55 protein-coding genes and 4 tRNA genes (1 of these 59 only partly in view) are annotated in these 55,242 nt (G+C 72.4%); 29 read left to right on the forward strand and 30 right to left on the reverse strand.

What is annotated here, in order from left to right:
• The 3 genes from ABZY13_RS28620 to ABZY13_RS28630 form a co-directional block, all read left to right on the forward strand.
• On the forward strand, positions 1 to 414 hold a 414-nt coding region (locus ABZY13_RS28620; RefSeq protein WP_356635767.1), incomplete at its 5' end, for a (Fe-S)-binding protein.
• 316 nt (positions 415 to 730) lie between these two features.
• Positions 731 to 2,236, forward strand: coding sequence for an FG-GAP-like repeat-containing protein (locus ABZY13_RS28625; protein ID WP_356635769.1), 1,506 nt, complete (start codon positions 731 to 733; stop codon positions 2,234 to 2,236).
• 36 nt (positions 2,237 to 2,272) lie between these two features.
• A complete protein-coding gene (locus tag ABZY13_RS28630; RefSeq protein ID WP_356635771.1) occupies positions 2,273 to 3,256 on the forward strand; it encodes a Yip1 family protein in 984 nt (327 codons plus the stop codon).
• A 98-nt stretch (positions 3,257 to 3,354) separates the two neighbouring features.
• On the opposite strand, the gene ABZY13_RS28635 is transcribed toward ABZY13_RS28630, so the two are convergent.
• Together ABZY13_RS28635 and dcd are read right to left on the reverse strand one after the other, a co-directional pair.
• Complete coding sequence (locus tag ABZY13_RS28635) at positions 3,355 to 3,852, reverse strand: phosphoribosyltransferase (protein ID WP_356635773.1); 498 nt, start codon at positions 3,850 to 3,852, stop codon at positions 3,355 to 3,357.
• A 20-nt stretch (positions 3,853 to 3,872) separates the two neighbouring features.
• Positions 3,873 to 4,448, reverse strand: coding sequence for a dCTP deaminase (dcd, locus tag ABZY13_RS28640; RefSeq protein ID WP_356635775.1), 576 nt, complete (start codon positions 4,446 to 4,448; stop codon positions 3,873 to 3,875).
• Positions 4,449 to 4,974: 526 nt separating this feature from the next.
• Here dcd and ABZY13_RS28645 point away from each other — a divergent pair.
• Positions 4,975 to 5,048, forward strand: a tRNA-Gly gene (locus tag ABZY13_RS28645).
• A 265-nt stretch (positions 5,049 to 5,313) separates the two neighbouring features.
• The gene (locus ABZY13_RS28650; protein WP_356635777.1) at positions 5,314 to 6,561 is read left to right on the forward strand and encodes a DUF4365 domain-containing protein; all 1,248 of its coding nucleotides are present in this window, start codon (positions 5,314 to 5,316) and stop codon (positions 6,559 to 6,561) included.
• A gap of 119 nt (positions 6,562 to 6,680) precedes the next feature.
• Here the strand turns inward: ABZY13_RS28650 and ABZY13_RS28655 are convergent, their stop codons facing one another.
• Positions 6,681 to 7,019, reverse strand: coding sequence for an XRE family transcriptional regulator (locus ABZY13_RS28655; protein ID WP_356635779.1), 339 nt, complete (start codon positions 7,017 to 7,019; stop codon positions 6,681 to 6,683).
• Positions 7,016 to 7,402, reverse strand: a complete 387-nt coding sequence (locus tag ABZY13_RS28660; RefSeq protein ID WP_356635781.1) for a type II toxin-antitoxin system RelE/ParE family toxin — start codon at positions 7,400 to 7,402, stop codon at positions 7,016 to 7,018. Before ABZY13_RS28660 ends, ABZY13_RS28655 begins: the two co-directional genes overlap by 4 nt.
• A gap of 1,116 nt (positions 7,403 to 8,518) precedes the next feature.
• Here ABZY13_RS28660 and ABZY13_RS28665 point away from each other — a divergent pair.
• Positions 8,519 to 8,971, forward strand: coding sequence for a DUF5994 family protein (locus tag ABZY13_RS28665; protein ID WP_356635783.1), 453 nt, complete (start codon positions 8,519 to 8,521; stop codon positions 8,969 to 8,971).
• A gap of 104 nt (positions 8,972 to 9,075) precedes the next feature.
• A complete protein-coding gene (locus tag ABZY13_RS28670) occupies positions 9,076 to 10,128 on the forward strand; it encodes an acyl-CoA desaturase (protein WP_356635785.1) in 1,053 nt (350 codons plus the stop codon).
• Here the strand turns inward: ABZY13_RS28670 and ABZY13_RS28675 are convergent.
• The 11 genes from ABZY13_RS28675 to ABZY13_RS28725 all read right to left on the reverse strand — a co-directional run bounded on the left by ABZY13_RS28675 (position 10,070) and on the right by ABZY13_RS28725 (position 20,168).
• Positions 10,070 to 10,567 carry an STAS domain-containing protein gene (locus tag ABZY13_RS28675; RefSeq protein WP_356635787.1) on the reverse strand — a complete coding sequence of 166 codons (498 nt, stop codon included), beginning with the start codon at positions 10,565 to 10,567 and terminating at the stop codon, positions 10,070 to 10,072. The genes ABZY13_RS28670 and ABZY13_RS28675 overlap by 59 nt on opposite strands.
• 48 nt (positions 10,568 to 10,615) lie before the next feature.
• Positions 10,616 to 10,879 (reverse strand): hypothetical protein, encoded by a 264-nt coding sequence (locus ABZY13_RS28680; protein ID WP_356635789.1) that lies wholly within the window; start codon positions 10,877 to 10,879, stop codon positions 10,616 to 10,618.
• Between the two features lie 5 nt (positions 10,880 to 10,884).
• Positions 10,885 to 11,475 carry a DUF5994 family protein gene (locus ABZY13_RS28685; RefSeq protein ID WP_356635791.1) on the reverse strand — a complete coding sequence of 197 codons (591 nt, stop codon included), beginning with the start codon at positions 11,473 to 11,475 and terminating at the stop codon, positions 10,885 to 10,887.
• Positions 11,476 to 11,689: 214 nt separating this feature from the next.
• Entirely contained in the window at positions 11,690 to 12,184 is a 495-nt protein-coding gene (locus ABZY13_RS28690) for a DUF5994 family protein (RefSeq protein ID WP_356635793.1), read from the reverse strand.
• 88 nt (positions 12,185 to 12,272) lie between these two features.
• Positions 12,273 to 13,049 (reverse strand): TIGR03943 family protein, encoded by a 777-nt coding sequence (locus tag ABZY13_RS28695; RefSeq protein WP_356635795.1) that lies wholly within the window; start codon positions 13,047 to 13,049, stop codon positions 12,273 to 12,275.
• A complete protein-coding gene (locus tag ABZY13_RS28700) occupies positions 13,046 to 14,155 on the reverse strand; it encodes a permease (RefSeq protein WP_356635797.1) in 1,110 nt (369 codons plus the stop codon). The genes ABZY13_RS28695 and ABZY13_RS28700 overlap by 4 nt, the downstream gene beginning before the upstream one ends.
• Before the next feature lie 74 nt (positions 14,156 to 14,229).
• The gene (locus ABZY13_RS28705; RefSeq protein ID WP_356635799.1) at positions 14,230 to 14,715 is read right to left on the reverse strand and encodes an MSMEG_6728 family protein; all 486 of its coding nucleotides are present in this window, start codon (positions 14,713 to 14,715) and stop codon (positions 14,230 to 14,232) included.
• 250 nt (positions 14,716 to 14,965) lie between these two features.
• Positions 14,966 to 16,831, reverse strand: coding sequence for a copper resistance protein CopC (locus tag ABZY13_RS28710; protein ID WP_356635801.1), 1,866 nt, complete (start codon positions 16,829 to 16,831; stop codon positions 14,966 to 14,968).
• A 96-nt stretch (positions 16,832 to 16,927) separates the two neighbouring features.
• Positions 16,928 to 17,422: a cupin domain-containing protein gene (locus tag ABZY13_RS28715; RefSeq protein WP_356635803.1), complete on the reverse strand. Its 495-nt coding sequence runs from the start codon at positions 17,420 to 17,422 to the stop codon at positions 16,928 to 16,930.
• 54 nt (positions 17,423 to 17,476) lie between these two features.
• Positions 17,477 to 18,094 (reverse strand): GNAT family N-acetyltransferase, encoded by a 618-nt coding sequence (locus tag ABZY13_RS28720; RefSeq protein ID WP_356635805.1) that lies wholly within the window; start codon positions 18,092 to 18,094, stop codon positions 17,477 to 17,479.
• Positions 18,087 to 20,168, reverse strand: coding sequence for a penicillin acylase family protein (locus ABZY13_RS28725; protein ID WP_356635807.1), 2,082 nt, complete (start codon positions 20,166 to 20,168; stop codon positions 18,087 to 18,089). The genes ABZY13_RS28720 and ABZY13_RS28725 overlap by 8 nt, the downstream gene beginning before the upstream one ends.
• A 439-nt stretch (positions 20,169 to 20,607) precedes the next feature.
• On the opposite strand from ABZY13_RS28725, the gene ABZY13_RS28730 reads away from it, so the two are divergent.
• The 3 genes from ABZY13_RS28730 to ABZY13_RS28740 all read left to right on the forward strand — a co-directional run bounded on the left by ABZY13_RS28730 (position 20,608) and on the right by ABZY13_RS28740 (position 23,074).
• Positions 20,608 to 21,240, forward strand: a complete 633-nt coding sequence (locus tag ABZY13_RS28730; protein WP_356635809.1) for an HhH-GPD-type base excision DNA repair protein — start codon at positions 20,608 to 20,610, stop codon at positions 21,238 to 21,240.
• A 686-nt stretch (positions 21,241 to 21,926) separates the two neighbouring features.
• A complete protein-coding gene (locus ABZY13_RS28735) occupies positions 21,927 to 22,214 on the forward strand; it encodes a hypothetical protein (RefSeq protein WP_356635811.1) in 288 nt (95 codons plus the stop codon).
• Positions 22,214 to 23,074, forward strand: a complete 861-nt coding sequence (locus ABZY13_RS28740; RefSeq protein ID WP_356635813.1) for a Crp/Fnr family transcriptional regulator — start codon at positions 22,214 to 22,216, stop codon at positions 23,072 to 23,074. The genes ABZY13_RS28735 and ABZY13_RS28740 overlap by 1 nt, the downstream gene beginning before the upstream one ends.
• A gap of 297 nt (positions 23,075 to 23,371) precedes the next feature.
• Here the strand turns inward: ABZY13_RS28740 and ABZY13_RS28745 are convergent, their stop codons facing one another.
• Positions 23,372 to 25,030, reverse strand: coding sequence for a helicase HerA-like domain-containing protein (locus ABZY13_RS28745; protein ID WP_356635815.1), 1,659 nt, complete (start codon positions 25,028 to 25,030; stop codon positions 23,372 to 23,374).
• A 308-nt stretch (positions 25,031 to 25,338) separates the two neighbouring features.
• Between ABZY13_RS28745 and ABZY13_RS28750 the strand changes: the two genes are divergently transcribed.
• Together ABZY13_RS28750 and ABZY13_RS28755 are read left to right on the forward strand one after the other, a co-directional pair.
• Positions 25,339 to 25,635, forward strand: coding sequence for a type II toxin-antitoxin system VapB family antitoxin (locus ABZY13_RS28750; RefSeq protein WP_004929488.1), 297 nt, complete (start codon positions 25,339 to 25,341; stop codon positions 25,633 to 25,635).
• A 124-nt stretch (positions 25,636 to 25,759) separates the two neighbouring features.
• Positions 25,760 to 26,404: a LytR C-terminal domain-containing protein gene (locus ABZY13_RS28755; protein ID WP_356635880.1), complete on the forward strand. Its 645-nt coding sequence runs from the start codon at positions 25,760 to 25,762 to the stop codon at positions 26,402 to 26,404.
• A gap of 144 nt (positions 26,405 to 26,548) precedes the next feature.
• Here the strand turns inward: ABZY13_RS28755 and upp are convergent, their stop codons facing one another.
• Positions 26,549 to 27,184, reverse strand: a complete 636-nt coding sequence (gene upp / locus ABZY13_RS28760) for a uracil phosphoribosyltransferase (RefSeq protein WP_356635818.1) — start codon at positions 27,182 to 27,184, stop codon at positions 26,549 to 26,551.
• Positions 27,185 to 27,279: 95 nt separating this feature from the next.
• Between upp and ABZY13_RS28765 the strand changes: the two genes are divergently transcribed.
• The 8 genes from ABZY13_RS28765 (at position 27,280) to ABZY13_RS28800 (ending at position 32,009) form a co-directional block, all read left to right on the forward strand.
• Positions 27,280 to 27,501, forward strand: coding sequence for a hypothetical protein (locus tag ABZY13_RS28765; protein WP_356635820.1), 222 nt, complete (start codon positions 27,280 to 27,282; stop codon positions 27,499 to 27,501).
• Between the two features lie 393 nt (positions 27,502 to 27,894).
• On the forward strand, positions 27,895 to 28,431 hold the full coding sequence (locus ABZY13_RS28770; RefSeq protein ID WP_356635882.1) for a hypothetical protein: 537 nt from the start codon (positions 27,895 to 27,897) through the stop codon (positions 28,429 to 28,431).
• Between the two features lie 38 nt (positions 28,432 to 28,469).
• Positions 28,470 to 28,901, forward strand: a complete 432-nt coding sequence (tadA, locus tag ABZY13_RS28775; protein ID WP_356635884.1) for a tRNA adenosine(34) deaminase TadA — start codon at positions 28,470 to 28,472, stop codon at positions 28,899 to 28,901.
• A gap of 56 nt (positions 28,902 to 28,957) precedes the next feature.
• Positions 28,958 to 29,042, forward strand: a tRNA-Ser gene (locus ABZY13_RS28780).
• A gap of 97 nt (positions 29,043 to 29,139) precedes the next feature.
• Complete coding sequence (locus tag ABZY13_RS28785) at positions 29,140 to 29,316, forward strand: hypothetical protein (protein ID WP_356635822.1); 177 nt, start codon at positions 29,140 to 29,142, stop codon at positions 29,314 to 29,316.
• Entirely contained in the window at positions 29,316 to 29,618 is a 303-nt protein-coding gene (locus ABZY13_RS28790) for a Dabb family protein (RefSeq protein ID WP_356635824.1), read from the forward strand. Before ABZY13_RS28785 ends, ABZY13_RS28790 begins: the two co-directional genes overlap by 1 nt.
• Before the next feature lie 195 nt (positions 29,619 to 29,813).
• Positions 29,814 to 30,791: a SigB/SigF/SigG family RNA polymerase sigma factor gene (locus ABZY13_RS28795; protein WP_356635826.1), complete on the forward strand. Its 978-nt coding sequence runs from the start codon at positions 29,814 to 29,816 to the stop codon at positions 30,789 to 30,791.
• A gap of 306 nt (positions 30,792 to 31,097) precedes the next feature.
• A complete protein-coding gene (locus tag ABZY13_RS28800) occupies positions 31,098 to 32,009 on the forward strand; it encodes an RNA polymerase sigma factor SigF (protein WP_356635828.1) in 912 nt (303 codons plus the stop codon).
• Positions 32,010 to 32,174: 165 nt separating this feature from the next.
• On the opposite strand, the gene ABZY13_RS28805 is transcribed toward ABZY13_RS28800, so the two are convergent.
• Positions 32,175 to 32,369, reverse strand: coding sequence for a hypothetical protein (locus tag ABZY13_RS28805; protein ID WP_356635830.1), 195 nt, complete (start codon positions 32,367 to 32,369; stop codon positions 32,175 to 32,177).
• A gap of 205 nt (positions 32,370 to 32,574) precedes the next feature.
• Here ABZY13_RS28805 and ABZY13_RS28810 point away from each other — a divergent pair, with 205 nt between their 5' ends.
• The 3 genes from ABZY13_RS28810 (at position 32,575) to ABZY13_RS28820 (ending at position 36,612) form a co-directional block, all read left to right on the forward strand.
• Positions 32,575 to 33,072 carry a MarR family transcriptional regulator gene (locus ABZY13_RS28810; RefSeq protein WP_356635832.1) on the forward strand — a complete coding sequence of 166 codons (498 nt, stop codon included), beginning with the start codon at positions 32,575 to 32,577 and terminating at the stop codon, positions 33,070 to 33,072.
• Positions 33,073 to 33,245: 173 nt separating this feature from the next.
• Complete coding sequence (locus tag ABZY13_RS28815) at positions 33,246 to 35,723, forward strand: MFS transporter (RefSeq protein ID WP_356635834.1); 2,478 nt, start codon at positions 33,246 to 33,248, stop codon at positions 35,721 to 35,723.
• A 40-nt stretch (positions 35,724 to 35,763) separates the two neighbouring features.
• The gene (locus ABZY13_RS28820; protein WP_356635836.1) at positions 35,764 to 36,612 is read left to right on the forward strand and encodes a YceI family protein; all 849 of its coding nucleotides are present in this window, start codon (positions 35,764 to 35,766) and stop codon (positions 36,610 to 36,612) included.
• 149 nt (positions 36,613 to 36,761) lie between these two features.
• On the opposite strand, the gene ABZY13_RS28825 is transcribed toward ABZY13_RS28820, so the two are convergent.
• Together ABZY13_RS28825 and ABZY13_RS28830 are read right to left on the reverse strand one after the other, a co-directional pair.
• The gene (locus ABZY13_RS28825) at positions 36,762 to 37,475 is read right to left on the reverse strand and encodes a GAF and ANTAR domain-containing protein (protein WP_356635838.1); all 714 of its coding nucleotides are present in this window, start codon (positions 37,473 to 37,475) and stop codon (positions 36,762 to 36,764) included.
• 112 nt (positions 37,476 to 37,587) lie between these two features.
• The gene (locus ABZY13_RS28830) at positions 37,588 to 38,262 is read right to left on the reverse strand and encodes a GAF and ANTAR domain-containing protein (protein WP_356635840.1); all 675 of its coding nucleotides are present in this window, start codon (positions 38,260 to 38,262) and stop codon (positions 37,588 to 37,590) included.
• Between the two features lie 284 nt (positions 38,263 to 38,546).
• Between ABZY13_RS28830 and ABZY13_RS28835 the strand changes: the two genes are divergently transcribed.
• A complete protein-coding gene (locus tag ABZY13_RS28835) occupies positions 38,547 to 38,903 on the forward strand; it encodes an STAS domain-containing protein (protein ID WP_356635842.1) in 357 nt (118 codons plus the stop codon).
• A 30-nt stretch (positions 38,904 to 38,933) separates the two neighbouring features.
• Positions 38,934 to 39,404 (forward strand): PPOX class F420-dependent oxidoreductase, encoded by a 471-nt coding sequence (locus ABZY13_RS28840; RefSeq protein WP_356635844.1) that lies wholly within the window; start codon positions 38,934 to 38,936, stop codon positions 39,402 to 39,404.
• Between the two features lie 138 nt (positions 39,405 to 39,542).
• Here the strand turns inward: ABZY13_RS28840 and ABZY13_RS28845 are convergent, their stop codons facing one another.
• The 6 genes from ABZY13_RS28845 to ABZY13_RS28870 form a co-directional block, all read right to left on the reverse strand.
• The gene (locus ABZY13_RS28845; protein ID WP_356635846.1) at positions 39,543 to 40,301 is read right to left on the reverse strand and encodes a TetR/AcrR family transcriptional regulator; all 759 of its coding nucleotides are present in this window, start codon (positions 40,299 to 40,301) and stop codon (positions 39,543 to 39,545) included.
• 40 nt (positions 40,302 to 40,341) lie between these two features.
• Positions 40,342 to 41,889: an MFS transporter gene (locus ABZY13_RS28850; RefSeq protein WP_356635848.1), complete on the reverse strand. Its 1,548-nt coding sequence runs from the start codon at positions 41,887 to 41,889 to the stop codon at positions 40,342 to 40,344.
• A 300-nt stretch (positions 41,890 to 42,189) separates the two neighbouring features.
• Positions 42,190 to 42,930 (reverse strand): response regulator transcription factor, encoded by a 741-nt coding sequence (locus tag ABZY13_RS28855; RefSeq protein ID WP_356635850.1) that lies wholly within the window; start codon positions 42,928 to 42,930, stop codon positions 42,190 to 42,192.
• A gap of 115 nt (positions 42,931 to 43,045) precedes the next feature.
• Positions 43,046 to 44,074 (reverse strand): DUF2797 domain-containing protein, encoded by a 1,029-nt coding sequence (locus ABZY13_RS28860; RefSeq protein WP_356635852.1) that lies wholly within the window; start codon positions 44,072 to 44,074, stop codon positions 43,046 to 43,048.
• Between the two features lie 83 nt (positions 44,075 to 44,157).
• Positions 44,158 to 48,576: a PAS domain-containing protein gene (locus ABZY13_RS28865; RefSeq protein WP_356635854.1), complete on the reverse strand. Its 4,419-nt coding sequence runs from the start codon at positions 48,574 to 48,576 to the stop codon at positions 44,158 to 44,160.
• Positions 48,577 to 48,788: 212 nt separating this feature from the next.
• A complete protein-coding gene (locus ABZY13_RS28870) occupies positions 48,789 to 49,235 on the reverse strand; it encodes an SSI family serine proteinase inhibitor (protein WP_356635856.1) in 447 nt (148 codons plus the stop codon).
• 183 nt (positions 49,236 to 49,418) lie between these two features.
• Here ABZY13_RS28870 and ABZY13_RS28875 point away from each other — a divergent pair.
• The 3 genes from ABZY13_RS28875 to ABZY13_RS28885 all read left to right on the forward strand — a co-directional run bounded on the left by ABZY13_RS28875 (position 49,419) and on the right by ABZY13_RS28885 (position 50,570).
• A tRNA-Ser gene (locus ABZY13_RS28875) sits at positions 49,419 to 49,509 on the forward strand.
• Between the two features lie 173 nt (positions 49,510 to 49,682).
• Positions 49,683 to 49,755 (forward strand) — tRNA-Arg (locus ABZY13_RS28880).
• 266 nt (positions 49,756 to 50,021) lie between these two features.
• Positions 50,022 to 50,570, forward strand: coding sequence for a GNAT family N-acetyltransferase (locus ABZY13_RS28885; RefSeq protein WP_356635858.1), 549 nt, complete (start codon positions 50,022 to 50,024; stop codon positions 50,568 to 50,570).
• A gap of 57 nt (positions 50,571 to 50,627) precedes the next feature.
• Here ABZY13_RS28885 and ABZY13_RS28890 read toward each other — a convergent pair whose 3' ends face one another.
• The 4 genes from ABZY13_RS28890 to ABZY13_RS28905 all read right to left on the reverse strand — a co-directional run bounded on the left by ABZY13_RS28890 (position 50,628) and on the right by ABZY13_RS28905 (position 54,785).
• The gene (locus tag ABZY13_RS28890) at positions 50,628 to 51,164 is read right to left on the reverse strand and encodes a DUF4760 domain-containing protein (RefSeq protein ID WP_356635860.1); all 537 of its coding nucleotides are present in this window, start codon (positions 51,162 to 51,164) and stop codon (positions 50,628 to 50,630) included.
• 185 nt (positions 51,165 to 51,349) lie between these two features.
• On the reverse strand, positions 51,350 to 53,026 hold the full coding sequence (locus tag ABZY13_RS28895) for a long-chain fatty acid--CoA ligase (protein ID WP_356635862.1): 1,677 nt from the start codon (positions 53,024 to 53,026) through the stop codon (positions 51,350 to 51,352).
• A gap of 366 nt (positions 53,027 to 53,392) precedes the next feature.
• Positions 53,393 to 54,019 (reverse strand): SigE family RNA polymerase sigma factor, encoded by a 627-nt coding sequence (locus tag ABZY13_RS28900; protein ID WP_356635864.1) that lies wholly within the window; start codon positions 54,017 to 54,019, stop codon positions 53,393 to 53,395.
• 508 nt (positions 54,020 to 54,527) lie between these two features.
• Positions 54,528 to 54,785, reverse strand: a complete 258-nt coding sequence (locus tag ABZY13_RS28905; protein ID WP_356635866.1) for a hypothetical protein — start codon at positions 54,783 to 54,785, stop codon at positions 54,528 to 54,530.
• A gap of 247 nt (positions 54,786 to 55,032) precedes the next feature.
• Between ABZY13_RS28905 and ABZY13_RS28910 the strand changes: the two genes are divergently transcribed.
• Positions 55,033 to 55,242 carry the start of a bifunctional DNA primase/polymerase gene (locus ABZY13_RS28910; RefSeq protein WP_356635868.1) on the forward strand. The gene runs 669 nt beyond the window's last position, so the window shows 210 of its 879 coding nt (coding positions 1-210); it begins with the start codon at positions 55,033 to 55,035; the stop codon falls past the right edge of the window.

The raw sequence follows: 55,242 nt of genomic DNA on the forward strand, positions 1-55,242 counted from the left end.
GGCCGCCACAACAGGATCTACACGCCGCCGCGGGAGATCATCGGCCGGGTGCCGGGCCTGCGCAACGAGGAGATGCACCGGCACAAGGAGCGGGGTTTTTGCTGCGGCGCGGGCGGTGCGCGGATGTGGATGGAGGAACGGATCGGCAAGCGCATCAACAACGAGCGCGTCGAGGAGGCCCTGGCCCTCGATCCGGACATCGTCTCGACCGCCTGCCCGTTCTGCCTGGTCATGCTCACCGACTCGGTCAACGGCAAGAAGAACGAGGGCACGGCGAAGGAGACGGTCCAGGTCGTCGACGTCGCCCAGCTCCTCCTCGACTCCGTCAAAACCCCGGTGACCGACGAGGAACCGCCCGCGGGCGAGGCCGGCTCTCGGTCCGAGGACGCGCCCGAGCCGCAGCCGGTGAAGTAGCACGCCGGCCGGCACGAGAAGCACGGCGAAGGGCCGCCCCCCATGGGGCGGCCCTTCGCCGTGCACCAACCGGTCGCCGCCCCGCACGCCCCGGTCGCCGCCCCGCACGCCCCGGTCGCCGCCTCCCCTCCGCTCCCCGCACTTGCCGTACAACCCTCACCGCCCGGCGCGGGTCTCTTGATCGCCACCACATCGTGAACGCGGGGAGAACTCACGGACACCTCCCGCCGAACCCGGCGCTCGCGGTCGTCGGTCGCACCCATCGACCGCGGATGCCCGCTGGCCGGGCGTCCCCGTACGCCGCAGGAGAACCCGTATGACGCACACCCTGCGCATCGCCCTCGCGACGGCCACCGCGGCCGCGCTGACGGGTGGTCTGCTGACCCTCACCGCCGGCACGGCGACGGCCGCCGACTCCACCCGCATACCGCAGGCGGACTTCAACGACGACGGCATCGGCGACGTCGCCTTCTCCGCCTTCGGCGCCTCCGTCAACGCCAAGAGCCAGGCGGGCCAGATCATCGCCCTCTACGGCACCCCGGAAGGCGTCTCGGACGGTGACCTCACCGGAGACCTGTCGGGCGACACCCCCAGCGACACCATCAGCCAGAACAGCAACGGCGTGCCCGGCGCCGCCGAGGCCGGGGACGAGTTCGGATTCGACTCCGCCTACGCCGACTTCAACGGCGACGGCTTCGACGACCTCGCCGTCAGCGCCCCCGGCGAGACCGTCGGCACCGACACCAACGGCGGCCAGGTCGTGCTCCTGTGGGGCTCGGCCGACGGGCTGACGGCGGGGCCCGTGATCACCGACCCGGCCCGCTCCTCGCACGACTTCTGGGGCAAGACCCTCGCGGCCGGCGACTTCGACGGCGACGGCAGGGACGACCTCGCCGTCGGCAGCGACACGCCGACCGTCCACGTCTTCCGCGGCGGCTTCGGCCCGGCCGGCGCCCTGGGCGGGCGCTACACCGTCAAGCCCCCGATCCTCGGCGGCGACGCCGGCGGTCCGCTCAACCTGACCGCGGGCAACGTCGACGGCGGCCCGGCGACCGACCTCGTCGTGGACGGCTTCGAGACGCAGACCGGGTACGGCTGGAACCGCAACTACTTCATCCCCGGCACCGCGAGCGGCCTGGACTCCTCCGCCGCCGAGGCCCTCAAGCCCGGCGTGATCACGGCGATCGGCGACATCGACGCCGACGGTCACGGCGACATCGTCAGCGGCGCCTACTGGAACCCCACCACGCAGGACGGCACCTCGATCCCGTACTCCGGCAAGGGCGGCAAGGTCTGGGTGACGTACGGGTCCGCCGACGGCCCCCGCACCGGCGACGCCACCGGCATCACCCAGAGCACCGCGGGCGTCCCCGGCACCGCCGAGGGCAACGACTTCTTCGGCTACGAGCTGGACCTCGGCGACGTCAACGGCGACCGCTTCCTCGACCTGGCGATCGGCGTCGCGGGCGAGAACCTCGGCGACGACACCGACACCGGCTCGGTCACCGTCCTCTACGGCTCGGCGAGCGGACTGGACACCGTGACCCGGGCGCAGTCCTTCCACCAGGACACCGCGGGCGTGCCCGGCACCGGCGAGGACAACGACCGGTTCGGCCTCGACGTCAAGCTGGACGACGTCACCGGCGACGGCAGGGCCGACCTGCTGGTCGGCTCCGCCGAGAACAACGGCAACGGCCTGGTCACCTTCCTGCCCTCCACCGGCACGAGGATCACCGCCACGGGCGCCGGTGCCGTGGCCCCGCAGTGGACGAACGTCTCGACGAGCGGATACCCGTACTTCGGCGCGAACTTCGCCGACTGACCCCCTTAAGGGAACGGCTGGACGCCCCCGTAAGGGATGTCACAGCTCGGCCGCAAAGCCGGGCCCGGAAGCCCGGGCCCGGCACGTCCCTCCGCGGGACCAGGTACGTTCGAAGGCGTGGCTGGATTCAGGATCGGACGCGGCGGCCGGGACGACCGCGCCCCGCACACGCGACCGCAAAACCCCCCGTACGGTCAGCAGGCGCCGCAGGGCCCGGCGTACGGCTACCCGCCGCCGCCCCAGCCGGGACCGGGATACGGCGGCTACGGCCCCGGCGGCGGCCAGTACGGCGGCCCACCCGCGGGCCACGGCGGCCGTCCCGGCGACGAGCCGGAGTACTTCGGCGACCACCACGCCGCCCCCGACCCGTACGCGGCCAACCACCCCGGCCACACCCAGGCGTTCGCCGTCGGCGAGGACCCGTACCACCAGAGCGAGACGTACCGTGCCGGCTCGGCCGCGCCGTCCGGCCCGATCGGCCCCCGCCTGCACTGGAAGGCCCTGCTGAAGGGCATCGTGACGTCGCCCCGGCGGACCTTCCTGCAGATGCGCGACTACACGATGTGGGGCCCCGCCCTCGTCGTGACCTTCCTCTACGGCCTGCTCGCGGTCTTCGGCTTCGACGGCGCCCGCGAGGACGCGATCAACGCGACCCTGTCGAACGCGGTGCCGATCGTGCTGACGACCGCGGTGGCGATGGTGCTGAGCGCGTTCGTCCTGGGCGTGGTCACCCACACCCTCGCCCGCCAGCTGGGCGGCGACGGCGCCTGGCAGCCGACGGTCGGCCTGTCCATGCTGATCATGTCCCTCACGGACGCCCCCCGCCTGGTCGTGGCGATGTTCCTGGGCGGCGACGCGTCCTTCGTCCAGATCCTCGGCTGGGCCACCTGGGTGGCGGCCGGCGCGCTGCTGACGCTGATGGTGTCCAAGTCCCACGACCTGCCGTGGCCGCGGGCGCTGGGCGCGTCGGCGATCCAGCTGGTCGCGCTGCTGTCGATCGTGAAGCTGGGCACCTTCTAGGCACGCTGCGCGGAGGGGGCCCGCCCCCTCCGCCACGCTCCCGATCCCTCTCGGGCGCTGCCTCTCGGGCGCTGCCTCTCAGGCGCTCTCAGGCGCTCTCAGGCGTCGAGAACCTGTCCGTCCCGGCGCACGACGGGGGGCTCGACGGACCAGGGGAAGTTGATCCAGTCGTCGGTCCGCTTCCACACGTAGTCGCACTTCACCAGCGACTGCGACTTCTCGTAGATGACGGCGCTGCGCACTTCGGCGACGGCGTCGAGACAGAAGTCGCGCACCAGCTTGAGCGTCTTGCCGGTGTCGGCGACGTCGTCGGTGATCAGGACCTTCTTGTCGGAGAAGTCGACGACATCGGGCACGGGAGCGAGCATGACCGGCATGTCGAGGGTGGTGCCGACACCGGTGTAGAACTCGACGTTGACCAGGTGGATGTTCTTGCAGTCGAGGGCGTAGGCGAGCCCGCCGGCGACGAAGACGCCGCCGCGGGCGATGCTGAGCACGACGTCGGGCCGGTACCCGTCGTCGGCGACGGCCTGGGCCAGCTCACGGACGGCCCGCCCGAACTGCTCGTAGGTGAGGTTCTCGCGTACGTCACTCACGTCGATCGTGTCCGTCCCGCTCAGACCTGGGTTCGGTGGAAGTTGAGGAAGGACCGGGAGGCCGTGGGCCCGCGCTGCCCCTGGTACCGGGACCCGTACCGCTCACTCCCGTAGGGCGCCTCGGCGGGCGAGGTGAGCCGGAACATGCACAGCTGGCCGATCTTCATACCGGGCCACAGCTTGATGGGGAGGGTGGCGAGATTGGACAGCTCCAGGGTGACGTGCCCCGAGAAGCCGGGGTCGATGAACCCGGCGGTGGAGTGGGTCACGAGCCCGAGCCGCCCGAGCGAGCTCTTGCCCTCGAGCCGGGAGGCGAGATCGTCGGGAAGCGTGATGACCTCGTACGTCGAGGCGAGCACGAACTCCCCGGGGTGCAGAATGAACGGCTCGTCCCCCTCGGGCTCCACCAGACGCGTGAGATCCGCCTGCTCGACGGAGGGGTCGATGTGGGGATAGCGGTGGTTCTCGAACACCCGGAAGAAGCGGTCGAGTCGTACGTCGATGCTGGACGGCTGCACCATGGATTCGTCGTAGGGATCGATCCGCACCCGCCCGGCGTCGATCTCGGCCCGGATGTCCTTGTCAGAGAGAAGCACGCCCCGAGGATACGCAAGGCGCGCGGAGCCGCCACAACCGGACGACTCCGCGCGCTTCGGTCTGCCTGCCGCTGCCTGCCTCGGCCCGTCCGCTACCGCTTCTGCAGGCTGACCGGCACCACGCTGCGCAGCCGCGCACAGCGAGGACACCGGACGAGCCGCCCGGGCCCGAGGCGCTCGGCCTGCTGCATCGGGAACGAAGCGGTGCTGAACACGTGCCCATCGGCACAACGGACGACGGTGCGCTCCATCAAGTCCTAGAGTCCCTTCCCCAAGAGCCGCGTCTGGCTGGGATGCCGTGACGACGAAAGCCACATTACGGGACGATCAGGACGACCCTCCAGGCGGCACTCCGGTCCCCACCGGACCCTCCGCCCACTCCCCCACCGTACGCCCCAACTCCGCTTCCCCGCCTGCCCCGTCCACCCCCGCGAAAACACACGGGCCCCACGGCGCGAGGCACCGGGGGCCTGGAATGAGGTACAGTATCCGAGCATTCGACACCGACCCGGAGTCGGCGTCTTACGCGGGTGTAGTTTAATGGTAGAACATCAGCTTCCCAAGCTGAGAGCGCGAGTTCGATTCTCGTCACCCGCTCCATGAAGAAGGCCCAGGTCAGAGACCCGGGCCTTTCTGCTGTCCTCGGCGATCACTCGCCGCGCGCCAGCTTCGCGCCGAGCGCTTCACGGCGTTCATCCGGGCCGCATGTTCCTGAGCCTTCCATGCGGTGACCTCAAGGCCGACGGTGCTCTCTCTTTCGCTGTCACGGTCCGGAGGCCGGATGTCAGAGGCATGCGGCAGAGTGCCGGAGAACGACACCAGCCCCGGAGCCAGGGGCGGGCGAGAAACCTTCCGGAGAGATGGCATGCCGAAGATCCCGAAAGGACGGCGCGTGGCGCAGGCCGCCGTGAACGCGCTGCGCGCTCTGCTCGAGGAGCACGATCACATCGTCCAAGAGATATCCGGGCAGAACGACTTCGGCGAGGACTTCTATGTCACCTTCACCGCCGACGGAGATCTCACAAGTGACACCATCAAGGTGCAGGTGAAGGGTGGCGAGAGTTGGCGCCGGGGCAACGGCTACGCGGTGCCTGTCGACCAGCACGGCGGCACCTGGGCGGACGGGAACATCCCCGTCTTCTGTGTGGTGTACGACCCGGACACCAAGGGCCTCTACTGGGCGAATGCCACCCAGCAGCTGCGTAGATCTGGTCCTTTCAATCCGCCACGCCACATCGGTGTCAGCCCCAACGCCATTCTGAATGACGCCACCATGGTGTCGTTCGTCACCCGGGCCCGCCGCTACGTCGGACGCTACCGAGGCCGACAGGCGGTTCTCACACACCTGAGTGAGATGTCCGGCGTCGACTTCGATCCGGCGGACCACGTCCTGCACTTCGTCAACGGCTACGACGAAGACCTCATCTTCTGGAGGCGCCCCGGGGACGCGTTGGCAACGCTGCTTCTCAGTGCCCACGACTGGGAGCCGTATCTGGTCAGCCTGCAGTCTCTGATGAGATCAGAGATCCCGCCGCCAGGTGATGAAGGCGGCAGTCCCGTGGATGATTGGGGCGACATGGATCTGCCGACCGCTGAAGACCTGGAGTTGAGTCGAACCGAAGTGATGTGGGTGGCCTCGTGCTTCTTCTCCACTCGGCAAGCCGACCGAGGGCCGGAGGACTCGGCCAGCATCAGCGAATGCGAGGGGTGCCCCAACTGCACGGGCGAGGAGACCAAGGAGCACGCCAACATCGCGGCGGACGTCCTCCACGAATACGTTCTCGCCCGTATTCTCGACCGGATCGAGCTTGAGCCCGACTTGCTGCAACGCTCAATCCTGGCCATGCGCGAGGACCGCGAGCTCACAGCGGAGATCGTCGACGAGCTCGGCCCTCTCGAAAGCGACCCGCGGGTTGTCCGTCAGGTGAACAAGCTGAGCCGGGCTACCGTGGCGACGGTGTATGACATCGAGCCGGCGGCATTCCGGCTGGCCGTCCACTATTTCATCCGCCACATCTACGTCGGCGGCCCCTCGCTTCCACTCGACGAGCAGGTCCGAATCGTCTGGCGCGTCCCCGAGCCCACGGAACCCAAGGAGGCTTGGGACCAGTAAGGCTTCTGACCGGGATCCGGCAGGCTCCATCCCTGAAGGGCCAAGGACGGATGAGCCGATCTGGAGCGTTGTCAGCCAGGTACTCGCCAGCTATGTGAGCGGCGCAGATGACAGTCGCCTCAAGCGACGGTGTACTCCGCATCCCCGAAATCAGCGACCACGCGCAGCCGGCCACCGAGTGCTTCCACATAAGCCCGGAGTGTCGCCACCTCGGCCCGGTCCAGCTCGCCATGCTCGATCGCGGAGACGCGAGGCGCCGAGACCCCCATGGACGCGGCTACCTGGCGCTGGGTCAACGCCTGCTCGCGCCGGACCTCGGCAAGCTTGTGAGCGCGCACCTCCGCGGTCAGCCTGTCCATGGCTGCCTGCTTCTCCTGAGCCGAACGCACCGGCAGCCCAGCGGCCTCGCGCCGCTCGCGCGCCTTGCGCTTGGTCTCCTCCCAGCTGACCGTGCTCATTCGTACTCCCTGGTTTCAAGATCGGCCACATGCGCCCGGTAGCGCTCCTCGGCGATCGGGACGTTGACGTCGTACCAACGCTGCCAGTTTCCGGCCTTGTCGCCGGCCACCAGCAGCACTGCCCGGCGCACCGGATCGAAAGCGAAGAGGATCCGGATCTCGCTGCTCCCGGACGATCCCGGTCTCAGCTCCTTCAAGTGATGATTGTCGGCACCCTTGATCCGGTCGACCAGTGGACGACCGAGCGTCGGGCCCGTGGCCGCCAGCATGTCGATGGCGTCTTCCACCTGTTCGGCACTGCCCCAGTCCTCCCCGGCCAGCGCCTCGAACCACGCCGCGACCTCCGCGACGAGGACCACTTCCCATTGAGCCACGAGCACCATGTTAATGCAAGCATTAACATGGGCTGCATTGACAGAGACCGGTGGCTAGAGGCCGACACAGTGATCCAGGGTGCACCCGACCAGCCATTCCATGAAGATGGAAGGCGTAACAGGCGATATCTGGCCGTTGCCCTGGGTGGCGCAGGTCGGCACAAGAACGGGGTGCCTCCGCCTCACCCCTCGCATCCTCGTGAACGGTAATTCGGGCAGGGCCGTCAGCGACTTCCCGGGGTAGCGCCTGTGCGGCTGCAACGACCATCCCAGGGGCACTCTCCACGACAGGGCACCGAGCTCGCCGCGCACCGCCACACGCAGCTTGCGGCTCGGTGCTTCTGACGCGTGCCCACAGCGTGCCCGTGAGAGCGGACAGCTACGGTGAACAACAGTGTGATCCAGCACGCCGACGGCCCGGTATCAGCCGCGTATGACCAGGTCAGAGGCCACATGGCCTGACAAGCGCCGTCGCTTCCCAAGCTGAGAGCGCGAGTTCGATTCTCGTCACCCGCTCCATAGAGAAACCCCAGGTCAGCGACCTGGGGTTTGTGCATGGTCCAGACCATCCACGGGGTGCGTGGCCTCCCCATGCCCAAAGTCGCCACGTGAGTCACCTGGAACCAGGTCTCCGAGGCCCCGGCTCCGACGTCCGGACCTCTGACTGGCCGTCACGCCGCCCTTACGCGCCGGGGAGTAGACTGAGGGGACCGAGGGCATTCGGCGCGCCGGTGGCGGACCGGCTCCACCCCCGGTGTCCACTGGCGGCCCGTCACCCGGAACGGTCCCCGCGTCCCGCCGTATACGCCCGCACCCCGAACTCTCGGTGGCCGCCGGCGCTGCTCTCCTTCGACGAGAGCCGGCACGTCCGCACGACTTCCACCGCGCCGTCCCCGACCGACAGCACACCGCCGGTTCCAACCGAGGCAGGTCGACCGTCGGCCGCCGTCGATGCGCGTTCTCGAGCTCCGCGGTCCGGGGTGCGATGCGCCGGTCCGCAGCGGACCGTCTCGCCGCCCGCCGTACGGCCGGACCACCCCCACCGAACCATCACCCACCGCGGCGGCCCCCCACCCTGCCGAAGCGCCCCGGCAAACCCACCTCGTCAGAGAGAACCCTCACGTGATGAACGCAAGCCAGGCCGCGCAGTCTGCCCCGCCCCTCCCCCTCCCTCTCCTTCGTCTGCGTCTCGCGCCCCGCGGCGTGCTGCCGCGCCGGATCGACGGAGTGTGGTGGCCTCACTCCCGCGACCTCCTGGCACAGCTCCCGCAACTGCTCGCCGCGCTGCCGACCGCGTGGGGCGACATCGTCGGCGTCACCGTGAACGCCACCGCCTGGTCGGTGGCACCGGGGCGCATGCTCGTCGCCAACCAGGTCGTACGCCTGCACAAGGCCGCCGCGCCGCACGCCCCGGACACCGTCGTCCTGCTCTCGCCCGGCCACGGCCGCTGGGACCTGCTCGTCGTCCCACCGGAGGCGACGGAGGAAGCCGCCGTGTCCCTCATGGCCACCGCGCTGGACGACCGCGCACCCCACGGCGGCGGGGGAGTCCGAGGACCGTTCCCGACGACCGTGTGACATCCCCGGGCAGGGGACCCCGTTCGTGTACGCCTTCATCCCGCGCCCGCCTCACCCGGGGCCGCTCCGAGCCGCCCGCCCGCTTCGCAGAGAGTTTCGCCGTCATGACCACTGTCAGCACCACCGCCCCTCGCTCCGGCACACCCGGCACCCCCGGCAGCGACTTCGCCCGGCTTTCGAGGAAGATCGCGGATGCCGGACTGCTGAGGCGCCGCCCCGGCTACTACACGTTACGGATCACCGCGGTGACCGCGCTCTACGCCGTCGGATGGGTCGCGTTCGTCCTCGTCGGCCCCTCGTGGTGGACGTTGACGGTCGCCGCCTTCATGGCCGTCATGTACGGGCAAGTGGCCCTGGTCGCTCATGACGTGGCCCACCGGCAGGTGTTCCGCAGGCGCCGTGCCAGCGAGGTGTGCGGGCGGATCGGGGGTGCGTCGATCGGCATGGGGTACGGCTGGTGGCAGGACAAGCACACCCGTCACCATGCCAACCCCAACACCGAGGACCTCGACCCGGACATCGCCCCCGACCTGCTCGTCTGGTCCCAGGACCAGGCCCGCGCCGCCACCGGACTGCCCCGTCTGCTCGGCCGCCGGCAGGCTTTCCTGTTCTTCCCCCTGCTCACGCTGGAGGGCTTCAACCTGCACGTGGCGAGCGGCAGGGCGATCGCCGACCGCCGGCTCAAGCACCGGAGGCTTGACGGCACCCTGCTGTTCGCGCACTGCGCGCTCTACCTGACCGCCCTGTTCTGGGTCCTGCCGCCCGGCATGGCGTTCGCCTTCCTCGGCGTCCACCAGGGCCTGTTCGGCCTCTACCTCGGCTCGGTGTTCGCCCCCAACCACAAGGGCATGCCGATCCTGTCGGCCGACGACCGCCCGGACTTCCTCCGCCGCCAGGTGCTCACCTCGCGCAATGTCAGCGGCGGCCGGTTCACCGACCTCGTGCTCGGCGGCCTGAACCACCAGATCGAGCACCACCTGTTCCCGAGCATGCCCAGCCCCAACCTCCGCAAGGCCCGCGCCATCGTCCGGCGGTACTGCCGCGACCTGGGCGTCGAGTACACGCAGACGGGCCTGATCGCCTCCTACCGGCTGGCACTCACCAGCCTCCATCGCGCCGGAGAACCGCTCCGGGGGACCCGCGGCCAGGCCGCCTAGGCGTACTGCCCTGCGAGGTTGTGGACGGGTGCACGGGCACGGTCCGGATCGGGGTGGCGCTTCGGTCAGCCGGCGTGAGTGATGGGCCTTCCTGCCAGGGCTCACCGGCTGGGACCGGGGAGCGCGGCAGGAGGTCGGAGCCCGTGATCTCCACGACGCGGACCAAGGACTGCGGCGGGCAGAGCAGGCGCAGGAGCGCTCCGGTCCGGCCGGTCCGGCTGAGGGTCTCCGAGGCCGCGAGGAAGACGTTCAGCCCGCTGACGTCACAGAAGCCGACCGCCGTGAGGTCGACGTCGACGGTGCGGGTCAGGTCGTGCAGGCACTGGGCCAGCGCGGTACGGATGAATGGCGCCGTGGTCAGGTCGATGTCGCCCACGACGGTGATCGCAGCGTGGGATCCGCAGTTCTGGTGCTGGACACTGAACCGTGGCGGGGGCATGACTCCTCATTCAGTGGGGCTCACGTCATTCAGCGGGGATCACACAGATCAGCTGTGGGTACGGCGTCGAGGGCGCAGCCGTCCGCGTCCGCCGTCACGGTGGTCCCGGCGCTCGCCGGCGCCGTTCGTCGTGGCGGCCGTACGGCGTGTCGGCTTCCTGCCCGTGGGTTTGCGGCCCGGTGCGACCACGCCGTCGCGGCCGTAGTGGAAGGCGGCGATCCTGTCGCCGTGCTGCGCGTTGAGCCGGTGGATGAGGAACACGCCTGCCGCGATCACCGCCAGCAGCGCGAGCACCGTCACGAGGACGTCCATGGTCCTCACACCCTTTCCGGTTGGTCCGCCGACGCTGCGGGGGCCACCCGGCCCCGCGGCGAAGTCACGCCGGCGCCGGCTTCGTGTCCCCCTTCGAACTCCCAGACCGCCTCCCCGGCGCGGTCTGCCTCGGCACTCGCCGCCAGGTGCGCGGCATCCGCCATCAGACGGCTCGCGGTCACGGTGCGGCGCGGGTCGCTCGCGACGGCCATCAGCCAGGCAGCAACGGCCGGAGGCGTCCGCGGGGGAACCACCAGCAGGTTCCAGCGGCCCATGTGGCAGGAGAGCAGGAGGAGTTCGTGCGCGTCCTGCTCGAAGCGGAACCAGCCCACCTTCACCATGTGCCCGGCGACGGGCACCTTGCGCGGTACGACCGGCCACTGGGCCGGATTCACCGTGACCCGGGTGATCCGTCCCCACAGCGGATCGAGGACGGACACCAGGGCGGGCAGTTCGGCGGTGAGGTCGCGCGAGCGCGGCCACCAGGCGCCGTCCAGCAGAAGGGGTGCGGAGGCGGTGGGAGCGAGGGACAGACGCACGGGGGACGTGGGGTGCCGGCCTTCGGACGTCATCGGGCGGAAGATGGTCGCAGTCATGACGCGAACCCTGCCCCGGGCGGGCCGGAGCCGGCCCGGCGTATTCGATCACCGAGAGACGGTACGGGCGCGAATGCCCGTGCTCGGCATGTCGTCGGTTCCTTCAGCGTACTCCTCGCGGCGTCCGAGCCCGTGGGCCGTGCGCCCGGCGTGGGCGATCGACCCGCCGTGGGACCCGCTCGCCCACGCCGTCGTCTCCCGCGGCACCGGACGATCACGTCGGGTGCCCCGGGTCGGCACGTGCCGTGCCGGTGTCGATGAGGATCTGCTGCGCCTGCGTACGGCCGTCGGCGCGCACGGCCGCCGCCATGGCGGCGTGCGCGGCGTCGGGCGTCGCGTGCGGCGGGACGACGACGAGGGAGAAGAGATCCCGGCTGCTTCGGGTGATGAGGACGGTGTCGTCGCCGACCGGGAAGGAGTCGATGTGGACGACGCGGCCGTCGATGGTCATCCGCGTCGGCAGTTCCTCCCAGGCGTCGCTGTCCAGGCCGACGCGGGTGATGGGCCCGAGATACTCGGTCAGCGCGGTGACGAGGCCGGGCAGCTCGCGGGCGACATCGCGGGAACGGGGCCACCACGCCCCGTCGAGCGCGCCCTGCCGGTCATGGGTCGTCTCTAGCCGTACGACGGCCGTTCCGGGTCGCGGGACCGCCTGGTGGACGGCGTCGGGCAGGGGCCTGGTCACCTGCGGGGAGTCGGAGTCGGACATCGCGCTCGCCTGCCTGTCTGCCGGGGACGGCACCGCCCAAAGGCCCCCTCGCTTCACGGTACTCCCCGCCTGAGCGGGCGGGCGTGCCTCAGCGGGAGGCCGGGAGGGGGAGGGCGTCCGTGTAGGCGTTCGGAGGGCGGGTGGTCTCGGTGACGGTGTCGGCGTCCAGGGCCGGGGCGGCGGAGGGGGTGCCCAGGGTTCCGGTGGGGTGCCAGGTGCCCACGACCGTCACCCAGGTGTCGGCGGGCGGGGCCGGTGTGCCGTGGACACGGATCTTGACCGTCTGGGCGTCCGCCGCGCAGCAGCTGATCAGGAGGCGGGTCAGGTACCAGGTCCCGCCCTTTTCGCCGGGGGTCACGAAGCCCGTCATCCGGACCGTGCGGCCCTTCAGGGACTGCTCACGGTCCTGCTGGACGCGGCCGATGAAGTCGCGAAGCGTCAGCGGGACGGGGGACGTCGCGGGCAGCGGGTCGAAGCCGTCCTGCCGCACGACCGGCTTGGTGTCCTGGCGGGCGGCGGTGTAGGCGCCCAGGGACGGCGGGGCGTAGACGAGCAGGCTCAGGGCCGGGAGGAACAGCAGCCACGCCACGCGGGGGACCTTGGAGTGGTCGTGGCCGTGGTCATCGGTGTGGTCTCGGCCGGGGCCGTCATCGCCGTGGCCGTGGGTGTCGTCCTGCTTCTCCGTGCCGGCTCGTGCCGACCATGCCTCCGCCAGTCCCAGCACCAGCAGCACCACGCCCGACGCGATCAGCAGCGGGCGCATCCAGTCCCTGACGTACCGCAGATAGAGGTCGGTGAGGACGGTCGCGTGGAGCAGGCCGAGGCCGCTGAGGATGAGCAGGGTCGCCTGCAGGGGGCGCTTCACAGCAGTACTCCTCCGATGAGCGCGCTGCACAGGATCGCGACGACCGCCGTGGCCGCGGAGAAGCGGAAGGCGAAGGTCCGCCCGAAGGTGCCGGCCTGGAGGGCGATCAGTTTGAGGTCGACCATCGGGCCGACCACCATGAACGTCAGCCGGGCGGTGGGTGAGAAGCCGGTGAGGGACGCCGCGAGGAAAGCGTCCGCCTCCGAGCAGACCGACAGGACGATGGCGAGCGCGGCCAGGAAGAGCACCGACAGCCAGGGAGAGTCGGCGAAGGCGTCGACGACCGAGCCGGGCACGGCCACGTTGAAGGTGGCCGCCGCCATGGCGCCTACGATGACGAAGCCGCCCGCGTGCAGGAAGTCGTGCTGGAAGCCGAGGCGGAACTCCGTCCAGCGGCTGTGGCCCGGGCGGTGCCCGGTGTGCCGTACGGACGGCCGCAGCCACTTCTCCCGGCCCAGCCAGAGCCACAGCCAGCCCATCACGGCGGCGGTGGCGAGGGAGGCGAGCAGCCGGGCCAGCACCATCTCGGGGCTGCCGGGGAAGGCGATCGCCGTGGTGGTGAGGACGACCGGGTTGATGGCGGGGGCCGAGAGGAGGAAGGCGAAGGCCGCGGCGGGGGTGACGCCCCTGCCGATCAGGCTCTTGGCGACCGGGACGGACGCGCACTCGCAGCCGGGCAGGACGACCCCGGCTGCGCCGGCGACCGGGACCGCGAGGGCGGGGTTGCGGGGCAGGAGGCGGGTGAACACGCTCGCCGGCACGAACGCGTTGATCGCTCCGGACAGGGCCGTGCCGAGCAGCAGGAACGGCAGCGCCTGCACGGTGATCGAGAGGCATACGGTCCGCCAGGCCTGTACGGCCGGCTCGTCGCCCCAGCGACCGACGGCGAAGAGCAGCGCTCCGGGAAGCACCGCCGCCGCGAGGAGCAGCAGGGGCCAGGTCCGGGGCCAGCCGCCGTCGCGTACCGGCGCGTCACGCACGGGTCCGTCGCCCGCGGGTGCGTCACGCACGGGCGGGCCCTCGTCGGGCGTACGCGCTGCGGTGGCCCCGCCGGGGGCCGCGACGGCACCGTACGGCTCCTCGGCTCGCACATCTGTCTGTCGCATGCCGCTCCGAATGTCCGATGTTCGCATCGAACGATAGCGGGCGGCGCGGGGGCATCGGCTGCCGCCGGTACTCGTCATGCCTCCGTCGAGGGCTCGCCCGACCGGTCCGACTTCGGCCAGACGTACGGCAGGTCGTCCGGCACGCCGGGGAAGCGGGGGGCGTACGTCTTTGCATCCTTGCGCACCAACGCCGAGCGGTGACTGAGGTGGAAGGCGTCGTCGCCGAGCCACGGCGGCAGTTCCCCGGCCGCGGCCAGCAGCGGCTGACGGCGGACCGACGTGCCGGGGCGGAAGGCGAGCAGATCGGCCACGAGCGTCGCCGCGCAGCTGTCCTGGTGGCCCTGCTCACGCCACACCCCGCACATTTCCAGGCCGTAGCGGACCAGCGCCTCCTCGTAGCCGGCCCACATCCGTACGGCCGGGTGGTGCCGCCATCCGTAGCCCGGCACGATCAGGCCGCGCAGCACCTGCAGCGCCTCGACCCGCTGTTTCCCGAGCCGGCGACGGTCCAGGGCCAGGGCCGAGGCCCGGAAGTCGGGGTGGGGGAGGAAAGTCTGCATGCCGGCGTCCCCAGTCAGGGCGTGCCCATTCAGGTCGCTGCGGTCAGCACGGGTGCTGTGGTCAGGATGGGGTGCTGCGGCCGTACGGGGTGCTTCGGTCAGGATGGGGTGTCCAGTCAGTACGGGGTGTCGCGGTCGGTCCGGGGTGTCGCGGTCAGTACGGGGTGCTGCGACCGACGAGTACCACGCCAGGGAGCGAACACCGCACGCAACGCCCGCCGAGTCCGCCCGGTCCACGACGCACCTCGCCTCACGCCCCCACCCGCACCCGCCGCTCCACCGTCACCTGGTCGATCTCCGACGTCCGGATCGTGATCCGCATCGTCCAGACGCCCGGCAGGGGCAGCCGGAGGCGGTCCGTGGCCCAGTAGCCGCCGCGGTTCTCCAGGGCGGCGTCGAGGGGGCCGACGTCCTGGGCGGGGAGGGCGAGGGTCAGGCGCAGTTCGGGGACGGTGACGATGCCTCCGTCGGGGCCGAAGACGACGGCCTGGAGCTGATTGCGGCCGACGCGGCCCGGGGCGAGGTCGAGCTGGACCTTGCCGTGGCCGTTGGGGGTGCCCACGTCGAAGGGAACGAGGGTGCTGGAGGACGTGGGCGCGTCCGGCGTCGCGGCGGAGGCGCTCTCGGAGGCGGCGCGGCCCGGAAGGGTGATCGTGAGGAGGGTCGTGACGACCAGGACGGCCACGCCGGTCAGGACCTCCGCCAGCACCGATCGCCGCAGGGCACGCCGGTGACCGTCGTCCCCGGCGTCCCCCTCCGCCGGACCCGCCACCGCCCCTTCCACCGGCCCCTCCGCCGGACCCGCCACCGCCCCTTCCGCCGACCTCGCCGCCCACCCCCGCACCCGGCGACGGGACAGCGCCGCCGCCGACAGCAGCGCCGTCACCGCGCCCAGCTTCACCAGCAGCACCCTCCCGTACGTCGTCCCCGTCAGCGCGTCCCAGGAGCCGAGGCTCCGCCAGGACTGGTAGACGCCGGTCAGCGCGAGGACGGCCACACAGGCGGGGGCGAGGCGGGAGAAGCGGGCGACGTGGGCGGCGGTGAGGTCGCCGGGGGCGCGGTACGCCACCGTGAGCAGGGCCGTGAGCCCGCCCAGCCACACGCCCATGGCGAGCAGGTGCAGCACCGACGACGTCATCGCCGCCGGCACCTGTATCCCGGCGGAGGCGTGCTCGGCCGCCGCCCAGGTGAGGGCCAGCGCGACGGCGAGGGCGACGGCCGGGACGCCGGGGACCGGTCGTGCTCCGCGCGCGGTCGTGTTCGCCGTCTCGCCGGTCTCCTCGACCAGCCGGGCGGGGTGCGGGCGGGCCGAGGCGCCGAGCAGGCGCCGTAGGAGCGCCCAGGCCGCCGCGAGGAGCGCCAGCCTGGTCGTCAGCGCGGCTCCCGGACGGGTGGTGAGCGTGGCCGTGAGGACCGCCGGGTCGAGGGCGTCGGCCAGGCCGGTGCCGCGTGCGTAGGGGCCGCGCAGGAGCAGCAGCGCGGCCGTGGACGGCAGCAGGGTCGGCCAGGCCGCCGTGAGCAGCCCGCGCAGCGCGGCCGGCGCGGGGCCGCGCACCACGGCGGCGAGGAACACCGTGACGCCGACGAGCAGGGCGAGGCCGCCGTACGCGGCGTAGCGGGCGGTGTTGTAGAGGGAGGCGACGGCCGGGTCCTCGGTCGGGGCGGCGACGGTCGCGGCGGTCGCCGAGGGCGCGCCGACGGAGAAGACGAACGCCCCGGAGACGGGGTGGCCGTCCGCCGACACCACCCGCCAGGCCACCGTGTAGGTGCCGTCGGCGAGGCGTGCGGGGAGGCCCACGCGGACGGTGTCGGAGCGGTCGCCCGCGTGTGCGGCGCGGCCCGTGTCCACGGGACGGTCGGCGGGGTCGATGACCCGGACCGAGTCGTCCAGGAGGGCGACGGTCTCGGTGAAGGAGAGGGTGAGCCGGCGCGGGGCGGAGTCGAGGACCGTGCCGTCGCCGGGGTCGGTGGCGCGCAGCGCGGCGTGCGCGGAGGCGGGCGCGGGGGCGAGAAGCAGCAGGATCAGCGCGGCGGCGCTCCCGAACAGCCACCGCCGGCCGCCCTGCCCGCGCCCGTGTCCCTGTCCCTGCCCCTGTCTCTGCCCGCGCTCACGCATCCCCGTACCTCCGCACCTCCGGAGGGGATCCTCCGCACCTCCGGAGGGGATACGGACGCCGGCCCGCCGGTGTTCAGCCCGCCCTCGGCCGGCCCTTCAGGGGCGGCCCAGTTCGGCGATGAGCGCCGCCCGGTCCGGGTACCGCGCCGCCAACTCCCGCGCGTCCCCGTGCTCGTACCCCTCGTAGGCGAACCCGGGGGCCATCGTGCAGCCGAACAGCGTCCACGTCCCGTCCCCGGCCACCCGCCCGCCCATCCAGGTCCCGGCCGGCACGGTCAGCTGGACGTGCTCCCCGCCCAGCACGTCCGGGCCGAGGACCTCCGTGCGGGAGGTGCCGTCGGGGGCGAGGAGCAGCAGTTCCAGCGGGTCGCCGAGGTGGAAGTGCCAGATCTCGTCGGTGGGCAGCCGGTGCAGCGCGGAGTGGTCGCCGCGCCGCAGCAGGGCGACGATGGCGGTGCCCTCCGGCCGTCCGTCGGGGCGCGGCGGGCCGGCCCAGGTCCGCCGGAACAGCCCGCCCTCGCGCGGGATCGGTTCCATCCCGTAGTGCGCGATCAGGGCCTGTGCGGTGACACGGTCGTCGTCTGGGGTCACGTACGGAAGGCTACTGCCCGGCCGCTGCCGGTCATGGCTCCTGACGGTCCGCGGCTACCGCCGCTCCAGGAAGGCGAGTTGGGCCCGCTTCTCCGGCAGGTACACGTCCGGGAGGTCCACCTCCGGCAGCACCACGACCGGTCCGGCCACGAAGCCCTGGCGCACGTAGCGGGCGATCGCCTTCTCGTTGCCCACGTCGGGGTCGATGACGATGCGCGTCCGGTCCAGGGTGCGGAACATGTATCCGGTGACGGCGGCCACCAGCGCCGACGTCCAGCCGGACCGTGCCCCGTCCGCGGGCGGGGGCGCGACGAGCAGGTGGATGCCGATGTCGCCGGGGCGCACCTCGTAGCACTCGCCGACGCGGTCCGCCTCCGGCTCGTAGGTCTGCAGCAGGGCGGCCGGGACGCCGTCCTTGACCAGCAGGAAGGCGTGGTGGGTGGTGAGCGTGTCCAGGTGGGCGTACGTCTCGGCGACCTGGTCCCGCGTCAGGCCGTTCATGCCCCAGAAAGCGGCCCGTTCCTCGCTGACCCAGCCGTGGATCAGCTCGGCGTCGCCCTTCGCGTCGAGCGGCAGGACGCGTACGGCGCCGAAGCCGTCGATCTCCTCGACGTGCACGGCGTCGCGGGCGGCGTAGGGGCCGGCTTCCGCACCGGCGTTGGGGTCAGACATGGTCGGTCTCCTTCGTCAGACGGGCCCAGTCGGTGACGACCGGCACGAGTTCTCCCCGGAGCCACCGGGCGAGCTGGTCGCGGTGGTGCGGTGATCCGGGCACGCCGGACGCGCCGAGCGGCACCACCCACAGGCTGTCCTCGCGCCGGGCCAGGTCCCACACGTAGCGGGCGGCCGGGCAGCGCGCGGCGAGGTCGGTCAGTCCCGGGACGGACGAGGTGCACAGCACGCAGTCGTGGTCCCCGGACAGCGCCGGTTCGTCGTACGTCCCGCCGCCCAGCGCCCGCCAGGGGGCGAGGCGGTGGGTGTCGCCCCAGGCGCGCCGGGGCAGCCCGGCGGTCTCCTCCAGGGCCTCGCGGACGATCGCGTCCCGGTCGACGCCGAACAGGTCGTCGGCGCGCAGCAGATGCTCCAGCGCGTAGCCGACGCGCACGGTCAGCGACAGCCAGGGCTGGAGGGCCTCCGGGTAGGCGGGCGGCTCGGCGAGGGCGGCGAACGCGGGGTGGGCGGCGATCCGGAGTACGACCGCGGTGCGCAGGTCGGCGAAGGCGGCGGCCGTCTCGCTGCCGGCGTCCATGCGGCGGTCCCAGGCCAGCAGGCCGGCGCGGAGCCCGGCGGCGGCCGGGGTGAGGCCGTCGAGGGCGGCGACGCGGTCGAGCAGGGGCGCGGCGGAGGCGAGGTGGGTGTCCATGTGGACGGCCGGCATGTCGCCGGGGGCCCAGCGCTCCTTCTCGCCGAGCAGCGCCGTGATGCGGTCGGCGCGGTGCTCGGGGGCGAACTCGGTGCCGAGCGGGCCGGCGGGGCCGCTGCGCTGGTTGGCCATGACGGCGGTCCCGTCGGCGAGCCGGCCCCGCGGCGTCTCGTGCCAGCCGGTCCACTCGTGGCCGGGCTCCCAGGCGGGCACCGGACGCAGCCGGTTCTCGTCGGACCGCACCGGCACCCGTCCCGCGACCCGGTACAGCGTGCCCCCGTCGGCGTCGGCGGCCTGCACGACGTTGACCGGCTCCACCCAGCGGTCGAGCGCACGGTCGACGTCGGCCACCGTGCGGGCCCGCAGCAGCGGCAGCAGCGCGCCGAAGCCGAGGTCGCCGGTGACGCGGGGCGGGTACCGCAGGGCGAGCGCGAGGGGCGTGCCGTCGTCCAGGCCCTCGGGGCCCCCGGCGACGACCGGTCCGCGGTCCGTCTCGATCACCTCGACGGGCACCCGTTCCTCGCCGGCGACCTCCACGTACTCGGTGTGCCGGTGGGCCCGCCGCCAGCGTCCGTCCGGGCCGAGGGCCTCCACACCGGCCCCGGTGCGCCGCAGCCGCTCCCGGTACAGGTCCTGGTAGTCGGCCATGGCGCTGGTGATGGCCCAAGCGACGGAGCCGGCGTGGCCGAAGTGGGCGACCCCGGGGATGCCGGGGACGGCGAGGCCGACGACGTCGAACTCCGGGCAGGCCAGCCGGATCTGCTGGTACACGCCGGGTTCCTCGATGAACCGGTGCGGGTCGCCGGCGATGACCGGCCGCCCGCTCACGGTCCGCTCCCCCGCCACCAGCCAGCCGTTGCTGCCCGAGGTGCCGGGACCGTCGGCGGCGAACAGCCCGACCGCGTCCGCGCCCAGGTGCCGTACGACCTGGTCGCGCCAGAGCTTGGCCGGGAACCCGGCGAACAGCAGATGCGTGCCGAGCCAGATGCCGAACGGCGTCCAGGGCTCCCAACGGCCCACCCGCAGCCCCGTCTCGGCGAACTCCGGTGTCCGGCGGGCTCCTTCGGGGAGCCCTTCGTTGACTCCGTCGACGTACGCCCGTATCCAGTCCGCCGACTCGGGGTCCCGGTCGGCGAGTTGCCGGAAGCAGCGCCGGGCGGTGTCGTCCAGCCGGGCGCGCCGGGCCAGGACGTCCCAGGCCACGGCCCCACCCCCGGCCCCGAGGAAGGACGCCGACGTGCCCTGCGCGCGGTGCCGTTCGACCTCGAGCTGCCAGGCGCGGTCGAGGGCGGTGACGCGGCCCTGCCCACGGGCCAGCTCCAGCACGCCGGAGGCACGCAGATGCGGAATGCCCCAGGCATCCCGGTAGATCTCGATGGTCACCCTGTGGTCCCTCAGTGCTTTCAGGTCGGGCAGCGCTTTAGGTTAGGCTCGCCTAAGTTCGTCGTGCCGCATCGTACCCGGCTCTCCGCGCACGACGATCACCGACCGGGTGCGGGCGGCAGGAGCAGGGCACGCCATGGGCGACGGGCGGGGCACGGGACTTCCAGCGACCCCGGCCCGTGCCCCGCACGTCGCATCACGGCGTCCCCGGCCCCGCCGCCCGCTCCCCGGCACCCGACCGCGGGCAGGTGTCCGCGGGCTTGCTGCCCCGGGGACACTGGGATGCGTCCCGCCTGGCCGCCTGCCCGCGGACGCCTGGATGCGTCCCGCCCCGGCCGCCCGGTCGCGGGAGGCAGGCGCCCGTGGGCAGGCCGCCGGTCGCCGTCTTGCGCGCCCTCTTGCGCGCGCCCCGGACCGCCGGGTGCGGGATCATCGGTGCATGGACGTCACTGTTCACCTCGCCCTGGACCCCGAGGCCGACGCGCTGCTCGGGCGCAGCCCGCTCGCCGCGCTGGTAGGCATGCTGCTGGACCAGCAGATCCCCATGGAGTGGGCGTTCAAGGGGCCCCGCACGATCGCCGACCGGCTCGGCTCGGACGACCTCGACGCGCACGGGATCGCCGCCCAGGACCCGGAGGCGTTCGCGGCGCTGCTCTCCGAGAAGCCGGCCGTGCACCGTTATCCGGGCTCGATGGCCCAGCGCGTGCAGCAGCTGTGCCAGTACCTCGTGGAGCACTACGACGGCAACGCCGAGCTGGTCTGGAAGGGTGTGACCGACGGGCGCGAGCTGCTGCGCCGGCTCCAGGACCTGCCCGGGTTCGGCCAGCAGAAGGCCCAGATCTTCCTCGCCCTGCTCGGCAAGCAGCTCGGCGTCCGACCGACCGGCTGGCGCGAGGCCGCCGGTTCCTACGGAGAGCCGGACTCCTTCCGCTCGGTCGCCGACATCACCGGGCCCGAGTCACTGGTCAAGGTGCGGGCGCACAAGCAGGAGATGAAGGCGGCGGCCAGGGCGGCCAAGACGGCGAAGGCCGGGCAGACCGGGGGGAAGGGCGGCGGGAAGGCCGGGGCCTAGGCGTCGCCCGGTCGGCCCCGTCGGCCGGCTCCCACGGCCACGACAGGAGTCGCACGCCCTGCCGGAGAAGCGCCGCCAGGACCGGCGTCGGCCCGGTCCTCCCTCTGGGGGACACGCTGCGCGCTGCGCACCCGCGATGTCGAAGTCCGCCGGTATGATTCGGTCTCCCCTGTGCCCGGAACCGTGGACGTCCGGGCTCGAGCGCCCCTTGGAAGCGACGAGTGGCGGCGCCTGGGGCGCCGCCACTGTTCCGTTCATCCTCTGTGCTTCGCCACTGCGTTGCTGCAGGTAAGGGGCCTGGTCAATGGTCGGGGCCCTCCGGGGAACCACCCCCGGAGGGAACCCCGACAAGCTGTCGCTGGACCGGCCAGGCACAACGTCAGCTCCGCTCAATGTAACGGCCGACACCGCAGAACCATTCCCTAGAGTTCGGGAGTGTCGAGCGTTACCCGTCAGTAATTCCCGTTCTCTATGGAATCCGAACGGCGGCGCCACCCAGCAGCCGGAGCGGCAAATCCCTGTTTCAAGGGTGATGTTTCCGCGACTCATGCGCCGTGCTATATCCTGCTGGATCAAGGCGGTGTCCCTTCTTTGTCGACCTAACCACTCGACCGGGAACCGCTTATGTCCAACTTACATCGCTGGACCGGCCAAAGCTCTCGCACAACTTCAGAAGGACCGAGGAAATGGATTACCTCACGGCCGCGGTCACGATCGTTGCGATCACCGCGACAACTGCCGTACTCGTCGTCAGGACGCTGTCGTCCGCCCCCGCACGCATCGCGGTCGCGCTGGGGGCGGTCGCCGTTCTGTTCGCCGTGGTCCCCCGCATCATCGAGCCGCTCTCGACGCCGTCGGCGCCCGCACCCACGGCCACCGTGACGGTGGAGCCGGCCGCGCCCGGTGGCGCGGCCCCGGCAGCAAGCCCTTCGGTCACACCGGACGCCGGCGCAGCCCGGGGGGTGCCCTCCTGATGGGCGAGACGGAAAGGCGCAGCGCCGCCCCGCTGGCCAGGCGCGTCCCCCGGTACCGCATGAGCGGTACGCAGCCCATGGTCCTCGGCAACTCGGTGTACGCCTTCGACGCGGAGACCGGCCGGGTGGGTCACGGCCTGTCCGGCTCCCGCGCGATGCAGGCGCTGATCGACCTCAACCCGTTCCTGTCCGAGCTCTCCCCCGGTGCGCGTCACGAGTTCGCCGGCAGCCTGTCGACCCGGTCGAGCAGCCGCGGCTCCCAACTGCGGGGTTCGGTCGGTTCGACGGTCCACATAGTGCTGTCCGGTTGCGTGTACGAGGAGTCCGTCTACGGCGAGGACGCGACCGTGCGCATCCACGGGGCCGGGGCCGTCCTCGGCGTTGCCGAGATCTTCAACGAAGAGCTCCACGCACCGACGGCGCGGTGTCTCAACACCACCCTCACCCTCGCCGTCCCCCTGTCGCGCATGCGCGCCTTCGCCGAGTACAACGGCACCCTGGCGACCGCCCTGGGGAAGGTGCTGGCGGACCAGCTCGTCACGGGAGAGCGCGTCTACAACCGTCGCACCCTGCCTCCCGAGCAGCGACTCGCCGGGCTCTTCGTCCACCTTCTCGACCGGTGCGCCGTCCCCTGTGCGAGCTATGGCCGGATGATCGAGGGCCCCTCGCAGACCGACCTCGCCGACGCGCTCGGCGTCAGCCGCGCCACGGTCGAGAACGCCCTCAAGGTCCTGCGCGAGGCCGGGCTGGTCACCACCGGCTACCGCCAGTACCGATTCCCCGACGAGCGGAAGATCGCTGCGTTCGGCAGGGTCAGGAGGCCTTCCCAGACCGTCACGGGGTCGACGGAAGTCCAGTAGTCAACAATCCGCCCGGCACCCGCCTCCGGAAAACATTTTCCGGAGGCGGTTTCTTTTTCCCGCCCGCACTGCCCTTTCGTTTCTGACCCCATTGATCGATAATTACCTTGGCGTCAAGACAACCACCCTGCACTCCGCCCGAATGCAAGCCGTTTCCCGCATATCCACATTCGTACACTGTCGGGCGCTTCAAGGCTTTCGGGCGCCAAATGCCTTTGTGGCCTTCGCCACTCGGGCTCGGGCTTCGCTCCGGTCGGGGACGGGCCGTGACCTCCCAAATCGCCCTGGCGCGGGGCCTCAGCGCCTGCGGCGGGCCGTGCCGAAGAGGGAGCGGGTGATCTCCCGGCCGAGCTGGGTGCCGACCGAGCGGGCCAGCGACCGGAACACCCCGCTGCCGACGACCTGCTCCACGACGGAGACGTCCCGGTCGTCGCGCGGTTCCCTCGTGCGCGGTTCCCGCCGCTGCCGGGGCTGCTGTTCCCCGGGGGCGTCCGTCGGCCGTTTCTTCTCCGACGCCCGCTTTTCCTCCTCCGCCCGCTTCTCCTCCGACCGCGTCTCCTTCTCCGCCGCCAGCCGCTCGTGCGCCGACTCCCTGTCCACAGCCTGTGCATAGCGTCCGTGCAGCGGCGACGAGCGCACGGCCCCGTCCAGGGCGGCCGGGTCGATCGGGCCCATCAGGGACTCCGGGGCGCGCAACCGGGTCGCGGCGACCGGGGTCGGGGCCCCCTTCTCGCTGAGGACGGTGACGACGGCCTCGCCGGTGCCGAGGCCGGTGAGCAGTTCCTCCAGGTCGTAGGCCGAACGGGGGAACGTCCGCACCGTCGCCCTGAGCGCCTTCTGGTCGTCGGGGGTGAACGCGCGCAGGGCGTGCTGGACCCGGTTGCCGAGCTGGCCGAGGACGTCGGCGGGCACGTCCTTCGGGGTCTGCGTCACGAAGAAGACGCCGACGCCCTTGGAGCGGATCAGCCGCACGGTCCGGGTGATCGAGTCGAGGAACGCCTCGGACGCGTCCTCGAACAGCAGATGCGCCTCGTCGAAGAAGAAGACCAGCTTCGGCTTCTCGACGTCGCCGACCTCCGGCAGGTCGTGGAAGAGATCGGCCAGCAGCCACATCAGGAACGTGGAGAACAGCTGCGGTCTGTCCTGTACGGCGGCCAGCTCCAGGACGGAGACCATCCCGCGCCCGTCGTCCGCCGTGCGGATCAGCTCGGCCGTGTCGAACTCCGGCTCCCCGAAGAACGCGCCCGTGCCCTGCGCCTCGAACGCCGTGAGGGAGCGCAGGATCACCCCGGCCGTGGCCGTGGACACCCCGCCGAGCCCGCGCAGCTCGGCCCTGCCCTCGTCGGAGGTGAGGAAGGCGACGACCGCCCGGAGGTCCTTGAGGTCGACCAGCTCCAGGCCCTTGGCGTCCGCGTAGTGGAAGACCAGTTGGAGCGACTGCTCCTGGGTCGGGTTCAGCCCGAGCACCTTGGACAGCAGCACCGGACCGAAGCTGGTGACGGTCGCCCGGACCGGGATGCCGTGGCCGATGCCGCCTAGCGCGTAGAACTCGGCCGGGAAACCGGTCGCCGCCCACTCCTGGCGCACCTCGGCGGCGCGCGAGCGCACCGTGTCGCCCGCCTCGCCCGGCGCCGCGATCCCGGAGACGTCGCCCTTGATGTCGGCCAGGAACACGGGCACGCCCTGCGCCGAGAGCTGCTCGGCGATCAGCTGGAGCGTCTTGGTCTTGCCGGTGCCGGTCGCGCCGGCGACCAGGCCGTGCCGGTTGAGCATCGGCAGCGGGATGCGCACCTGCGCGTCGGGCAGGCACCGGCCGTCCCACAGCAGCGCGCCCAGGTCGAGGGCGGGCCCGGCGAAGGCGTAACCGGAGGCGATCCGCAGGGCCTCCTCGGGGAGGGCCTGCCCGCTGCCGGGTACGGATGCGGAGGGCGACGGCACGGTCTCGCGGTCTGTCATGGACGACCCCTCGGTCTCGCGGTCTCTCGGGCCTGTCGTCGGACTCGCCCGGTGCCGGTCCGGGCTACGGTCCGGGTGGTCGTTCTGTGCGGTCGGCCTGTGCGGTCGGTCTGCGCAGTGGGTCTGTGCAGTGGGTCTGCGCAGACGGTCCGCGCGCGGTCTGTGCGGTCGGCCGGACGCCGAACGGACACGACCGAAGCGCAGCCGATCACTTTCGCCCCGCTTCACCGCATTTACCGCGCCTTTTCCAGGGTCGCACTCGACCTCCATGGCTGCGCCCGCGACGTCGGGGCCGGTAGGCTTTCCGTGTGATCTTCAAGCGCATCGGAAACGGACGGCCGTACCCCGACCACGGCCGGGAAAGCACCCGGCAGTGGGCGGACGTCGCGCCGCGCCCGGTCCGCCTCGATCAGCTCGTGACGACCAAGCAGCAGCTCGACCTGGAAACCCTGCTCGCCGAGGACTCCACGTTCTACGGCGACCTCTTCGCGCACGTCGTGAAGTGGCGGGGCGACCTCTATCTGGAGGACGGCCTCCACCGCGCGGTGCGGGCGGCGCTCCAGCAGCGTCAAGTGCTGCACGCGCGGGTGCTCGAGCTGGACTGACGACGCCTACCGGCAACGGGTTGCCCCTTTCGGGTTCACCTGGACGGCATCGAATGATCATCTAGTAGGCATTGCCGCCCGGGCGCACTACGCTGCGCCCATGAGCATGCTGACTCCCCCCGGCATGGGCGGCCAGTACCGCATCACGGGGGACAAATACCCTCGGATGCGTCCTCCCCGCCGGCGTGGCAGGCTCGTGCTCCTGATCACCGCGTCCGTCGTCGCGCTCGGCATGCTCGGCTGGGGCACGCTCCAGCTCGTGGACGTCTTCACCGGCGGCGACCGGGCCTCGGCGGCCGGTCCGGGCGGGACCTGCGCCCCCGACGGCAGGACGAAGACCAAGACCGCGAAAGCCACGGCGAACGCGGCGAGCACGGTGAAGGGCCTGCCCGCGCCCCGCACGATCACCGTCAACGTGCTCAACGCGACCACCCGCACCGGCCTCGCCCAGAAGACCGCCGACGAGCTGAAGAAGCGCGGCTTCCGCATCGGCGACGTGGGCAACGCGCCCAAGGAGTTCGACAAGAAGGTCAAGGGCACGGGCATACTCCTCGGCGCGACCGCCTCCCGCGACACCTCGCTGCCGGTCCTGGCCGGTCAGCTCCCGGCCGCCGAGCGCCGCACCGACGCCGCCCGCAAGGGCGCCGCCGTCGACCTGATCATCGGCGACGCCTTCAAGTCCCTGGCCACGAAGAAGGACGCCGACCGCGCCACGGCGAAGCTCGCCGCGCCGCAGCCGACGCCCACCACGTCGAAGAAGGGCTGCTGAGGCCCGTAGAACGGCGGTACCGGCCGGCGCTTCGAACCCGCCGGCCGCCGGGGCCCGTCGGTCGCCCGGGACCCGCCGGTCGCCGATTGCCCGGGTCCCGTCCAAGTCGGCGACCGGACCCCGCCGGCGGCCCGCCCCTCCCGGCTACTCCGCCGCGCCGTACATCCGGTCGCCCGCGTCGCCGAGGCCCGGGACGATGTAGCCGTGCTCGTTGAGGCGCTCGTCGACCGAGGCCGTCACGACCGTCACCGGGGCGCCGGCCAGCTCGCGTTCCATGACCTCCACGCCCTCCGGGGCGGCCAGCAGCACCACGGCCGTGACGTCGTTCGCGCCGCGCGCGATCAGCTCCCGGATCGCCGCGACCAGCGTGCCGCCGGTGGCCAGCATCGGGTCCAGGACGTACACCTGACGCCCGGAGAGGTCCTCGGGCATACGGGTGGCGTAGGTGGAGGCCTGCAAGGTCTCCTCGTCGCGGATCATGCCCATGAAGCCCACCTCGGCGGTCGGCAGCAGCCGGACCATGCCCTCCAGCATGCCGAGACCGGCGCGCAGGATCGGCACCACCAGCGGACGCGGGTGGGAGAGCTTGACGCCGGCGGTCCGGGCCACCGGCGTGGTGATGTCGACCTGTTCGGTGCGCACGTCGCGCGTGGCCTCGTAGGCGAGCAGGGTGACCAGCTCGTCGGCGAGACGGCGGAAGGTCGCGGAGTCGGTGCGCTGGTCGCGCAGCGTGGTGAGCTTGTGGGCGACCAGGGGGTGGTCGACGACGTGGAGACGCATGTCCACAACAGTAACCGCGCTTCCCGCCGCCGCGCTCTGGCGTCAAACCCGCCGTCCGGGGGAAGGTGAGAGGGACGGACTGGGGTGGTGTGCCTATGCCTGACCTGCCTGACCTGCCCGACCGCGACACGCGGGAGGGCGAGCGCGTACGGCGCGATCCGCCGGCGCGGGAGACCGACGCCGAGCGCAGGCGGCGCCGGGCGCAGTTCCTGCGGGATCTCGCCGAGGCCCGCGAACTGCGCGACCGGGTGCAGCCGCGCCGGGCGAAGACGGCCCGGCTGCGGCACGCGATGCGCATGCGCACGTTCCGCTGGTAGCCGGCGCCGCTGCTCGCCCGCGCCGCCGGCGGCCCGCGCCGCGCCCAGGGCGAGCGCTGCAATCGTGCCCTCCGCCGGGACCCCCGCCGGGAAGAAGCGCGCCGCGTGGGATCGTTGCGGGGGTGGGCGTGCGTGAGGAAGACGTGAAGACGCGTACGATCCGCAGGTGGCGGCAACAAGTGCGCTGGTGAGTCGTTCGTGAGCCGTTCACAGGCGTGCCTGTGGGCATGCGATCGAAACTGCCGGACACAGGGAGCCGAAGACGTCCCCTGAACGCATTGTTTCTGCCACGATTCCGAGTGGGTGGGGCTCGGAGCCCGAGCTCTCCCCGCCCGCAGACCTCCGCCGGGGGGACCCCCAACCGGCACACCTATGACCAGTGGGAGAGTCACGGTGTACTTCGCCGCACTGCTCGCGCGCACCGAAGACGGGTGGGAAGCGAGCGACACGGAGCTCGACAATGTGGAGACCCTGTCGGATCTGGCCGACCTGGCCCGGGAAGCCTCTCCCGACGAGGACACGGTGCTCGTCCTGATCGAGCAGGAGGACGCCTGGTTCGGCGTCGTCCGGGTCGACGGCGAGGACGACCCCCGGATCTACGTCTCGGACGCCGCCGCGGCCGCCCGCAGCAGCTACGGGGAGATCCTGCTCACCGACGAACTGCTCGGCAGGGAGCCCGGCGACGACGTCGCCGACCTGGACTCCCTCGACCTCGACGGCACCGAGGACGGCGACTCCGACGACGCCGGACCCGACGACGACGTCGCCGGAGCCTCCGGCGAGGCCGTGCCGCACGGCCCGGTCGGCGACGCGGGCATCCTCGACGACCTCGGCGTCACCGAGAAGGAGCTGCGGTCGCTGTCGGAGGACGCGGTCACCGAGATCGCGGAGGCCCTCGGCGCCTCGGAGACCCTGGAGACCGTCCGCTGACCGTTCCCGACCCGGTGCGCGATCCCTGGCGGGACGCGATGCGGCTCGCCCTCGACCAGGCCGAGTCGGCCGCCCGGGGCGGCGACGTCCCGGTCGGCGCCGTCGTCCTGGCCGGCGACGGCGCCACCGTGCTCGCCACCGGCCACAACGAACGCGAGGCCACCGGCGACCCGACGGCGCATGCCGAGGTCCTCGCCATCCGGCGCGCGGCCGGCGCGCTCGGCGAGTGGCGGCTGACCAGCTGCACGCTCGTCGTGACCCTGGAACCCTGCACGATGTGCGCGGGCGCGATCGTGCAGTCCCGCGTCGACCGCGTCGTCTACGGCGCCCGCGACGAGAAGGCGGGGGCGGCCGGCTCCCTGTGGGACGTCGTCCGCGACCGGCGGCTCAACCACCGACCCGAGGTGATCGAGGGCGTGCTCGCCGAGGAGTGCGCCGGGCGGCTGACGGCGTTCTTCCGGAACCGCTGACCAGCCCTCCCCAATCGATTTCAAACCATGCCGCACCTTGCTGTAAGGTCTCCCTCGGTAGCGTGTCCGAGCGGCCGAAGGAGCTCGCCTCGAAAGCGAGTGTGGCGCAAGTCACCGAGGGTTCAAATCCCTCCGCTACCGCTCTGGAAGGACCCCGTCGTCAGGCGGGGTCCTTCGTGCGATCATGGCGCGCGACCGGACAGTGGGCAGGGGCAGGCACAGGACAGGGGAGGCCGCCGTGGCGGTGAACGCCAAGAAGATCGCCGTCTACGTACTCGTGGTCTTCGTGCTGTACTTGATCATCACTGACCCGGCCAAGGCCGCCGACTACGTCCAGATAGGGTTCGAGGGCATATCGGACGCCGCCAAGGCCCTCGGCGACTTCGCCACCTGGGTCGCCAACGGAGGTAAGTGATGATCCGCCATCTGGTGCTGTTCAAGCTGAACGACGGCGTGGACCGCGACGACCCGCGCGTCGTGGCGGGCGTCGACGCCTTCCGCGCGCTGGACGGAAAGATCCCGGAGATCCGCTTCTGGGAGCTGGGCTGGAACGTCAGCGACCGGCCCATCGCCTACGACTTCGCCATCAACTCGGCCTTCGACGACGCGGACGCGCTGCGCCGGTACGTCGAGCACCCCGAGCACCAGGCGGGCGTCGCCCTGTGGCGGGAGTTCTCCACCTGGGTGATCGCCGACTACGCGTTCCCGGCTGCCTGACGGACGTCCCGCCGACCCCTGGTCCGCAGCCCTCGGGCCCCGGCCCCGCACCGAACGGTGCGGGGTCTTTTTGTGTCATATGCCTCAACTCTCCCTCAACACGGCGTTATGCGGTGCTTGCACACAGTGCACATGTCTTGTGATGCTATGACCGCTTTTGACGGATGATTGACCGATGAAGAGGTGGCGTTGACCGTGTCGGCCAGTACTGCGCCGCCCCAGGAAGAAGCTCCCGCCGCGACTCCGGAAAACACCGCGCCCGCAAGAACGGCCGAGAACGCCACGCCCGCCCCGACCACCGAGAACGCCCGGACCGCCGAGAACGCCGAGAACGCCCGGACCGCCGAGGACGCCGACAACGACCCGACCGCCGAGGACGCCGAAGCCGTCGCCCTCACGCCCGCCAAGCGCCGGGGCGCCGACACCCGGGCGCTCACCCAGGTCCTCTTCGCCCAGCTCAAGGATCTCGAGCCGGGCACGCCGGAGCACAACCGCGTACGCGGGGCGCTCATCGAGGCGAATCTACCGCTCGTGCGCTACGCGGCCGCCCGTTTCCGCTCCCGCAACGAGCCCATGGAGGACGTCGTCCAGGTCGGCACCATCGGTCTGATCAACGCCATCGACCGCTTCGACCCGGACCGGGGCGTGCAGTTCCCGACCTTCGCGATGCCGACCGTCGTCGGCGAGATCAAGCGCTACTTCCGCGACAACGTCCGCACCGTGCACGTACCGCGCCGGCTGCACGAGCTGTGGGTGCAGGTCAACAGCGCCACCGAGGACCTCACCACCGCCTTCGGGCGCTCCCCGACGACCGCCGAGATCGCCGAGCGGCTGCGCATCACCGAGGAGGATGTGCTCTCCTGCATCGAGGCGGGCCGCTCCTACCACGCCACCTCGCTGGAGGCCGCCCAGGAGGGCGACGGCCTGCCCGGGCTGCTCGACCGGCTCGGTTACGAGGACCCGGCCCTGGACGGCGTCGAACACCGCGACCTCGTACGCCACCTCCTCGTCCAGCTCCCCGAGCGGGAGCAGCGGATCCTGCTGCTGCGCTACTACAGCAATCTGACCCAGTCACAGATCAGCGCGGAACTCGGCGTATCGCAGATGCACGTCTCCCGGCTACTGGCACGCAGCTTTCAGCGGTTGCGTTCGGCGAACCGGATCGAGGCATAACCGGCCCTTCCAACCGGCCCCGTGGAACCGGCGCACAACCGAAAGCGGGAGCGAGGGGTAACCGGCACGAGCGAATCGCCCACCTGGGCCGTTGCCCCGTCATGAGCACCGAAAGGGCGTCAGACCCCTTTTGTCCAGGGGGGATTCGCGTTTCACATGTCGACATGTCTCTACAGCGTGTTGCCGACATGTGACATTCTGCCGGAAGCGCGTTTGCCGGTGCCCCGGCGCCGGTATTCAGGTGAAGGCTGCGTTCCTCGCATGGGAACGTCCGCCGCGACCGTCCCGCGACCCAAAGGGGGTGGCATGTCCGCAGATCAGGGCAGCTCGAAGGTGCTCACGCTCACCAAGAGCGCGGCAGCGCCCGAGGCGCTCGACGCGCCCGGCGCGCTCGACCCCATCGACGACGTCCCGGCCCTCGCCGCCCCGCCGGTCCCGGCGCTCCCGGCCTCGGGATCCATCGACACCCGCACCCTGTCCCGTTCCCTGTTCCTGCGGCTCGCCGCACTCGACGAGGACAGCCCCGAGCGCGCGTACGTCCGGGACACCCTGATCGAGCTGAACCTCCCCCTCGTGCGGTACGCGGCGGCCCGCTTCCGCTCGCGCAACGAGCCCATGGAGGACATCGTCCAGGTCGGCACGATCGGCCTGATCAAGGCCATCGACCGGTTCGACTGCGAACGCGGCGTGGAGTTCCCGACGTTCGCGATGCCGACCGTCGTCGGCGAGATCAAGCGGTTCTTCCGCGACACCTCCTGGTCGGTGCGTGTGCCGCGCCGGCTCCAGGAGCTGCGGCTGGCGCTGACCAAGGCCAGCGACGAGCTGTCCCAGAAGCTGGACCGCTCCCCGACGGTCACCGAACTGGCCTGCGTGCTCGGGGTGTCGGAGGAGGACGTGGTCGACGGTCTCGCCGTCGGCAACGCCTACACCGCCTCCTCGCTGGACTCGCCCGCCCCCGAGGACGACGGCGGCGAGGGCTCCCTGGCCGACCGCCTCGGCTACGAGGACGCGGCGCTGGAGGGGGTCGAGTACCGCGAGTCCCTCAAGCCACTGCTGGCCAAGCTGCCGCCCCGCGAACGGCGCATCATCATGCTGCGCTTCTTCGCCAACATGACCCAGTCGCAGATCGGCGAGGAGGTCGGCATCTCGCAGATGCACGTCTCCCGACTGCTGACCCGCACCCTCGCCCAGCTGCGCGAGGGCCTCATCTCCGACTGATCGACCCGTCGGCCGACCGGAGGCTTCCGGCCTCCGGCTCTGCTCACTCTCACGACGACGGCCGCCGAGGCGCTCGGCAGAGCACTGGGCGGCCGTCCTCCGTCGGCGTCCGTCGGCGGTCGTCGTCCGTTGGCGGTCGGCGGAGTGCGGGCGGGCGCGGGCGGGTTACTTCAGCGCCAGCCAGGCCACCGCCGCCACGACGGCGATCACGGCGACGACACCGATGATCAGGCCGATGCGCGGCCCCGCCGAAGCCGCCGGCTGCTGCTGGGCCTGGGGAGACTCGTCGACGAACGCGCGGAACATCTGGGTGCTGCCCGCGGGGTCGTAGTTGCCCTGGGGGTTCTGGGAGTTGGCCATGCCCCGAGACCCTAGCGAAGACCCGGGGCGGGACCAAGGGCGGGGTGGAGCGGCGTCCACCTGCGTCTTCACATCCGCCGATCCGTCGCTTTGCCAAGTTTTTATGCCCTGGTCGCCCGGATTCATTTGCCTGTAGCAACCAACGGAATCTATGGTTGCTCTAAGCAACAAATGAGGGTGAGGCCACGGAGAGGGCGGCGGGATCATGGCCGAGCAGGCGCAGTACGTGGAACTGGCACGTCAGTTCAGCGCCTTCGGTGCCGTGAAGCGCGAGATGGCCCGGGCGCTGCCGGCCGACTGCCCCGCCGGGTCCGCCGCCGTGCTCGCCCTGCTGGGTCGCCACGGCGACATGCGGATGAGCCGGCTCGCCGAGCTGATGAGCGTGGACATGTCGGTGACCAGCCGCCATGTGGCGCACGTCTGTGAGCGCGGCTGGATCGAACGCTCCCCCGACCCGTCCGACCGGCGCTCGCGCATCCTGCGCCTCACTCCTGCCGGCCGGACCCGGCTCGACGAGCTGTCCCGGCGGACCGGCCGGCTGCTCGCCGATCGTCTCGCCGACTGGTCCGACGACGAGGTCGGCCGGCTCGTCCAGCTCATGACCCGCCTCCGCGCGAGTTTCGGCGACTGCCGAGCCGCACCGGCCGGGGCGCCGCACCGACCGCCCGTGACGGCAGACCCCCCGCCCGTGACGGCGGAGTGACCGCCGAGCTGACGGACCCCCAGCCCGTGACGGCAGACCGACCGCCGAGCTGACGGACCCCCAGCCCGTGACGGCAGACCGACCGCGGTGGCGACCGGCCGCCCGCGCCGGCGCAGTGACGGCCGCACCCCGCACCCGGACCCCCACACCGACGACGCAAGAGAAGGAAGCCCATGGCAACCACCACACCAACCGGTGTGCGGGCTCACGCCAAGCACGGGGGCGGCGCCCAGCACGCCTCCCCCGGCGGCGGCGAGGCGATGACCCACCGGCAGATCATGGAGGCGCTCTCTGGGCTGCTGCTCGGCATGTTCGCCGCTATCCTGTCCTCGACCATCGTCTCCAACGCCCTGCCCGAGATCATCCAGGACCTCGGCGGCGGCCAGAGCGCGTACACCTGGGTCGTCACCGCAGCCCTGCTGGCGATGACCGCCTCCACGCCCCTGTGGGGCAAGCTGGCCGACCTGGTCAGCAAGAAGGCGCTGGTGCAGCTGGCCCTGTGCGTCTACATCGCCGGATCGGTGCTCGCCGGTCTGTCGCAGAACAGCGGCATGCTGATCGGCGCCCGGGTCGTCCAGGGCCTCGGCGCCGGCGGTCTCGCCGCCCTGGCGCAGATCATCATGGCCGCGATGATCTCCCCGCGGGAGCGCGGCCGGTACTCCGGCTACCTCGGCGCGACGTTCGCCGTCGCCACCGTCGGCGGTCCGCTCCTCGGCGGCGTGATCACCGACACCAGCTGGCTCGGCTGGCGCTGGTGCCTCTACGTCGGCGTGCCGTTCGCGCTGATCGCCATGCTGGTCCTGCAGAAGACGCTGCACCTGCCGGAGACGAAGCGGAAGGTCAAGGTCGACTGGGCCGGCGCCTTCTTCATCACCGCGGCCGTCTGCCTGCTGCTGATCTGGGTCACCTTCGCGGACGACAAGTACGCCTGGCTGTCCTGGCAGACCGGCGCCATGGTCGGCGGTGCGGCCGTGCTGACCCTCGTCTTCCTCTTCGTGGAGACCAAGGCCGCCGAGCCGATCATCCCGCTCCACCTGTTCCGCAACCGCACCATCAGCCTGGCGTCGGTCGCCTCGCTGTTCGTCGGCATCGCGATGTTCGCGGGCACCGTCTTCTTCAGCCAGTACTTCCAGCTGGCCCGCGACAAGTCCCCGACCATGTCCGGCGTCATGACGATCCCGATGATCGCCGGTCTGTTCGTCTCCTCGACGGTCTCCGGCCAGATCATCACCAAGACCGGCAAGTGGAAGGCGTGGCTGGTCGCCGGCGGCCTGCTGCTCACGGCGGGCCTGGGCCTGCTGGGCACCATGCGCTACGACACCGACTACTGGAGGATCGGCGCGTACATGGCGCTGATGGGCCTCGGCGTCGGCATGATGATGCAGAACCTGGTGCTCTCCACGCAGAACCAGGTCGCCCCGCACGAACTCGGCGCGGCCAGCTCGGTCGTCACCTTCTTCCGCTCCCTCGGCGGCGCGGTGGGCGTCTCGGCGCTCGGCTCGGTGATGTCGACCCGGATCACCCACTACGCCGAGGACACCATCGGCACGCTCGACCCCGCCTCGCAGCGGGCCGCGGGCCAGGCCGCGGGCAGCGGACAGATCCCCGACATGGACCTGCTGCCCGCCCCGATCCGCACCTGGCTGGAAAGCGCCTACGGGCACGGCATCGCCGACGTCTTCCTGTACGTCACCCCGATCGCCTTCCTGGCCTTCCTGGTGACGCTGTTCATCAAGGAGGTCCCGCTGCGGACGTCCGGCGCGCTGGTCCAGGCCGCGGAGGCGACGGGCGATGCGGCGAGCAGTGCGGCGAGCGGTGCGAAGACCGACACGCCCGCACCCGCACCCGTACCGGAGCAGGCGCCGGCCCCGGCCCCGTCCTCCCCTGCCGCCGGCATACCCGTCACCGGCCGGATCCACGGCGCCGAGAGCGCCCCGGTCGCCGGTGCCGCCGTCACCCTCATCTCCCTGACGGGCCGCCAGCTCGGCCGGTCGGTCGCGCGACCCGACGGCGCCTACACGCTCGACGCGCCCGGCGCCGGCACCTACGTCCTGATCGCCTCCGCCGACGGTTTCCAGCCACAGGCGTCCACGATCGTCGTGGGCGAGGACCCGCTGTCGTACGACGTCCTGCTCAGCGGCACCGGCGGGCTGGCCGGCCTGGTCCGGGCCGCCGAGGACGCGCGGCCGGTGCCGGGCGCGATGGTGATCGTCACCGATGTGCGGGGCGACCTGCTGGCGAGCACGGCGACCGGGGAGCGGGGCGAGTTCGGCTTCACGGAGCTGGTGCCGGGCGCCGTCACCGTCGCGGTGAACGCCGCCGGGTTCCGGCCGCGCGCCCTGCCCGTCGAGGTGGGCGGCGCGGGGACCACCCGGATCGAGGTCGGCCTCGAAGCGGGCGCCCGCGTGCGGGGCGTCGTACGGACGGCGCACGGTCCGCTGGCCGACGCCCGGGTGACGCTGGTCGACGCGGCGGGCAACGTCGTCGGCGCCGCGACGACCGGCGCGGACGGGGCGTACGCCTTCACCGATCTGGACGCCGGCGAGTACACGGTCGTGGCGACCGGTTACCCGCCCGTGGCCACGGCGCTCACGGTCGCCGGGCCCGGCGTCGACGACCACCACATCGAGCTCGCCCACCCCGGCGAGTAGCCACCGGGCACGAGGAGCCGACAGCGATGGGACTGCAGCCATGGGACTGACCGCCGCCACGGGACTGACCGCCACGATCCGCACCCGCGACGGCTGGGGCGTGTCGCACGCGGTCGTCACGGTCACGGACGCCAGGGGCGCGCAGGTGCTGCGCGCCGAGGCGGACGCCGAGGGGGCCGTCCGGGACGGGACGCCGCTGCAGCCGGGGGCGTACACGGTCGTCGTCACGGCGGTCGGGTACGCGCCCGCCGCCGTGAGCGCGATCGTCACCGCGAGCGGACGGGCGGAGGTCGGGACGGTGACGCTGGCCCGGCAGGGCGGGGCGCAGCTGCCGCCGCCGGGGACGTGGACCATCGACCCGGCGCACTCGCGCGTGGCCGCGGTGGCCCGGCATTTGGGGATCTCCAGCGTGCACGGGCGGTTCACCGACTTCTCGGGGACGATCGAGATCGACCCGGTGCGGGTCGCCCGGTCCCGGGTGACGGCGGTCGTCCGGGCGGCCTCGCTGGACACGGGCAACCGGACGCGGGACGCCCATCTGCGGTCGGCGGACTTCCTGGACGTCGACCGCCACCCGGAGATCGTCTTCCGTTCGACGGTCCTGACCCCGGCCGGCCCGGACCGCTGGACCCTGCGCGGCGACCTCTCCCTGCACGGGGTGGTCCGCCCGGTCGACCTCGACCTCGTCCACCTCGGCACCGGGCCCGACCTGTGGGGCGGCACCCGCGTCGCCTTCCGCGCGACGGCCGAGCTGCGGCGCGAGGACTTCGCCATGCACTACAACCAGGTCGTCCAGGCCGGGATCGCCGCCATCGGGACGACACTGCGGGTCGAGCTGGACGTGCAGGCGGTACGGGGGGAACCGCCCGCCGTGCCGGGGGCGGCCTAGAACGCCGGTCCGGTGTTGTCTGCCCGGAGCGGCCCGGCAACGCCGGTCCCGTGTCTGCCGGGGGCGGCCCCATGGGATAGCCGGTTCGGTGCCGGCCCGGGACTGCTGCCTACGAACGCCGGTCCCGTGCCGGGGCCCGGGGGTGCTGCTCAGGAACGCCGGTCCCGTGTCTGCCGGTTGCCGCCGGAGACCCGGGCCACCAGGTCGGAGCAGAGGTCGCGGAGCTTGACGTTGCGGTCCTGGGAGACGCGGCGCAGCCGGGCGAGCGCCGCCTGGGCGTCGACCCGCTCCTGCGCCATGAGGATGCCGACGGCCTGGTCGATGACGCTGCGCGAGAGCAGCGCGGTGCGCACGTCAGCCGCGGTGGTGCGCTCCTGTTCGATGCGCAGGGCGATGTCGATGGCGTCCGTCGCCCGCTCCGCGAACCGCAGGGCCGCCTCCCTGCCGCGGCCCAGCGCGCCCGGCTCGGTGCCGTAGAAGTTCAGCGCGGCGCCGGTCCGGCCGAGGGGTATGGAGAGCGGCAGCGCCAGCACGCAGCGGACGCCCGTGGACAGCGCGTACGACCGGTAACCCGTCCAGCGGCCGTCCGTGGCCAGGTCGGCGGCGTACTGCTCGGCGCCCGTGTCGGCCGCCTCGACGCAGGGCCCCGAGCCGTTCTCGTACTGCCGCTGGTCCAGTCCGCTCGGCATGCCGGAGCTGCCGGCCAGGGTGAGCAGCCGGTCGGCGCGGCGGACCGTGATGCTGCACGCGGCGGCGCCGGGCACCGCCTGGACGGCACGGTCCGTCAGGTCCCGCAGCAGTGTGTCGAGTCCACTGCTGCGGGCCATCGCCTGGTCCAGCGTCTCGGGCGTCTCAGGACTCATGACCGTACGGATATCCCGGAAACGCCCTCGCAAAAGGGCGGGCGCCGGGCCGGCAGAGCGCCGGCTGCCGGACCGGGAAGGGTCCGGGCAAGGGGGCCGGCCGCCGGACCGCCTACGGCGCCGCGTCCTTGGTGCGGTGCCGACCGACGATGCGGCGGGCGAGTTCGCGCAGTTTGACGTTCTCCCGCTGTGAGGCGCGCACCAGGCTCTCGAACGCCTCCGCCGCGTCGATGTCCAGGCGCTCCATGAGGATGCCGGTGGCCTGCCCGATCAGGTCGCGGGTGCGCATGGCCTCGGTGAGCTGCTCGCGCACGGTCGCCGAGTCGAGGGCGATGCTGACGTGCGCGGTGAACAGCCGGCCGACCCGGACGGCGGCGTCGTCGAAGGCGTGCGGCTTGCGGGCGTAGGCGGTCAGGACGGTCAGGCTGCGGCGGTCGGCGCGCAGCCGGAGCGCGAGCGCCGACCGCAGGCCCACGGCGGCGGGCGCGCTGCCGCCGTCCTCGGCCTCGCCGTCGCCGAGCCGCACGACGGGGGAGTTCCACAGCTGCGCCCAGTACGGGGGCCGGTCACGCTCGTCGGGCGCGGCCTCCTCGGCGGTGCGGACGACGTCGTCGGTCCAGGCGACGGTACGGCGGTGGTCGCCGCGTTCGACCACGGAGATCCCGGCGTGCTCGGCGCCGGGGAGCAGATGCACGGCCAGCCGGACCGCGGTGCGCAGGGTGTTGTGCGGGGTGACCGTCTCGTGCAGTTGCTGAGCCGCCACCGTCAGTGCATCGGCCAGCTCCATGCCAGCCGTAAAACGGGGCAAACCAGAAAACTCGGACGTAGACACCACGAACCTCTTCTACAAGCACGGCTTCAGGCCGTGCGCAGGAGAGCTCCGCAGCACATTCCCGACTGCGAGCACAGGACGAGCAGCACTTTATCTGCTCTGTTGCGACGAGGTGACGCCCGGCTGACGGTAGCTTCGGAGACCTTTGAAGTCTTCGGCGGGCGTGGTGGAATGGGCCCGACGGGTCAGGAATCGGCCCCAGCGCAAGCCGGAGTCCGCCCCTTCGTCAGGTGAGTGCCGTGAAGTTCTTCCCGAGCCCGTGCCGGGTGCGCGATCTGCCCGGGCACGCCCTGCTCGCCGTCCTGCCGACCGAGATCGACGTGTGCAACGCCCCCGCCCTCTACACCGCCGTGGCCTCCGCGGCCGACGCCCGCGCCCGGCGGCTGCGGATGCTGGTGCTGGACCTCACCGGCACCGAGTTCATGGACTCCCAGGGCGCCCGTCTGGTCCAGGACATCCACCAGCACCTCGACGACGGCGTCCGGCTGCGGGTCGTCGCGGAACCGGGCGGGCTGCCGGGCCGGGTCCTGGAGGTGACCGGGGTCCGCCGGGACGTGCCGGTGTACGACGACCTGACGGAGGCGCTCGCCGCGTGAACCTCCCCGGCCGCGCCTAGTCTTGCCCTCATGGCACCCAACATCGCGACCAACACCCGCGTCTCGCTCGAGGAACTGCTGGACTTCGTACGGCCCCGGCACCGCGCCCTGCTCATCACCCGCCGGGCCGACGGCGACCCCCAGGCGTCGCCGCTGACCTGCGGGGTCGACGACTCCGGCCGGATCGTGATCTCCACCTACCCGGAGCGCGCCAAGACCCGCAACGCCCGCCGGGACCCCCGGGTGAGCGTCCTCGTGCTCAGCGACGACTGGAACGGTCCCTGGGTGCAGGTCGACGGCACGGCCGAGGTGATCGACGTCCCGGACTCGGTGGAGCCGCTCGTGGAGTACTACCGGAACATCGCCGGGGAGCACCCGGACTGGGACGAGTACCGGGCGGCGATGATCCGGCAGGGCAAGTCGATCATCCGGGTGACTCCCGAGCGGTGGGGTCCGGTGGCGACGGGGGGCTTCCCGGCGCGGCTGGCTCCGCAGGAGTAGGCCCGCACCGGCAGGGGGGCGGCGCGCGGGCGGAAGGAAGCGGTACGGCTCACCCGCGATCGACCGTTTCGCCGGCAGCGGGGCCCCACGGCCCACGGCCCACGGCCCACGGCCCACGGCCCACGGAAACCGTACGGCTCACCCGCGGGCGGCCATCGCCTCGATCCCGGCGATCAGCAACTCCAGCGCGAAGTCGAAGTCCCGCTCCAGCATCTCGGACACCGTGTCGCCGCCGCGGGCCGCCATGATGTCCCGCGACTGCTCGACGGCGCCCGACGCGGCCGGGTCCTCGGTCACCGCGCGCATGGCGTGCCGGTAGTAGTCGTCCGGGGTCATCCCGGCGTCGGCGGCGCGGGCGAGATAGTGGCCCTCGATGGTGCCGTAGCCGTAGACGAACTGGAAGACCGCTGAGAGCGCCCCCGTGACCCCGTGGGCGGGCAGCCCGGCCCGGCGGATCACGTCCTGCACGGTCCGCGAGAAGGCCCGCGCGTGGGGCCCGATGTTCAGATACCGCCCGGCGAGCGGCGACAGCCACGGGTGGCGGACCAGCAGCGACCGGTACTCCCCGGCCAGCGCCCGCAGCCGTTCCCGCCAGTCGTCGCCGTCCGCGTCCGGCAGCCGCAGTTCGCCGAAGGCGGCGTCGAGGGCGAGTTCGAGCAGGTCGTCCTTGGTGTCGACGTACCAGTAGACGGACATCGCGGTGACGTTCAGCTCCGCGGCGAGCCGGCGCATGGAGAACTTCGCCAGCCCCTCCGCGTCCAGCAGCCGTACGGTCGCCTCGGTGATCCGCTTCCGGTCGAGACCCGACGGCTGGCCACCGCCCCGCCTGCCCCCGCGCGCCTGTCCCGCCAGCCAGACACTGGGCCGAGCCGCACCCTTCCCAGCAGCCTTCACCATGGGCTGTACCTTCCTCGGCTCGCGGTAACTGCTCATGATGCTAGGCGTCCACGCTCCCCTGGACGCCCCTCTTCTCCGCCCGCCACAGCAACCCCGCCGCCACCAGCCCGCCGAGCAGCACGGCCACCGCCCCCACCAACTGGCTGACCTCCAGCCCCGACGAGAACGCCGCCACCACCCGCGCCCGCTCCTGTCCCGACCCGGCCGCGGCCAGCGCCGCCGGCAGCGAACCCGCCCCCACCGCGACCAGCGCGGCGAACCGCGCGTTGAGCACGGCCCCCAGAACCGCCACCCCGAGGCCGTTGCCGAACTCGGCCAGCGTGCCGTTGATCCCGGCCCCGACCCCCGCCTTGGCGGGCGGGATCGCGCTCATCACGGCGTGGGCCATGGCCGGGTTGGCGACGGCGCACCCCGCCCCCACCAGCACCAGCCCGCACAGCGTCCCCGCATACCCGCCCGAGGTGACCACCGCTATCGTCGCCAGCCCCGCCGACATCAGCACCATGCCCAGCGCCACGGACACCGGCGTCCCGAGCCGCGCCGTCCACCGCGCCGACAGGCCCGTGAAGTTCAGCGCCACGACCGTCAGCGCCAGCGGAGCGGTGCGCAGCCCCGCCTCCAGCGGTCCGTACCCGAGCACGAACTGCAGATGCTGCGTCAGCAGGAACAGCGCCCCGCCCATCCCGAAGGTGATCAGTACCGCGCCCGCGACCGCGCCCGTGAACCGCCGGTCGCGGAAGAAGCCGAGGTCGAGCATCGGGTACGGAATCCTGCTCTCCCAGTAGGCGAACGCGCCCAGCACGGCCACCGCCACGCCGCCGCTCACCAGCACCCGCTGCGACGTCCAGCCCTCCTCCGGGCCGGAGATGATCGCGAAGACCAGGGAGCCCATGCCGATCGTGGAGAGCAGCGCGCCGAGCAGATCGGGCCGGTCGCCCCGCGGGTTCTTCGACTCCGGGACGAGCGCCACCACCGCGACCAGCCCCAGCGCCACCACCGGCAGGTTGATCAGGAATATCGCGCCCCACCAGAAGTGGTCCAGCACGAACCCGCCGACCAGCGGCCCGGTCGCGAAACCCAGCGCGTTGACCGCGCTCCAGATGCCGATCGCCCGGACGTGCTCCTCGGGCGTGAACACCTGCATCACCACGGCCAGCGTGGTGGTCAGCAGCAGCGCCCCGCCGACGCCCATCCCGGCCCGCGCGGCGATCAACTGGGCCGTGGATTCGGCGAGTCCCGCCACCAGCGAACCGGCGCCGAACAGCACCAGGCCCGTCAGCAGCATCTTCTTGCGCCCGTAGCGGTCGGCCGCGCTGCCCGCGCTCAGCAGCAGACCCGACTGCACCAGCGAGTAGGCGTTGATCATCCACTGGATGTCGGACGTGGCCGCGCCCAGCTCCGCGGTGAGCGAGGGGATGGCCACGTTCAGCACGGTGTTGTCGAGCAGCACGGTGAGCTGGGCGAGACAGATGACGCCGAGGATCAACCAGCGCTGCGGATGCCCGCCCGCGGGGACGGCGGCGGGCACCGGAGGATGCGCCGTGGACGATGCCTCGGTGGGCTGGGGAGGCGAGGGTGACGTCGACATGCCATACACCGTAGAACAGTTCCCATACGCCGTACAACGACGATTCCCGCCGGACGGGCCGAGGGCCCCGCGCGGCGGGAATTCCTGTGCCGAAAGGATCAGTCGTCGGTGCCCGTGGGCCGGGTCAGGCCGGGGAAGGTGGCCGAACCCACCGTCACCCCCTCGTGGATCTCCTGGCCCCAGGCGCTGATCTGCGTGGACGTGCCGGTGCCGGAGCCGCCCGCGCCACCGCCCGTGCCGTGCGCGCGAGAAGCCGGCCGCGGTCCCGCCGGCCGCGCGGACCCGGCCGCCGTCGCCCGCTCATGACGCCGCGGGCTTGATCAGATAACCGGCCCCACGCCGGGTGTGGATCATCGGCTCCCGGCCGGCGTCGATCTTCCGCCGCAGGTAGGAGATGTACAGCTCGACCACGTTGGCCTGGCCGCCGAAGTCGTACGACCACACCCGGTCGAGGATCTGCGCCTTGCTCAGCACCCGGCGCGGGTTGCGCATCAGGAAGCGCAGCAGTTCGAACTCGGTCGCGGTCAGATGGATGTTCTGACCGGCCCGCGTCACCTCGTGGCTGTCCTCGTCCAGAGTGAGGTCGCCGACGACGAGCAGGGACTCGGACCGCCGGTCGGCGGCGCCGGAGCGCCGGATCAGCCCGCGCAGCCGGGCGACGACCTCCTCCAGGCCGAACGGCTTGGTGACGTAGTCGTCACCCCCGGCCGTGAGCCCGGCGATCCGGTCCTCGACGGCGTCCTTCGCGGTCAGGAACAGCACCGGCACGTCCGGCAGCTCCCGCCGCAGCCGCCCGAGGACGGTCAGCCCGTCCATGTCCGGCAGCATCATGTCGAGGACGACGGCGTCGGGCCGGAACTCACGCGCGGCCCGGATCGCGCCGTTCCCGTCGGCGGCACTCCGGATCCGCCATCCCTCGTAGCGCAGGGCCATGGACAGCAGCTCGGTGATCGACAGCTCGTCGTCCACCACCAGCACCCGGACGGGGCTCCCGTCCGGCCTCAGCAGTTCGGTACGCCCCTGGGGCGCGGTCGTGGTCATGCAACCACCGTGTCGGCGTGCTCTGAGAGACCCCTTTCGGAAACCTGTGATTTCTCTGAGAAACCCTCAGCCGGCTGCCGGGCGGCACCTGGGAGGCATCACGGACGGGCGGACCTCAGAACAGCCCTTCCTGCGCATGTCCCGTCTCCCTGAAATCCCGTACCGGCACAGTGACTCCGCCGACGAGGTCGCCCTCGGCCGCGGTCAGCTCCCACCCGGTCATGAGCCGCGTGTCCAGCACCACGACCGCCCCCGCACCGACCCCCCTACCGGTCGTCACACCGATCGTCGCGGCAGTCGCCGGGTCGACCGCCGCTCCGGTCCCCGGTGCGGCGCCAGGCCCAGCCGACGGACCGGCAGCAGATCCGGCCGGCAGGCCGGCGGCGCGTCCAGCCACCGGTCCGGCCGCCAAGTGCAGGTCGGGCCCGGCCGCGGCCACCAGCTCGCCGCTCACCACCCCACCGGGGACCAGTTCGCGCACCTCCCCCACCGGACCGGGCGCCCCCGCCAGCCCGAACGCGCGCACATGGTCCACCGCCCGGAAGGGCTCGCGCGCCAGCGACTCCGGCCACCCCGGCAGCGCCACCGCCCGTGCGTGCAGCTCCCCGAGCTCAGCCGCCCGCTCGGCCTCGGACGTCGGCAGCCGGGCACGCACCGCGCGCTTGTCGGCGTACGGGATCCGGTCCGGCACCCCCAGCGCGGCCCGCAGCAGTTCCTCGGCCCGCCGCGCGGCCATCAGCGGCCCGACGCCCAGCCAGCCGAAACAGACCGCCCCCTGCTCCAGCAGCCGCGCCTCGCCCCGCTCCACCGCGGTGATGCCGACCTTGACCATCCCGGGCCCGAACCACGCCAGATATACGCGGTACGGCCGGGGATCGTCCGCGAGAGTGTCGGCGGCCACCGAGTGCGCCCGGTCCAGCCGCGCGCACTCCTCGCACCGCGCCCCCGTGCTCCGCCCCGGCACCGCCGCCCGCCGCGGACACGCGTGTCCCCGCGCTCCCGTACACGTCCGCACACCCCCTTCCGCGACCGCGAAGGCCACTCGCTTCCCCCACGACAGCGCGCTGCCCCGCCCGCCGTCCCACATCAGCACGGGACCGTCGGCGGACCACCGCAGCCCCGAGCACCTCCACACCCGTGCCATCGCCTTCGACTGTAGAGGGCACCACTGACAACGGCCCCGGCGCAGGAGCAGGAGCAGGCGAAGAGGTGGGACGGACGAGAGGATCAGTTGGTGCCGATGCGCGCCAGCAGGTCCACGATCCGGCTCTGCACCTCGGTGCTGGTGGACCGCTCCGCCAGGAACAGCACCGTCTCGCCCGACGCCAGGCGCGGCAGGTCGGCCGGATCGACGGCGGCGGTGTAGACGACCAGCGGCGTGCGGTTGAGCTGCCCGTTCGCCCGCAGCCAGTCCACGATCCCGGCCCGTCGCCGGTGCACCTGCATCAGGTCCATCACGACGAGGTTCGGCCGGAACTGCCCCGCCAGCGTCACCGCGTCGGGGTCGCTCGCCGCCCGCGCCACCTGCATACCGCGCCGCTCCAGCGTCGCCGTCAGCGCCAGCGCGATCTCCGCGTGCTCCTCGATCAGCAGCACCCGCGGCGGATGCTGCTCGCTGTCGCGCGGGGCCAGCGCCTTGAGCAGCACGGCCGGGTCGGCGCCGTACGCCGCCTCGCGCGTCGCCTGCCCGAGCCCCGCCGTCACCATCACCGGCACCTCGGCGGCCACCGCCGCCTGCCGCAGCGCCTGGAGGGCCGTGCGGGTGATCGGCCCCGTCAGCGGGTCCACGAACAGCGCCGCCGGGAAGGCCGCGATCTGCGCGTCGACCTCCTCGCGCGAGTGCACGATGACGGGCCGGTAGCCGCGGTCGCTGAGCGCCTGCTGTGTGCTCACGTCCGGCGCCGGCCACACCAGCAGCCGGCGCGGGTTGTCGAGCGGCTCCGGGGGCAGCTCGTCGTCCATCGGCTGCGGGCGCGGCGGATCGGCGACCTCGACCGCGCCGCCCGGCCCGTCCAGCGGCTCGGGCCCCTCGGCGGCGTTCTCGTCCGGGGCTCCTATGGCGTACGACCGTCCGGCGCCCTCGCTGGCGGGCCCACCACCGCCCATCGGAGGCTGCGGCTGAGGCTGCGGCGCGGGGGTCTGCCCGGGGATCTGGGGCGCCGGGGCCTGGGGCGCGGAGGCCTTGGCCTGGTCGCCCTGCGGGTGGGGGCGCGCACCGGTCGCCGGGTCGGGCGGGGTGCCGAGCTTGCGGCGGCGGCCGCCGTTCGTGCCGGTGCCTCCGGGGGGCGTGTGCTGCGGTTGCGGCGCCTGCTGGGCCTGCTGGGCCTGCTGAGCTTGCTGGGCCTGCTGAGCTTGCTGGGCCTGCTGGGCCTGTGCCGTCTGCCGGGTGAAGGGCACGCCCTGCCCCAGCGTCCGCACGCTGATCGAGCGGCCCTGGGTGGAGTTCGGGTCGACGGCCGCCGACGCGGCGTTCTCGGCGGGGAGCGGCTGGGCGACCCTCGCCTGGGCCTGGGCCTGCGCGCGAGCGGGCGGCGGGGTGGGCGTGGCGGGCGCCTCGGGAGGCAGGGGCGTCCCCGCGCCGGGGGTGTCGCCCGCCACGCCGGGCCACTGCTGGGGTGCCGACGGGGTGCCCGCGGCGGGCGTGCCGGGGACGACGGGCTGCGGCTTGGCGGGCAGGGGCGGAGGGAGGGGCTGGGCGACGGACTTGGCCAGTGCCTGAGCGGGGGCCGGGGCCGGGGCGGGCGCCTGAGCCGGTACCTGCGCCTGCGGCACGGCAGGTGCCTGTCCCGGCGTTCCCGTGCTCTGGGCCGGAATCGCGGCCCCGGTCGGACGGGCCGATCCGCTCCCCCCGGCCGATCCACTCGCTCCGGTGGCCTCGGCCGACTGTCCGACGGCTCGACGGCGGCGGCCGGTCGGCGCGCTCGCCGGGTGGGGCTGAGGCGGGGTGTGATCGTCGGACTGGTCGTGCGGTACGGCGTCGTGCCGCCCATGGTCGTCCGTGGGCAACGCGCCGGGCACGGGGGGCTGCACCGGCACCTGGGCGGGCACCGGCATAGGCGCCGGGGCCGGGGCCGGGGCCGCCGGAACGGGAGCCACCGGGGCGGCAGGGCCCTGCGGAGGCGGGGCGGAGACGGCCGGAACGGGTCCCGGACCCGCCGCTCCTCCGGCGTCGGCATCGGCGTCGGACGCCCGGTCCGCGTCGGCCGGCGGCAGCGCGAACACCGTACGCGGCGCGGCTTCCTGCGCGGCGGCGCGCTCCTGGGCGGCGGCGAGAGCACGCCGACGCCGTCCGGTGGGCGCCGCCCCTTCCTGGCCGTGCCCCTGCTCGTTCCCCTGCCCCTGCTCGTTCCCCGGAGCCGCGGCGGCGGGCAGCGCGGCCCGGCCCTCACCGGAGGCCGGCACACCCTGCGGCGGCACACCCTGCGGCGGCACGGCTTGCGGCAGAGCACCCTGCGACGGAACTCCCTGCGGAGGAACGGTCCCGCCCAGCCCCGTACCCGCCGCCGCGGTCCCCGCGGCATGTTCGGCGGCCGTGACGACGGCACCCTCGGCGACGCCCGCACCGGGCGCACCAGGGCCACCAGGGCCATTAGACGCACCAGAGGCACCGGAGCCGTCGCCCGGCACCGCCCCCTCCGCAGGCCGCCCCCGCCGCCGGCCAGTACCGCCGGCGCCCCCCACACCGCCGGCACCGCCGACGCTGCCGCCGGACTCGCCCGCGCTCTCCGGACCCTGTGCCTGCACGGCCTCGTCCGCCGGTGCGGCGGCGCGCCGGCGACGCCGTCCGGTGGGGGCCGCGGCGTCGGGCACCGGGTCCGCCCCCGCGCCCGCCCCCGGCACCTCGCTGTCCAGGAAGGCGTCCACGGAGGAGCGACGCGCCCGGCGGCGTCCCCCGCCCGACGCCTGTTGTTCGGCGGCGTCCCGGGGACCGGCCACCGCGACCTCGGCCCCCGAGGAGGGCGCGGCGACGGCCCCCGCCCCGCCGCCGAGCGGGACCTCGAGGACGTAGGCGCTGCCGCTCATCCCCGGCACCTCGTGGGTCTGCAGCACACCTCCGTGCGCCCGCACGATCCCGCGCACGATCGGCTGGTGCACCGGGTCCCCGCCGGCGTACGGTCCGCGCACCTCGATGCGTACGACCTCGCCGCGCTGCGCCGCCGCGACCACGACGGTGTTGTCCATGTAGCCGCCGGTCGTGACGGGCGCGTTGCCGGTCGAGTCGACGCCGGCCACGTCGGCGACGAGGTGGGCGAGGGCGGTGGCGAGCAGCTTGGGGTCGACCTCGGCCTCGATGGGCGGCGCGTGCACCGCGAACTGCACCCGGCCGGGGCCGATCAGGTCGACGGCGCCGTCCACACCCCCGGCGACGACCGCGTCGAGCATCACCTTCGTACGGGTGATGCCCGCGCCGTCGGCGCCGTCGGCGTCGAGCCGCTGGTAGCCGAGGACGTTGTCGATGAGGGTGGTGATGCGGGAGTAGCCGGCCGAGAGGTGATGCAGCACCTGGTTGGCCTCGGGCCACAGCTGTCCGGCGTCGTCGGCGGCCAGGGCGGACAGCTCGCGGCGCAGTTCGTCGAGCGGGCCGCGCAGCGAGCGTCCCAGCAGGGTCAGCAACTGCTCGTGCCGTGCGGACAGCGCCTCGTAGCGGTCCTTCTCCCGCTCGCCGAGCGCGGCGTACCGCTCCTCTCCGGCGGCCAGTTCCTCCGCGTGCCGCTCCTGGAGGTCCTCCAGCTCGGTGACGTGCTGCTGGCGCAGGGCGGTGAGGTCGGAGGCGTGCTCCTCGGCGAGCCGCTCCAGCTCGTCGGCGTGGCGCTTCTCGGCGGCGGCCTTCTCGTCGGCGAGCGCGTCGTACGGCCGCCGGTCCAGGAAGGTCATCACGGCGCCGACGAGCTGGTCGCCGTCGCGGACGGGCGCGGTGGTCAGGTCGACGGACACCTTGTCGCCGCTCTTGGCCCACACCACCTGCCCGCGCACCCGGTGTTTGCGCCCCGAGCGCAGGGTGTCGGCGAGCGGGGACTCGTCGTACGGGAAGGGGGAGCCGTCGGCGCGCGAGTGCAGGACGAGGGTGTGCAGCTCCTTGCCGCCGAGTTCGCCGGCGCGGTAGCCGAGGATCTGCGCGGCGGCCGGGTTGACGAGCACGATCCGCCCGTCGGTGTCGGTGCCGACGACGCCCTCGGAGGCGGCCCGCAGGATCATCTCGGTCTGGCGCTGTGAACGGGCCAGCTCGGCCTCGGTGTCGACGGTGCCGGACAGGTCGCGCACGACGAGCATGAGCAGCTCGTCGCTGGCGTAGCCGTAGCTGTCGTAGGCCTGCTGGCCGTTCTCCAGGCTGGCGCTGGTGACCTCGACGGGGAACTCCGAGCCGTCGGTCCGGCGGGCGACCATCCGCGTCGGCTTGGTGCGCCCGCGCGGGTCCATGTGGTCGGGTCGGCGCATCGAGCCGGGGATGAGCTTGGAGTCGAACTGCGGCAGCAGGTCGAGCAACCCGCGCCCGACCAGCGCGGTGCCGGGCGTCTCGAAGGCCTCGAGGGCGATGGTGTTCGCGTTGACGACGGTTCCGTTGGCGTTGACCAGGAGCAACGCGTCGGGCAGCGCGTCCAGTATGGCTGCGAGGCGAGCAGCGCCTCGGGATGGCCTGCTGCTCACGAGACGCTTCCTCCCTGTTACCGCACCTTGCCGACCGCTCGGGCCATCTTGCCAACCTGCCCGCGACGTGTCACGCGAGGGAGTCTAAGCGCTGGGACCCCGCTCGGGACGCCGGATGAGAGAGAGGTCGCACGACGACATGGTGCGCCGCCGACGCCTGATCGGCCCCGCCGGACCGCCACCGGGGCACGCCCTGCGCCCGGAACCCGGCCCTAACCTCGCGCTTCGGGAAGGAGCGGCACGAGGCGGTCCCAGCGGGCGATCTCGCAGCCGTTGGTGCGGTCGAACACGGCCTTCACCGAGCGCCCGGCCCAGGTGCCGGTCACATGGGCGGCGCCCTGTCCGCCGTACTGCATCGTGCACATGGTCCCGTCGGCGACCGGCGCGAAGGGGTCCTTGCCCCACCGGGTCTCCCGCTCCAGCGCCCGGCAGGCTCCCGCCACGTCCGGGTGGTCACCGCCGTCGGGGTGACAGCGCACCTGGTACGTCACCCGGTCCGGCTTTCCGGACAGGCCGAGGAGCGTGACGGTGAGGTGGTCCCCGCCGACCCGCCCGGGAGGCGTGGCGGGGAGGGGGGCGGCGGCCGCGGCGACGGGGGCGGCGGACAGCGAGGCGAGGACGGCGAGAGAGGCGCCGGCACGGAGGATGACCTGGTACATGCCCTGCTTAACGCCCCACGCCCCCGTACGTTGCGCACACCCCCACGGGCGGCGCACCGCCCCCGGAACCCCTTTGCTCTGCGACCCGCCTCCCTAGTACCGTAGGGGACACGATTGGTGACAGCACGCTCGACTGTGTCATCATCTGCACGCACCACTCGCGCTCGCGCGAGCGGCTGTGCTGGAGGCGTCGCCTAGTCCGGTCTATGGCGCCGCACTGCTAATGCGGTTTGGGCCTTAAAGCCCATCGAGGGTTCAAATCCCTCCGCCTCCGCACCATCACCGAAGCCCCGGTCCCCAGGACCGGGGCTTCGGTCGTTTGTACGTTTCCGCAGGTCACAAGGGGTGGACCCAATGGATTTCACATGACGGCGGCAGTCATGTAATGTTCTTCCTGTCGCCGCGACGGGCCGGAAGGAACGAAGCGGGGAGAACAAATCAAGACAAGCACTCGTAGCTTAACGGATAGAGCATCTGACTACGGATCAGAAGGTTGCAGGTTCGAATCCTGCCGAGTGCACACAGGTGAGAGGCCCCGGAGAGATCCGGGGCCTCTCACGTTTCGGGAACATGCGGCAACGCGGTCGACGGCCGAGGCCGATCGGCCCGGATCAGTGCGCCGATCTGACGGAGGCCGGTCGGCCCGGGTCACGCGTGGCGCCGACTGCGCTCGCGGGATTCGGGCAGGCTCGGACAGCATGAGGCCGTGATCGCTTATGCGGCGAGCTCGTGGGGCACCGCCTGCCCGCCCTGGAACCCCCGCCCCGCCGCAGCGACAATCGCCCCGTGAGAATCGTCCCCGCCCGGCCCGCCGACCTCCCCCTCCTGCTGGCGTTCCGGGAGGAAGCCGCGGGCTGGCTGGCCCGCATCGGGTCGGATCAGTGGCAGCGGCCCTACCCGGCCGAGCGGCTGCTGGGCGCCGTCGAGGCGGGTGACGTCTTCCTCGTTCTCGACGGCGGGACGGCGGCCGCGACGATCACCGTGTCCGCGGACGGTCCCACCGGGCTGTGGGCGGAATCCGAGCTGGACGAACCCTCCCTCTACGTCAGCAAGTTGGCCGTCGCGCGCACGCACGCCGGACGGAACGTGGGCGGTCGGCTGCTGGACTGGGCCGGGGACCGCGCATACCGGTCCGGGGCCAAGTGGCTGCGCCTGGACGCCTGGACGACCAACACGTCCCTCCAGTCCTACTACCTGCGGCACGGCTTCGCGCACGTCCGCACCGTGCGGGAGGGGCGGGCGGTCAGTGGTGGGCCGCGGGTGTCGGGGTGGCTGGCCCAGCGGGCCGCGCGGCCCGCCGCCACCGCCGATCACGGGTTCACCGTCGACCCGTAGATACGGCTCCAGTCGTACGGGAGTCCTGCGGGACGACCCGTAGAACTCCCGTACGGCTCAGCCCCGCACCGCGTCGCCCTGCGCCGGCACCACGCCCGTGCGGCGCGGGGTCATCCCGTCCGCGAGCCACTGCAGGTCCTCGTACAGGCGGGGCTCGCCGCGTTCCGTGCGCTGGGTCTCCACCCAGGGGCGGTAGTGGCTCCACACGGCGATGACGAGGCCGCCCCACGCCTGGTCGATGACGGCCCGGTCGAAGGCGTCGGTGCGGGCGCCGACGCCCAGGTAGTTGAAGGTGGTGAGGTAGGACGTGATCAGCTTCACCGCCGGGCGGTCGCCCGACCTCGCCCGGGCGATCAGCTCGGAGACGGCCGCCTCGTCCCGTTCGTCCGGGATCCCCTCGTCGTACAGCACCTTGCGGCGGTCCATGATCGCCGTGAGGTACTCCATCGTGGCCTGCTTGCGGCGCCGGTCGTGGTCCTGCGCCGTGCTGCGGGACAGCATCCGCAGCTGCCACGCCAGCCCGCCGAAGGCGATCACGCTGACGAACAGGGCGCCGGAGGAGACGATCAGGGACCACCGCTCGTAGGACGTCACGGCCGGATACCTTACGGAGGCCGGTGACGTCCGGGCCAGCAGGCGTACGGGCCAGCAGGCGTACGGACTAGAGGACCGACGGACTTGTACGGACCGTACGGCCCCCCGCGGCCCTCAACGCCTTCCCCGACCGCCTCCGCACGGCAGGTGGCGGCGACGGTCGGGGAACGGCCCGGACTGTGGGCTCAGATGCGGGTGACGTCCAGCTCGCCCTCCGCGTACTGCCGGCGCAGCACCTTCTTGTCGAACTTGCCCACGCTGGTCTTCGGAACCGACTCGATGGCCGTCCAGCGCTCCGGCAGCTGCCACTTGGCGATCTTGCCCTCCTCGGCGAGGAAGGTGCGCAGCGTCTCGAAGTCGGCGGTGGCGCCCTCCTTGAGGACGACCGTGGCCAGCGGGCGCTCGCCCCACTTGTCGTCGGGGACGGCGACGACGGCTGCCTCGGCGACCTCCGGGTGGGCCATGAGGGCGTTCTCCAGCTCCACCGAGGAGATCCACTCGCCGCCGGACTTGATGACGTCCTTGGCGCGGTCGGTGAGGGTGAGGTATCCGTCGGGGCTGATGGTGCCGACGTCGCCGGTCTTCAGCCAGCCGTCCTGGCTGAACTTGTCGGCGGGACGCAGCGGTTCGGCGTCGGGACCGTTGTAATAGGCGCCGGCGATCCACGGGCCGCGGACCTCCAGCTCGCCGGCGGACTCGCCGTCCCAGGGGAGGCGTTCGCCGCCGGGCCCGGTGAGGCGGCCCTCCACGCCGGCCGGGAAACGGCCCTGGGTGAGGCGGTAGCCGAACTCCTCGTCCGTGCCCACCGCGTGGGCCGGCGGACGGGCGACCGTACCGAGCGGGGACGTCTCCGTCATGCCCCAGGCGTGGCAGACCCGCATGCCGAGCTCGTCGAAGGCCTCCATCAGGGACGGCGGACAGGCGGAGCCGCCGATGGTCACCTGCGTGAGGCAGGAGACGTCACGGGGCTTGGCGGTCAGCTCGGTGAGCAGGCCCTGCCAGATGGTGGGGACGGCCGCGGCGTGCGTCGGTCTGATCGTCTCGATCATCTCGGCGAGGGGCGCCGGCTGGAGGAAGCGGTCCGGCATCAGCATGTTCACGCCGGTCATGAAGGTGGCGTGCGGCAGGCCCCAGGCGTTGACGTGGAACTGCGGCACCACGACCAGCGACGTGTCCTCGTCGGTCAGGCCCATCGACTGGGCCATGTTGACCTGCATCGAGTGCAGGTAGACCGAACGGTGGCTGTACACCACGCCCTTGGGCTCGCCGGTGGTGCCGGAGGTGTAGCACATGGAGGCGGCCTGGCGCTCGTCCAGTTCCGGCCAGTCGTACGCGGTGGGCTTGCCGGCGATCAGGTCCTCGTACTCGTGCACGCGCACGGAGGCGGCGGCGAGCGCCGAGCGGTCGCCCGGGCCGGAGACGACGACGTGCTCGACCGTCTTGAGGTGCGGCAGCAGCGGGGCGAGCAGCGGCAGCAGCGAGCCGTTGGCGATCACGACCTTGTCGGCGGCGTGGTTGACGATCCAGGCGAGCTGCTCGGGGGGCAGCCGGAGGTTGAGGGTGTGCAGGACCGCGCCCATGGAGGGGATCGCGAAGTAGGCCTCGACGTGCTCGGCGTTGTTCCACATCAGGGTGGCCACGCGGTCGTCGGACGCGACTCCGAGGTCGTCGTGCAGGGCGTGGGCCAGCTGGGCGGCGCGGGCGCCGATCTCGGCGAAGGATCGGCGGTGCGGCTGGTCCTCGCCCGTCCAGGTGGTCACCTGCGATGTGCCGTGGATCGTCGACCCATGGGTGAGGATCCTCGAAATCAGCAGCGGTACGTCCTGCATGGTGCTCAGCACGGCGTCCTCCCGGGGCGACATTGCCTACGCGGCGGTAACGTTTGCGCTGATTCTGCGCACGTACCGCTCGGTATGTCACTAGATCCGGGCGATCCATCACGTGCTGTTTCACATATTGACGGTCGGTGACGGTGTGCGTGGGGTGGGCGGGACGGTGGGGGCCTGAAGGCGAGCGGGGTGGCGGGCGTGACGGCTTGGGGGGTGGCGCCTGCGTGACGGGTTGGGGGGTGGCGCGTGTGACAGCTTGGGGGGCGCGTGCGTGACGGCACGCGGGAGGGACGGCGGATGGCGCGCGGGAGGGGGGCGGGCGTGACGGCGCGCGGGAGGAAAGTGGGCGTGACGGCTGCATGAGGGACGGCGGGAGGGACGGCCGCTGACCGCCGGACGCTATCGGGCGAGCCCGAGTTCGGGGTCCTCGCGGAGCTTGCCGAGGGCCCGGGACACCGCCGACTTGACCGTGCCGACGGAGACGCCGAGCACCTCGGCCGTCTGGGCCTCGCTGAGGTCCTCGTAGTACCTGAGAACGACCATCGCCCGCTGGCGGTCGGGCAGCCGCATGATCGCCCGCCACATCGCGTCGCGCAGCGCCTGGAGTTCGGCCGGGTCGTTGCCGCCGCCGGGCGCCGGCTCGGGCTCGGGCAGTTCGTCGCAGGCGAACTCGTCGACCCGGCGCTTGCGCCACTGCGAGGTGCGGGTGTTCACCAGCGCGCGGCGCACATAGCCGTCGAGGGCACGGTGGTCCTCGATGCGCTCCCAGGCGACGTACGTCTTGGTCAGCGCCGTCTGCAGCAGGTCCTCGGCGTCGGAGGGGTTCGCGGTGAGGGAACGCGCGGTGCGCAGGAGGACGGGCTGGCGGGCTCTGACGTAGGAGGCGAAGGAGGGGTAGGGCAAGGAGGAGGGGTGCGAGTGCGGCCCCTGGGTGGCCGCCGGGCGCGGCGTGTACGGCGCCGTCCGCCTCGCCGACGTCACGGCGTGAGCGGCGTTCGAGGCGCTGGTGCAGACGGGTGTGGTCATGGCTCAACGCTAGGTTCGACCGGCCGTCGCGCGGATCGCCCAAAGGTGCCGAAGGCGAATCCCCCTCTGGTTGTAGGGGCGGGGCCGACTGCACCTCCTGGAGGTGGACTGGGGGAGGAGGGCGGGTGGGGGTTTACCCCTGCGGGTTACGGCGGTGGGGAGCGGGGGCGTCACCCGGGGCGGGGTCGGCGGCATCGCAGGACGGGACGCTGTGGGCCGCTGCAGGCCGCCGCGGACGTGGCTGGCCCGGCGGGGTCCGGAAACACCGCGCGGCGGTACCGGAGTACCGCCGCGCAGCTGACCTTGTTCCACCCACAGAGGCCCCCCGGCCTTGGTTCCCTTTCCGTCCCCCTCGGGCCTGTCCCCCTCCCCCCTCGGGCCTGTCTCCCTTGGGCCCACCCCGCCCCTCGGACCATCCCCCCCTTGGGCCCACCCCCCTAGGGCCATCCCCCCTCGGGCTACCCCTCCCTCGGGCCCACCCCCCGGCCACTCCTCCCCCCACCACCGATCACCACCACAGTGGCGTGAATTCGACGGCCGCGTTGTCGTTGCCCTGACTGACCGGCGTGAACGCGGAATCGCCGAACTGGGCGGTGTTGCTCTGGTTCGAGGCGCCGGGGCCGACCGTCACCTGCTGGGTGGCGGACGCGTTGCCGTCGTACGCGAAGGCGAAGTCGTCCGCCGCCGCGACGCCGGTGAAGAGCACGGCGGCGAGCGGCAGGGCGGCGAGGCCTGCGGCGACGCGGGCGGTACGGGTGCTTGCCATACGAGTTCCTCCAGCATGAAGTAGGGCTTTCACCTGGCCAGTTGGAGCACTGCCCCGGCGTACTGATCACGACGTCGCGAGACCAGAGTTGCCCACCGATTCCGTAACGAACCGTCCCGGAACCTCTCTTTCGCTCTCAAGCGTGAGAAGAAGCCGATAAACCCCGTTCAGGAGCGAACTCCGGCGCCCACGAGGGGGTCACCTGCACCCTCTTCCCTTCTTCGAACATGGGTACGAAAATGGCGTCATGGCCACCACCGACCGGCAGGCCACGACGCTGGCCCTCGCCCACGCGCTCTCGGCCGCCGAACGCGGCCTCGCCGTCATCCCCCTGTCCCGGACGAAACTCCCGGCGCTGCGCTCCCCCCACCGCCACGACCCCGTCGGCCTGCCGCCCTGCCACGGCGAGTGCGGCCGCTTCGGTCACGGGGTGTACGACGCCTCGACCGACCCGCGC

Source organism: Streptomyces sp. NPDC006610 (assembly GCF_040611575.1).
GTDB lineage: Bacteria > Actinomycetota > Actinomycetes > Streptomycetales > Streptomycetaceae > Streptomyces.

Coding starts and splice junctions, on each gene's coding strand:
- ABZY13_RS28625 (WP_356635769.1), top strand. CDS start 731: ATGACGCACACCCTGCGCATCGCCCTCGCGACGGCCACCGCGGCCGCG.
- ABZY13_RS28630 (WP_356635771.1), top strand. CDS start 2,273: ATGTCACAGCTCGGCCGCAAAGCCGGGCCCGGAAGCCCGGGCCCGGCA.
- ABZY13_RS28650 (WP_356635777.1), top strand. CDS start 5,314: ATGCCGAAGATCCCGAAAGGACGGCGCGTGGCGCAGGCCGCCGTGAAC.
- ABZY13_RS28655 (WP_356635779.1), bottom strand. CDS start 7,019: ATGAGCACGGTCAGCTGGGAGGAGACCAAGCGCAAGGCGCGCGAGCGG.
- ABZY13_RS28660 (WP_356635781.1), bottom strand. CDS start 7,402: ATGGTGCTCGTGGCTCAATGGGAAGTGGTCCTCGTCGCGGAGGTCGCG.
- ABZY13_RS28665 (WP_356635783.1), top strand. CDS start 8,519: ATGAACGCAAGCCAGGCCGCGCAGTCTGCCCCGCCCCTCCCCCTCCCT.
- ABZY13_RS28670 (WP_356635785.1), top strand. CDS start 9,076: ATGACCACTGTCAGCACCACCGCCCCTCGCTCCGGCACACCCGGCACC.
- ABZY13_RS28675 (WP_356635787.1), bottom strand. CDS start 10,567: ATGCCCCCGCCACGGTTCAGTGTCCAGCACCAGAACTGCGGATCCCAC.
- ABZY13_RS28680 (WP_356635789.1), bottom strand. CDS start 10,879: ATGGACGTCCTCGTGACGGTGCTCGCGCTGCTGGCGGTGATCGCGGCA.
- ABZY13_RS28685 (WP_356635791.1), bottom strand. CDS start 11,475: ATGACTGCGACCATCTTCCGCCCGATGACGTCCGAAGGCCGGCACCCC.
- ABZY13_RS28690 (WP_356635793.1), bottom strand. CDS start 12,184: ATGTCCGACTCCGACTCCCCGCAGGTGACCAGGCCCCTGCCCGACGCC.
- ABZY13_RS28700 (WP_356635797.1), bottom strand. CDS start 14,155: ATGCGACAGACAGATGTGCGAGCCGAGGAGCCGTACGGTGCCGTCGCG.
- ABZY13_RS28705 (WP_356635799.1), bottom strand. CDS start 14,715: ATGCAGACTTTCCTCCCCCACCCCGACTTCCGGGCCTCGGCCCTGGCC.
- ABZY13_RS28710 (WP_356635801.1), bottom strand. CDS start 16,831: ATGCGTGAGCGCGGGCAGAGACAGGGGCAGGGACAGGGACACGGGCGC.
- ABZY13_RS28720 (WP_356635805.1), bottom strand. CDS start 18,094: ATGTCTGACCCCAACGCCGGTGCGGAAGCCGGCCCCTACGCCGCCCGC.
- ABZY13_RS28730 (WP_356635809.1), top strand. CDS start 20,608: ATGGACGTCACTGTTCACCTCGCCCTGGACCCCGAGGCCGACGCGCTG.
- ABZY13_RS28735 (WP_356635811.1), top strand. CDS start 21,927: ATGGATTACCTCACGGCCGCGGTCACGATCGTTGCGATCACCGCGACA.
- ABZY13_RS28740 (WP_356635813.1), top strand. CDS start 22,214: ATGGGCGAGACGGAAAGGCGCAGCGCCGCCCCGCTGGCCAGGCGCGTC.
- ABZY13_RS28745 (WP_356635815.1), bottom strand. CDS start 25,030: ATGACAGACCGCGAGACCGTGCCGTCGCCCTCCGCATCCGTACCCGGC.
- ABZY13_RS28755 (WP_356635880.1), top strand. CDS start 25,760: ATGGGCGGCCAGTACCGCATCACGGGGGACAAATACCCTCGGATGCGT.
- upp (WP_356635818.1), bottom strand. CDS start 27,184: ATGCGTCTCCACGTCGTCGACCACCCCCTGGTCGCCCACAAGCTCACC.
- ABZY13_RS28765 (WP_356635820.1), top strand. CDS start 27,280: ATGCCTGACCTGCCTGACCTGCCCGACCGCGACACGCGGGAGGGCGAG.
- tadA (WP_356635884.1), top strand. CDS start 28,470: ATGCGGCTCGCCCTCGACCAGGCCGAGTCGGCCGCCCGGGGCGGCGAC.
- ABZY13_RS28790 (WP_356635824.1), top strand. CDS start 29,316: ATGATCCGCCATCTGGTGCTGTTCAAGCTGAACGACGGCGTGGACCGC.
- ABZY13_RS28800 (WP_356635828.1), top strand. CDS start 31,098: ATGTCCGCAGATCAGGGCAGCTCGAAGGTGCTCACGCTCACCAAGAGC.
- ABZY13_RS28805 (WP_356635830.1), bottom strand. CDS start 32,369: ATGGCCAACTCCCAGAACCCCCAGGGCAACTACGACCCCGCGGGCAGC.
- ABZY13_RS28810 (WP_356635832.1), top strand. CDS start 32,575: ATGGCCGAGCAGGCGCAGTACGTGGAACTGGCACGTCAGTTCAGCGCC.
- ABZY13_RS28815 (WP_356635834.1), top strand. CDS start 33,246: ATGGCAACCACCACACCAACCGGTGTGCGGGCTCACGCCAAGCACGGG.
- ABZY13_RS28820 (WP_356635836.1), top strand. CDS start 35,764: ATGGGACTGACCGCCGCCACGGGACTGACCGCCACGATCCGCACCCGC.
- ABZY13_RS28825 (WP_356635838.1), bottom strand. CDS start 37,475: ATGAGTCCTGAGACGCCCGAGACGCTGGACCAGGCGATGGCCCGCAGC.
- ABZY13_RS28830 (WP_356635840.1), bottom strand. CDS start 38,262: ATGGAGCTGGCCGATGCACTGACGGTGGCGGCTCAGCAACTGCACGAG.
- ABZY13_RS28840 (WP_356635844.1), top strand. CDS start 38,934: ATGGCACCCAACATCGCGACCAACACCCGCGTCTCGCTCGAGGAACTG.
- ABZY13_RS28845 (WP_356635846.1), bottom strand. CDS start 40,301: ATGGTGAAGGCTGCTGGGAAGGGTGCGGCTCGGCCCAGTGTCTGGCTG.
- ABZY13_RS28850 (WP_356635848.1), bottom strand. CDS start 41,889: ATGTCGACGTCACCCTCGCCTCCCCAGCCCACCGAGGCATCGTCCACG.
- ABZY13_RS28855 (WP_356635850.1), bottom strand. CDS start 42,930: ATGACCACGACCGCGCCCCAGGGGCGTACCGAACTGCTGAGGCCGGAC.
- ABZY13_RS28860 (WP_356635852.1), bottom strand. CDS start 44,074: ATGGCACGGGTGTGGAGGTGCTCGGGGCTGCGGTGGTCCGCCGACGGT.
- ABZY13_RS28870 (WP_356635856.1), bottom strand. CDS start 49,235: ATGTACCAGGTCATCCTCCGTGCCGGCGCCTCTCTCGCCGTCCTCGCC.
- ABZY13_RS28895 (WP_356635862.1), bottom strand. CDS start 53,026: ATGTCGCCCCGGGAGGACGCCGTGCTGAGCACCATGCAGGACGTACCG.
- ABZY13_RS28900 (WP_356635864.1), bottom strand. CDS start 54,019: ATGACCACACCCGTCTGCACCAGCGCCTCGAACGCCGCTCACGCCGTG.
- ABZY13_RS28905 (WP_356635866.1), bottom strand. CDS start 54,785: ATGGCAAGCACCCGTACCGCCCGCGTCGCCGCAGGCCTCGCCGCCCTG.